Raw genomic sequence first — 57,671 nt, 5'->3', positions numbered from 1 at the left:
GTAGACCATCCGTTCGGTACGACCACCCGCCTGGTTGTGGGTCACGCGCATCAGCCCGTCGTAGGTGCGGGTTCCCAGTGCATAGCCGTTGGCGCTGATCTGTGTGGGGTAGTCCCCCTGGCTCTGGGCGGCATATTTCTTCTCGACCAGGGTACCGTCGGGCAAGGTGGTATTCAGCACGCGGCCGGCCAGATCGTAGGTGTAGCAGGTCACCCCTCCGTCGGCGGCTGTCTGCTGGATGCACCGTCCCAGGCCATCGTATTCGTAAAGGGTCACCTCTCCCACGACGCCGGAACGGTTCACGCGCTCGACCCGCGATGGCTTTTCCAGGGCGTTAATGAAGGTACGGGTCTTGCCGCCGCCCTCCTTCCACTCGGTACGGGTGCGCGCCACCGGATCGATCTCGTCATGAGTGACTTCGCGCCCGCGGCGGATGGTGCGGTTCTGATGGCCCCACTCGTCATATTCGTAGTGGGTGTCCAGGGTTTTCGGCTCGCCGTCGAACCAGTCGGTCTGTGCATCCGCCTGCAGGCGTCCCAGGCCATCGTAACTGGCCTCGTAGATCACGCGCATGGGTGCACCGGGCATGTCGACGTCCTGCTTCTCGACCTTCACGGTACGACCCAGCCCGTCGCTGCGGGTGACGGTCAGGACGCCACGGGCATCCTTGACGGTGACGCTGGCAAGGCCATCATCGGAGGCAGCACCGGCCTGGTAGGTGAACTGGCGCGACGCCGCATGGCCCGTGTCGGGCATCACGGTTTCACGGGTCAGTTGCCCCAGTGAGTCATATTCCATGCTGACGGTATTGCCCCCGCAATCGCAGGTCTTGACCAGCCAACCGCACACATCATGCCACTCCTGCCTCAGGTGGCTCAGCCCTTCGGCGCGGAAGGTCTGGTCGGTGCGAACGTTTTCGTCTTCATGCCAATACGCATAGTGATGCTTGCGGCGCACGCCGCCTACGGTTTCTACCTTGCTTTGCAGACGTCCATGAAAAGCGTCCTTGACGTTATTCACATACTTCAATCGACACGCCACCCGAGGCTCGGCGACGCCCTCCTCGCAGAGCGTCTCGCTGGCGAGCCGGACACAGCGGTGACCCGCCAGCAGCGACGGCAATTGGCTGTAGGTGTAGCGCACCACGGTGGTCGGCGCTGCGGCGAACTCGGCCGAGGCGATGATCCACTTCTGTTTCAGAAAACAAGGCACGCCTATGGGGCTGGCAGGGCAATCCGCGCTCCCTTGCGCCGGGAAATACTCATAGACTTCCCGTACGCCACCCGGGCTGGTTTTTTCCAGCAGATTGCCATGTTCGTCGTAGGAGGTATGGGTGGTCTCGACCCGACTTTTTACGGGAGTCGCGCGAGTATCGAAGAAGCTGTCGCGCACGATGCGCTGCATCTGGAACTGCGCAGGCTGATCCCTGAAAGCCCGATTGGGCACATCGTAGTATACGATTTCCCGCAACTGCATCTTGCTGCCACTGATCGTCCGTTGGGAAATCATCGAGTGGAAGCGATTGTAGGTACGTATGACCCGGGAAGACTCACGCGGCCCGCCTTTACCAGGGGCCATCTGAATCTGGGTGCAGGAGTATTCGTAATGACCGCTGACGTCATACAGCACATCACGCTCGGCAGACCAGCGTACCCCCGCGCCATGCCCTAGGAAATTACTCACGGAATATTCATACAAGGTGATGATCGCTGGCTGGCCCCCGCCAGGGGCCATGATGGATTGAGACACAACAGGCAGGTAGGGCACCGGTGCCCCGGCGGGAAGCCTGTGACCCTCGGCCTGGTACCGAAGCGTCTGCCGGGCCCCGCTTGGCTGGCTGATTTCGGTCATCAGCAGAAAACCATTGATACGCGCGTAGTCGAAGGTCCAGGTCAATGGAAGTTTTTCGGCAGTAATCAGCCTGATGTGTTGGAGCGTTCCGTTGCGCAGGACAAACAGGTACTGGAGTTTCCTTGAAGGTACGTCCGGCCACAGGGTGATGGTCGTTGCCGTCGACCTGGCTCGGGCGTAGTCGACTTTCAGGATGCGGCGATCCTGCCGGTAAACCGCCACCAGTTGCAGGCGGCCCGCGACAGGACGGTACTCGTAAAGCGTTTCCTTGCCCTCGGGGCTGTACTCCCGTGCAAGCAGCCATTCGTGGAATGTCGCACCGGGGCGCGACAGCACGTCGACTCTTCCATCGATGTACTCGATGAAAAGTTCATTGCCTTGCATCGTGACGCGCAAGTTATCGAGTTTCTTATCCTGGAAAGCCACCTGGTTTCCATCGGTGTAGAGCTGGTAGGTTTCTCCGCTCGTCAGCGTCAACTTTCGTCGGCGCTGGTCATAACTGCAGGTGCGCAAGGCCCAACCGGCGCCGAAACCCAGGTCCTGATCATTGAAGCAATCGTATGCCAGGGTCGCTGATACGCTAGATCCGACGGCGGCGTCATCCGGCGCCGCGTCCAGCGCCACGCTGCAATTGCAGCTACCCGTGCGCGGGTCCACGCCCGAACGAACAAAACTGTCGAACTTGAAGGCCGCCGAGGTCAACTGACCTTGGAGGGGTGAAGAGGTATTCATCGGTTCTTCCTTGAACGAAATGACTTTAGATTCTGGTCACGCGAACCGTCAGCGGATCATCAGACATCTCCACGCGTAAAGCATGAGGATTTCCGTACATGTCGGTCAGTTCCAGCGAAGTGCTCTTGAGAGAGCTTCTCACCCAGACCGGTCCGAGCTTCCCGTAGGCCAGAACCAATGCGACACGCCCGTTTTCGCTATGATGCCTTCCCATTGCATCCGGCCGCTCCCAAGGCACTTGAGCATTTGTATGTATAGGTCGACCATTCCCGTAGCCAATAAGGTAGTAACCCGAATAGCGCTTATCCGAACTTCCCATTCGCAATTGATAGTTCATCCAAAAACCGTCATAGAACCTCATTAGCTGTTGATCAACTACCAGATCCAACATCAGAACCTCGACCTTCTCGATATCTCCCTTCGCGCTGTAGTAGTCGAATTTGGTTCGACTAATCGAATACTGCTCGGACCTATAGACCGCCGGTTGAAGTGGGACCAACGTAAGCGTGCCCAACTCATCCTGCTTTCTGGATAGAAAGGTTTCGCCGTCTGCCCGGGTGATGCGCAACTGCAGTTCGATCGGTTTATCGGAGCTGGACGTAACGTAGAAATCCTTGGTGTAGACAAACTCCCCAGACGGTACCGAGCCCCGCACGGGCAGGTTGGGAGGAAGCTGGCGGAAGCGGGCATCCTGCTGGTCGGTGTATTTCCATGCGCCGACATCACCACGATTCCTGTCCTTGATGAGCTCGGACCCTGTATGCCCATCAACCAGGACAATGGAATCGATTTCAGACTGGGTCAGGGGAAGGCTGCTGGCCAGCCAACTCTGAACCTGGACAAATACCCTTACCATCAATTGTTGATTACCGTTGCTATATAACTGGTTGCCCCCCGTCACGGAAAAAACTCCAAAATTCTCCAACCTGTGCCATCCCGATGGTTGCGTCGCGACAGGCGTATTGGTTTCGTACTTCATTTAAATCCTCATCACTCAAGTTAATTGATTCACGACCAGCACAACTCGACTGACCGCGTTGCTTTCGCCCATTCAATTAACAATTTCGAGGCATCTGCAATCAAGCGCTAAAACCACACAAATTATTTGTACAAGACACTTAAAATTCGCACATACAAAAGCAATATCTGAAAAGACGGATTTAATGCTCACATAACAAAAACCCCGACAACTAGAAAGTCGTCAGGGCAAAATATCCGGAAACTTTTTTATATGCTAAAACCGAGACCTGAAAAACACTCCAATCAATCGCCCGTTTACCCCGCTCGATAAACTTGGAGCTCTTTATCTAGTCCTTATTGAACATGCGTTAAACGCGGCAGATTAAGATGCTCCGGCAGGATGTAATCGCCTACGCTCACCAGCAATGCGAAATGAATGACGTTTTCCAGCTCCCGGGTATTGCCCGGCCAACTGTGCTGTTCCAGCGCACGCTGTGCCGCTTCGCTGATCAGTGGCACCGCCAGGCCGAGGCGTTGGCTGTAGATGCCCAGGAAGTATTCGGCCAGGGACAGGATATCGCCCACCCGTTCGCGCAAGGGCGGCAACTCGAGCCGGCCCTCACCGAGGTAGTGATACAACCGGTCATGAAATTTCCCGGCGGCCACCGCCTGCGCCAGATCGATACTGGTGGCCGCCACCAAGCGCACGTCCACGGGGCTGGGCTGGTGGGCGCCGACGCGGGTGACTTCGTGATTTTCCAGGGCGGCCAGCAACTTGACCTGGATCGGCAGCGGCAGGTCCCCAATCTCATCCAGATACAGCGTGCCGCCATTGGCCGAGCCGAACCAACCGGCCCGGCTGCTGGCTGAACCGCTATGGCTGCCGGCGGCGTAACCGAACAATTCGGCATCGGCATAGGTCGGGCTGATGGCGCCGCAATTGACCGAGACGAACAACCCACCGCGATTGCTCTCGCGATGGATGTGACGGGCCAGCAATTCCTTGCCGGTGCCGGTTTCACCGCGAATCAGCACCGCGACCGAGCGCGGTGCCAGCGCTTCCAGCTCCTGGCGCAACTGTCGCGACCGTGGATCGACAAACACCAGCGCCTTGGCGCGGATGCTCAGGGGGCTTTTTTCCGCATCGGGAAAGGTCAGCAACGACTGACCGAAATGTTCATGCGAACTCATGACGACTCCCGCCCTGCACCGCCGGCAAGACGCAAGGGCACTGACAAAAGGTGATTCAGGCTCGACGCAGTGCGTGATGCTGCATTCGGCTTTGCAGGCGATAGAGATACGCGAACCCCTGCTCCCAACGCTGGTGGCCGGACTTCACATTGATATGCCCCGCCCCGGCCAGGATTCCGGCCTCGGCGCCCCAGTGGCGCGCCAGCTCCAAGGCACGCGGCGCGCTCACCGCCTCGTCGTTGTCGGAACTGACTACCTGGCTTGGGAACGGCAACAGTCCGCGGGGAATCGGCGCGAAATTGCGCAATGCCGGCGCGCAGCTCGGGCGCTCCACATCCGCCGGTGCCACCAGCAATGCACCACGCACCTGCCGCAGCAATTGCAACGGCGCAGTGGCGGCCCAATGGGCAACGGTGATGCAACCCAGGCTGTGGGCGATGAGGATCACCGGTGTGCTATCGGCGGCAATGGCCTCGGCCAGGGCGGCGACCCAGTCTTCGCGCCGCGGTGTCAGCCAGTCGGCCTGCTCGACCCGGGCACTGTTGGGCAAGCTGTTGTGCCAGTGAGTCTGCCAATGATTTTCCGGCGATCCTTGCCAGCCTGGCACGATCAGGTAGCGAATCGATTCGTTGCGCATGGGTGCTCTCCTGCGTGTCTGTTCACGGAGGAGTATAGGGAGGAGTGTTATATAAGCTAAGGAATAAGAAGCTATTTATTAATTCTATTTTGAAATAACGCACGCGCTCAGCCACGCCAACCTAAGCCGGCCAGAGGGCCAACACGCCGCATCATTCGTTTCGTCCTTTGCGCAGAAACACATCCAGTTGATCCACCACCACCGCCCAATCCGCGTCTTCGAGGATTTCGGCCCGCAGCAGCTGCCGCTGGCCCTCGCTCCAGAAAAAGGCGTCCGCCAGATGCAGGCCAGGCTTGAGGGGCGAATGGCTGGCGATGAATTTATCGATGCTCTCGGCATCATCCGGCAGGCCCAGTTGCTTGAACAGCGCCGGAAGGGTGTGGATCGGGTTTTCCATGGGGGCTCCTGGCGTAGGCGGATGGCTGGGTTTCTACAGTCTAGGCGCTGTACGAAAAGCCTTGATACTCGTTCATGTTGCGTTGAAAACGTGCCTCACGTTTCAAGACTTTCCGTACAGAGTCTAGCCCGTTGCATCACCGTCGAACTGATCAAAATTCATTCAGCCCCCGGCTCGACTAGACTCAAGGTAACGTCACCACGCATGCAATGCGGAGGTTCCAGTGAACATTCGCGGCTTGACGGTCGCACTGCTACTGACCCTGGGCGGTCCGGCCCTCGCAAGCGAAGGCTTTACGCTAGCCGCTGCCGACACCTTGGGTTTCTGGCTGATTGCCCTGGGCGTGGGATTGCTGATCGCCGAGGCAGCCTTGCCCAACTACGGCGTCGCCGGGCTGGGCGGCATCATTTTGTGTGTCGTCGGCGCAATCATCCTGACCGATACCCATGTGCCTGCTCCCTTGATGATCGGACTGGGCCTGGCCAGCGGCTTGTTGCTGGTCGCCCTGCTGATTCGCGCCTTGAAAACCCGGCCGCGCCGGGCCGTCAGCGGCGATGCCGCCTTGTTGGGGAGCGTCACCACGATCACCGGGCTCCAGGCCGGCAACCCTCACCATGGCTGGGTCTGGCTGGAAGGCGAGCGCTGGCAGGTGGCATGCGCGACACCGATGCGAGCTGGGCAAGCCGTGCGGGTGACCGCCCGCAAGGGCCTGTTGCTGGAAGTGGCCCCCGCTGATTCACAAGGAGCATGAGATGGGTATGCAAATCGGTTTTGCACTACTGCTGCTGATACTGATCGCACTGGCGGCGTCGACATTCCGGATCCTGCGTGAGTATGAACGCGCGGTGGTGTTCCAGCTCGGGCGCTTCTGGCAGGTCAAGGGACCGGGGCTGATCCTGCTGATCCCGGTGGTACAGCAGATGATTCGTGTCGACCTGCGCACCATCGTGCTCGACGTACCGCCCCAGGACGTGATCACCCGCGACAACGTCTCGGTGAAGGTCAATGCGGTGTTGTATTTCCGCGTCCTCGACCCGCAGAAGGCAATCATCCAGGTGGAAAACTACCTCATGGCCACCAGTCAATTGGCGCAGACCACCCTGCGCGCCGTCCTCGGCAAGCACGACCTGGACCAGCTGCTGGCCGAACGCGAGCAATTGAACGGCGACATCCAGCAAGTGCTGGACGCCCAGACCGATGCCTGGGGCATCAAGGTGGCGAACGTCGAGATCAAGCATGTGGACCTCAATGAATCGATGATCCGCGCCATCGCCCGGCAGGCCGAGGCCGAACGGGAGCGACGAGCCAAGGTGATCCACGCCGAAGGCGAACTGCAGGCGTCGGAGAAGCTCATGCAGGCCGCTGAAATGCTCGGGCGCCAGCCAGGCGCCATGCAACTGCGCTACATGCAGACGCTCAGTTCCATTGCCGGAGACAAAAGCTCCACCATCGTTTTTCCGTTGCCCATCGAATTGCTCAAGGGAATGGCGGATTTGTCGCCGACCAAACCCTGATCAGTCTGTCCGTTGGCTGCGCAGCGCTTCCAGGGCTTCATACGGCCCATGGGCCCATTGCAGCACACGTTCACGCAGCATCGGCGAAGCCTCCCGGCGCTTGTCCTCGCTGTCGCCGGTAAATGCCTGCACCGGCTGCTTGGCATGCCGCCCCGCCGCGCTGAACGCTTGCCGGGACTGGGCCTCATCGAGGCAAAAAAGCGTCGCCAGCCTGCCCGCCATCGCCTCGGGCAGCTCGCTGTAGTTGACCGGTCTGCCGGAAAAGGCCTGGCAATGCTCCAGCCCCGCTTGCAATAGCCGTCCCAGCCGACGCGAAACGAAGTCCTCGGAGCCTGCGAAGGGCCGCCCATCGTCCAGCACGCTGGCGCCGATCATCCCCGGGACCATGTGCATGCCGGGACGACGCAGATGGGAGACGGCGATCTCCACGGGATCGCGGTACACGAACAGCCAAGGCGTATCGGCGAAGCACTGGCGCAACAACGGCAACTCACCGATATTCCAGGCGTCGAGCTTGATCACCAGGCGTCGCTCGACACCTCGGCGGCGTTGTCCATAAGCCGAAAGCAGCCCCTTGAGTGCCGCACAGCGTTCGGTGTGGGGCAAGTCGCTACGCAGCAGGCTGTCCAGGGGCGGCGCTTCGCAGATGACGATATGGTCGTCCAGTTGCGCCAGCATCTGGCTGATCAAAGTCGAGCCACAGCGCGAGGCATGGAAAATGAACACGTCGGGTTCAAGGCCAGGGCTTTGCCGTTGCCAATGCTCAAGGCTGCCCAAGGGCGTCTGGCGACGAAACGCCTGGTTGAAGGGCAGGCGTAGGGCATCTTCCACCGCGTCGCCGAAAAACGGTTGCGACAACCGTCGGTCACCGAACCAGCACCAATCGACCCGCCACTGCCCGCCCTCCTGCCACACGCGGATCGGCAGCCAACCCTCCAGGTTCAAGCCTTCCATTGCTCACTCCATTGGCGACGTCCGTCGCGCATGGCCGTGCGCAGTTCCTCGCGAGTGAAATGCAGCCCCTGCCGGGCCCCCGCCTCCAAGGCGCAGTCGATGAAGGCCTCCACCTCCTGCAGGCCCTGCAAGGTACGGGCGAGTTGGGGATCGGCTTCCACTTGCCGTTGAAAACGCATGAAATCGCTCTGCCCGCCGCGAGCGGCCGGCGTGGTGGGCAGCCCTTCGCATATCAGCTGTTCCAGCCAGGGGCCAGGCCGGCAGTCGAGTACCAGATGAACGCGTGGCAGCGTATCTCGATTGTCGACGCGATGGGGTCGTGACAAATCGAGATACCAGCACTCACCGGCGGTCATGGGGATACGTTGTCCATCCAGCCAGAAGTCCACTTCAGGCGGACTGAGCAACGGCACGTGCAGGCGCAGGTCGCCGTCCGGCCCACCCAGATCGTAGTCACGGTGTTCATGGATCTGTGCGCCGGGCCCCAGGCGCAACAGCCGGGCCGCGGCGATGTCCAGGGGCCAGTCACGCAACGCCTCCTGCCAGCGTCCATCCCTTGACCAAGGCAGGCGACACAAGGGCTGGCCACGGCCGGGCGCCAGTTCGGTCAGGGCATCGGCCGCTGAAATCAGCGCCACGCCGCTCCAGTCACCCTTGTAATAGGCGCTGTTGAAATGCCCCTGCCAGCGCTCTTCCTCAATGGCCGCCAACGCTTGCAACAGCAAGGGCAGGTTCACGGCCACCGGCAGCCGGGAAAAAGCCGGGCGCGCCATGACGCTACCTGTCAGTGCGCTGCCGCCGTCCTTGGCACCGTGATATCGCCCTGGGCCCAGGCCGCTTCACGGTTGGCCAGCGCCGTGGCGATCGACTGCACCTGGGTCGACTGTACTTCGTCAGGCAACGGGTCGAGACCGGCACTGGCGAAGATCTGGCCATAGGCGTTGCGCAGATCGGCATAGGACAGGTCCCGCCGCAGATCGGCCTGCAAGGTGTTGAGCTCACCCTGGATCAGGTCCAGCTCGCCGATGCCGGCGGCCTGATGACGGCTGCGCAACTGCCCGACGATTTGTCCATCGATATCCGACAGTTGCTGGTTGGTCTTGAACTGACGCAGTGCATCGCGGTAGTTGGCATTGGCGACATACAGTTGCGCCAGCACGGCGATCGACATGGCCTGACGCCGCGCCGCCGCCACTTCTTCACCGGCCTTGGCCACATCGATGGCCGCCGGGGCGGAGATCACATTGAACAGGTTCCAGGTGACCTTCACGCCATAGTCTGCCCAGCCCTGCTCCACCAGAAACGAGTTGCTGTCGTAGTGCCCGCCCGCGGAGAACTCCAGCCCCGGCAACAGGCGCAGCATGGCCTTGCGGGTCTCGGCAGCGGTAATGCGCGTCTGGTAATCCTGCTCGCGCAGTTCAGGACGGCTGGCCAGGGCTTCCTGTTCCAGCCGGGCCATGTCGACCTTGAGTTCGGGGATCTCGTACTGATCCGGAGTTGCCAGGGTCAGTTCGGTGCCCAGCGGCAGATTGATCAGGGTCGCCAGTTCGGTCTTGGCCAGGGACAACGCCCGCCGTTGTTCTTCGAGCTGGCGAGTCGCCTGGATCAGCGAACGCTGGTACCCCAGGGCCTGCACCGGGTCACCGATGCGCTGTTCGCTCATGCTCTGGCTGTTGTTGCGCGCAGCCTCCACCCGAGCCATCAGGCTGTCGATCTGCTTGAGCAGGCGCTCGGCAGCCATGGCGCGCCAATAGGCCGAACGCACGTCCTGGACGATGGTGTTGATCACCTTGCGCCGGCGCTCCTGCACGATCAGGCGCTGGTCGCCGGCCTGCTTGGCGCTGATGTAGCTGACGCCAAAATCGAGCACGTTCCAGACCATGGTGAGGTCGGCCACTTCGCGATCGCGGTCCTGGGAAGTCGACGGCTCCAGGGACTGGGTACCGGTCTCCACGCTCTGGCTGCTGGAGGCGTTGACGTTATTGCGCCCTACGTAGCCGGCGTCCAGGGCCATGCGCGGCAGCATGTCGAAACTGGCCAGGTCCAGCTGTCGCTTGGCCAGGGCCTCCTCCATGACCTTCAATCGGCCTTCCAGGTTGTACTTCACCGCCCGGGCCATGGCCTGGTGCAAGGTCAACGGGCCGTTGAGAGGCTCCTGATCCTTGTACATATTCTGCCGATCGGTCCTGGCGCGTTCCTCGCTGACACTGCGATCGATCGGCTCGCTGGTCACCGCACACCCGCTGACCACCAATGCCAGCAGACTCATACCGAATAACTTCTGACTTCTATTCATTCCCTGGATTGCCCCTGGCTGCCGCTCATTTTTTTAAGTTGTTCAGGCCGGTACCTGGCTGATGCCGACCTGTTGCAAAGCCTTCGCCAGGCTGTCGACCTGACGCTGTTCAGTGTCTTTGATCTGCTGCAGCTGCTGACCCAGGGTCGGAGCGCCAAATACCCCTCGCACGCCCTGGGACACATCACCGCCCTGCATGGAGCGGTCGTCGAAGGCGTCCATCGACTCGCCTTCGGCCCCCGAATCCTGGTTGAACAGGCTCGACAGGGTGCTGCTGCCAAAGACTCCGCCATCCCCTCCGCCAAAACCGAGGAAGCCCTGGCCCGAACCGTCACCCGTAGCATCGTTGCCGAAGACCTGGGCGATGTAGCTTGGCGCCAGCGCCCCACGGTTGATGAAGATATCGCCGATGGGCCGCAGGCCGCCGCCCACGTCCCGTTGTTCGAACAAAGGCGGGAAGCCCAGCGGCGAACCCAGGTCCCCCGTTGGCGGTGTGAAGACTATCGGCTGCAACGGCACCTCGGAGACCGGGATGACCGTCACGGGATCCGTCGTCAGGAATTCCGGCGGCGGCTTCACGTCGTTGGGCACCACGGTGTCGATGGCATAGTTGTTGGACACCGCCACGCTGGATCCGGCGTTACCCGCCAGGTCGGTGACGTTGCTGGTGTCCAGGGCGATGAAGTTGCTCGGATCGGTCAGGTTCACCGTCGGGGTGAACGTCGCGGTCCAGGTCCTGCCACCGTCGGTGGTGGTCAGGTTGCTCAGTTCACCGTTGGTGACGCTGAGGTCCGACAGGTCGAAATCGGTCACCGCCTCGCTGAAGGTGAAGGTCACCTGGGTAGTCTGGCCAACACCCAGGCTCGGGTTGGCAACGACGATGGTCGCGGTCGGCCGGGTGGCGTCGAGTGCGTAGTTGCCGGAGATGGCAATGCCAACCCCCGCGTTGCCAGCGACATCCTGCACGGTGCTGGCGTCCAGCAGGATCAGGTTGGTGGTGTCGCTGACACCCGCCGTCGGCGTCAGGGTCGCGGTCCAGGTCAGGCCGCCATCGCTGCTGGCCAGGTTGGACAGCACACCGTTGGCGACGCTGAGGTCCGACAGATCGAACCCGGTCACCGCCTCGGTGAAGCTGATGGTCACGGTGGTGGTCTGGCCGATGCCCAGGGTGCTGTCGCTCACCACGATGGTCGCGCCCGGACGCACGGTGTCGATCGCATAGTTATTGGAGTCCACCACGCCAGCACCACTGTTGCCCGACACGTTGGTCACGCCGCTGGTGTCCAGGCTGATGAGGTTGCTGGTGTCGCTGACATTGGTGCCCGGCGTGAAGGTGGCCGTCCAGGTCACGCCGCCGTCGGTCGATGACACGTTGCTCAAGGTGCCGTTGCTCACGCTCAGGTCGCTGTTGTCGAAACCGCTCACCGCCTCCGAGAACGTGATGGTCACCAACGACGTCTCCCCGGCCTTGAGGGCATTGTCAGCCACGACGACCGTAGCGGTAGGCAGTCGGGTCTCGACTGCATAGTTGGCCGAATTGGTCGTACCGGCCCCGGCGTTGCCGGCGGCGTCGCTCACCCCGCTGTTGTCCAGGGTGATGAGGTTGGTGGCATCGCTCACACCCACCGTCGGTGTGAAGGTAGCCGTCCAGGTCAGACCGCCGTCGCTGCTGCTGACGGCACTCAGGGTACCGTTGGCAACGCTCAGGTCGTCATTGCTCAAGCCCGTCACCGCCTCACTGAAGGTGATAGTCACCTGGGCGGTTTCCCCGGGCCTCAGCGTCGAGTCGCTCAGCACGACAGTGGCCGTGGGGCGAAGGCTGTCGACACTGTAGCTGTTGGAATTGGTCGTGCCGCTGCCGACGTTGCCCGCCAGGTCGGCAATGCCGCCATTGGCGAGGGTGATGATGTTGCTGGTGTCGGTGACCCCGTTGGTGGGTGTGAAGGTGGCGGTCCAGGTAATGCCGCCATCGCTGGTGCTCAGCCCGGTGAGCGTGCCGTTGGCGACTGTCAGGTCGGCGCTGGTGAAGCCGGCCACCGCCTCGCTGAAGGTGATGGTCACCAGCGAGGTTTCGCCAGCGGCGATGGCCGTGTCGGCCACCACGATGGTCGCGGTGGGACGCACGGTATCGACCGCATAGTTGTTGGAGTCGGTGGTGCCCACGCCGGCGTTGTTCGCGCCATTGCGCACGCCGGTGTTGTCCAGGGTGATGACGTTGCTGGTATCGGAGATACCGACACTCGGGGTGAATGTCGCCGTCCAGGTAACGCCTCCATCGATGGACGAGACATTGCTCAGCGTCCCGTTGCGGATCGTCAGGTCGCTGTTGTCGAACCCATTCACCGCTTCATTGAAGGTGATGGTCACCGTCGTGGTTTCACCGATGCTCAGCGACGAGTCGGCGATGACCACGGTCGCCGTCGGCACGTTGGTGTCGACCTGGTAGTTGTTCGAATTGGTGGTACCGGTACCGGTGTTGCCCGCCGCGTCGCTGACGCCGGTATTGGCCAGTACGATGACGTTGCTGGCGTCGACGACCCCGAGGGCGGGCGTGAAGGTGGCGGTCCAGGTGATGCCGCCGTCGCTGCTGCTGACCGCGCTCAGGGTACCGTTGGTCACGGTCAGGTCCGAATTGTCGAAGCCGCTTACCGCCTCGCTGAAGGTGATGGTCACCAGCGAGGTTTCGCCGACACTCAGCGAGGTGTCCGCAACCACGATGGTGGCGGTGGGACGCAGCGTATCGACGACGTAGTTGTTGGAATCGGTGCTGCCGCTGCCGGCGTTGCCCGCCACGTCCGTGACGCCGGAGTTGCCCAGGGTAATCAGGTTGCTGGCGTCGGAAACACCGACCGACGGTGTGAAAGTGGCGGTGTAGGTGATGTTGTCGCTGGTGCTCAGCCCGCTCAGGCTGCCGTTGGCAACGGTCAGGTCCGCCAGGGTGAAACCGGTCACCGCCTCGCTGAACGTGATGGTGACCACCGAGGTTTCGCCCGCGCCCAGGGTGTTGTCGGCCACCACGATGCTTGCGGTGGGTCGCTGGGTGTCGATGGCGTAGTTGTTGGAGTCGGTGGTTCCGCTGCCGGCGTTGCCCGCCGCATCGCTCACACCGGTGTTGTCCAGGGTGATGAGGTTGGAGGTGTCCGTGATGTTGGTCGCCGGCGTGAAGGTCGCGGTCCAGGTAATGCCGCCATCGCCGCTGCTCAAGCCGATGAGCGTGCCGTTGGTGACCGTCAGGTCGGCGGCGGTGAAGCCGGTCACGGCTTCGTTGAAGGTGATGGTCACCAGGGAGGTTTCGCCGATCCTCAAGGCGTTGTCGGCCACGACGATGGTAGCGGTCGGACGCTGGGTGTCGACGGCATAGTTGTTGGAGCTGGTGGTACCGGTGCCGGCGTTGCCTGCCAGGTCCAGCACCCCGGTATTGGCCAGCACGACCAGGTTGGTCGCGTCGCTGATACTGGAGCTCGGCGTCAGGGTAGCGGTCCAGGTGATGCCGCCATCGCTGCTGCTCAGGCCACTCAGGGAGCCGTTGGCAACGGTCAGGTCCGCCAGGGTGAAACCGGTCACGGCCTCGCTGAAGGTGATGGTCACCAGGGACGTTTCGCCGGCGCTCAGCGCCGTATCGGCCACCACGATGGTAGCCGTCGGGCGCAGCGTATCGATCGCATAGTTGTTGGAATCGGTCGTGCCGGTATTCACGTTTCCGGACAGGTCGGCAATGCTGCCACTGTTCAACGAGACCAGGTTAGTGGTGTCGCTGATGCTGGCGCTCGGGGTCAATGTCCCGGTCCAGGTGATGCCGCCATCGCTGCTGCTCAGGCCGGTTATCGTGCCGTTGGCGACGGTCAGGTCGGCGGTGGTGAAGCCGGTCACGGCCTCGCTGAAGGTAATGGTCACCAGGGAAGTTTCACCGACGCTCAGCGCTGTATCCGTCACCACGATAGTGGCGGTTGGACGGGCGGTGTCGATGGCATAGTTGTTCGAGTTGGTCGTTCCCGTACCCGCGTTGCCGGACAGGTCGGCAACGCCGGTATTGTCCAGGGTCACCAGGTTGCTGGTGTCGGTGACGCTGGCGTCGGGGGTCAGGGTGGCCGTCCAGGTGATACCGCCGTCGGCACTGCTCAGGCCGGTGAGCGTGCCGTTGGCGACCGTCAGGTCGGCCGTGGTGAGACCGGTTACCGCTTCGCTGAAGGTGATGGTCACCAGGGAGGTTTCACCGGCCCTGAGTGCGGTGTCGGACACCACGATGGAAGCGGTGGGAAGCACGGTGTCGTTGACCGCGTAGTTGTTCGAATCGGTGGTGCCCACGCCGGCGTTGCCGGCCAGGTCCGAGACCCCGGTGTTGTTCAGGGTGATGAGGTTGGTGGTATCGGTGATGTTGCTGGCCGCGGTCAGGGTGCCGGTCCAGGTGACACCGCCGTCGCCGCTGGTCAGCGTACCGATGGAGCCGTTCTGCACCGTCAGGTCCGAGGCGCTCAGGCCCGTCACGGCTTCGGAGAAGGTGATGGTCACCAGCGACGTGGCGCCGGAGTTCAAGCTGGTGTTAGCGACCACGATGGTCGCGGTAGGTGGGGTTTCGTCCGGTACATAGTTGGTATTGATGGTACCGCCGTCGCCATAGACATTGGCCACCGACGCCGGAGTAACACCGGCCGTGCCGGCACTCGTCCCGCCAATGCCGCTGCCGCCGGCGTTGCCGCTCATCGCCGCGAAGTTGGCAGCGGTGATCAGCACCGCCCCCCTGTTCCAGATCGCGCCGACACCGACGCCGCCCGCGCCGCCCGCCTGGGTGTAGCCCCCGCCGGCACCACCACCGCCACCACCGCCGCCTGCGCCGACGTTGTTGGAGATGACCGAGTTGCCGATGATCCGCAGGGTCGCGCCGGTGTCGTTGTAGATACCGCCGACCGCGCCACCGCCGGCACCGCCGATGTCGTTATAACCGTCGCCGCCGCCACCACCACCAATGGACAACCCGGCGCTGGAGGCCGAGCCACCGGCAGAACCGGTGCTGTAGCCGGGATAGGCAGCGCCGCCGGCACCGCCGGTAGAAGAGCCGCCACGGCCGCCGATATTGAAGAAGCCACCACCGGCACCGCCCTGGTTGGTCGAGCCAAGGGAGCCCGAGGAATTGAGCGTATCGCCACCGCGACCGCCGATCCCTCCGCCGACCGCGCCGCCGCCACCGCCGCCGCCACCGGCGTATTCCGGCGTCACACCGCCACCGCCACCGCCGCCTGCCGCCACGTTGGCAGTGACCGTGACGTTACGCAGGGTCAAGGTGCCGGCGTTGTAGATCCCGCCGCCCTTGGCCACCAGCGCATCGTCGCCGCCATTACCACCATTGCCCGAGACGATGCCACGGGTAATCACCAGGCCGTCGAGGGTGGCCGTGGTACCAGACGTCACGCTGATGACCTGGGTACGGAACTGGCCATCCAGGGTGACATCGGCAACGTTGTCATTGTTGAGGTCGCCATCGATGGTGACGTTCCTGTTCACCACCAGTACCTGGGTCAGGGCGACGGTCATGCTGCTGTTGAAGGTGACGATGTCGCCGTTCTGCGCAGAACCCAAGGCCGCGCGCAAGGAGCCCACGCCGGAATTGGCGTTGTTGGTGGCGGTCCAGGTGGCCAGGCCCCACTGGTATTCGCTCATGGCCTTGGCCGACAGCACATTGGCGCTTTCGATGTTGCCGGTGGCGATTTCCAGGTCCCAGTCACCGCCCAGGCCCGTGCGGTCGTTGGATGCCGCCACGTCGCGGCCGGTCAACTGCGCCAGGGAATCCACCAGGCTCAGGCCGCGATCACCTTCGGCGGTGTAGCAGCCATAGATCAGGATATCGCCGCCAACATTCATGTCCTGGCCGATCTGCGCCAGCACTTCGCTGCGGGCCTGGACGTTATCCGCCGACAGGTAGCTGTTGCCCAGCCACAAGTCCCCGGCATTACCGTGGGCGATGATCTGCACCGAGCTGATGCCCTGGTGGGTGTCCAGGTAATCGGCGATCTGTTGCAGGCCATCCTTGCCGGCATCCAGCTGCACCACCTGGGTGCCGGGCGCCACGCCTTGCAGCAGGTTGGCGGCATCCTTGACCCGAGAATCGACAAACACCACTGACTTGCCCGGAACGGCGGCCTGGGTGGCATCCACCTGGCCCTGGGGCGCATGGCTGCTATCGGCCGACTGGTCGGCGGTGGGCGTCTTGGCGGCTTCGGCCGTGGGCTGGGCGTCCGGCTGCGCCGCGTCGGCCACGGTGGCGGCCACCGCGCCGTCGAACAGCATTCGCGGCTCCAGGGACATGATCATTGGCGATGCCAGGGCCTGTGCACCCTCGGTTACCCGCGATTTACCTTTGCTCCACCACATGACGATCACCTGGACTCGAACTTCTTGAATACGCGAATGAAGAAAACCGCGATCAGCTGATCGCGGCGTCGGTTTTCACACGAATGACATTGGCAGCGCTGGCGGACCCGTCGCGCCAGAACGACAACTCGGCATACTTTTCAAACAGATCCGGCGGCAGCAGCGTACGCCGGGCCTGCGGCGCGACCCTGGGCTTGACCTTGTGCAGCCCGGCCACGCCCAGGGCCTGGTCGAAGGCCGGCGCGTCGTAGGTCAAGTGGTTGAAATCGTGCTCGAACCACGGCTCGCCGATGAATTCGTAGACCAGCCGCATCACCCGCTCGGGGGCCTGGCTCAGCAGGTCGTAATCGACGATCAGCAGCGATTCGGCGTTTTCCCCGTAATAGGCTTCCTTGAGCGCTGTCCAGGCAAACCCCACCAGGCGATTACGCTGGGCCAGGGTTTCGCAGCGGCTGTAGACGGTGTTGCGCTCGTCATCGTCGTTGAACAGCTTGGTGTTCTCGAACGGGTTGGCGCGATAGAGCCGCTCCAGGCTGTCGAGAATCCAGGCGACATTGCGCACGCACGCGATGGTCTTGGCCTGAGGGAAAAGATCCTGCAGGGCCGGCAGCCGGGCGCACCAATGGCGGTTGGTATCGAAGATGACAGGCTTGTCGGCCTTGTCGGCGTAGTACGAGTCGAACAGTCCACGCAACAGACGCCGACGCTGCTCGGTGTCGATCACCGAACCAAACTCACTGCCAGCGCTGCATTGCTGCAGGACGCCACTGAACAGTGAACCGACGGGACTGGTCATGCCGGCATGAAAACGCGGATTCTGCAGCAGAATCGCGGAGAGGAGGGTCGAGCCCGAGCGTGGCAGGCCGGAGATAAAGTGAAACTGCGACAAATCCCTTCACCATTTGTAGTCCCTTTGTAGCGCAAAGCGTAGCCGAGGAAACAAATGCCGCCTAGTAGTACTTTGATATCAAATTCACCTGAAACCGTAAAAAAGATGGACGGTAGGGAACGCTGGCAAACCTGAATCGTTTAAGCCGCACGGCCGCTTTTTTCAGCGCCTTGCTCCGGCAGAACGAAACATCCCCGTCTACGCTCAGCCGTGCGTGACCAGGCCTGGAAGTGAGGAGTCGGACTGATCGCATCTTACTCGTCGTATCCGCCAGGTACCGCCAGACCAATAACCTGAGGGATGAGGATTTTATGGAAGTATTCATGGGCACCATCCAGCCGTTCGCCTTTAATTTCGCCCCCCGTGGCTGGGCGCTGTGCAACGGGCAGACCATCGGCATCGCGCAAAACTCGGCGCTGTTTTCCTTGCTTGGCGTGACTTACGGGGGCAACGGCCAGACCACCTTCATGCTGCCCAACCTGCAAGGGCGCATGCTCATGGGCATGGGCAACGGCCTGGGCCTGACTCCCCGTGTGATCGGTGAGGTCTCCGGCACCGAAAACGTCACCCCGACGCTGAACAACCTGCCTGCCCACACCCACGCACTCACCGGCCTTACCGCCTCGACCACCCTGCAACTGGCGAACCCGGCCAGCAATCCGGTAAACACACCCACGGCCACCAACTCATTCATCGGCACTTCGGGTACAGGGCCAGGTTCGGCGGCGATCTATTCCGACCAGATAGGCGCCTCGCCGGTGCCGCTGCAGGGCGTGAGCACGACCGTCAGCGGTACGGTTTCTCCCGCCGGGGCCGGCTTGCCCCTGCCGATCATGAACCCATTCCTGGCGATCAACTTCAGCATCGCCCTCGAAGGTATCTTCCCGTCCCGCAACTGACGACCCACCGGAGGGCCACGGCCCTCCGGCCTTGTGGAGTGACGACATGCTGCAAAAGGTTCATAGCCACCATTTCCAGCCGCTGCTGGGCCAGACCCGAAGCCTGGTCCTGCCGGACGGCAGTCGCTTGCCGGTGCGGATCGAACATCTGCAAGAAACACCCCGGGCCAGGATGCCGAACGCCGAACGGATGCCGTTCAACGTGGAACTCAACAGTCTGGAAAGCACCGAGTTCGTGGATGGACTCTGTGACCTGGAGATGCCCGGGCTGGGCACGCTCGAAGGGGTGTTCGTGTCGAGGGTACCCGCTGCAGGTCGGGATCCGACGGTGGGCTACTTCCACATCGCATTCAACTGAACGAGGCTGATGCCCTGCGGGAGCGAACATGCCCGCGATGGCGGAGGGTCAGTTTGCCTCCATATCCAACGGCCCACCCTCATCACCGGCAGGCTCGCCCCGCAGTCGACAGCAACTGCTCAGCTGCCTTTCGGATACCAGACCAAACGTTCTGCCGCCAGGTTGCTTTCCTGGACTTCGAAACCCAGTGCCAGGTAATGCCGACGAGCGTGGGGATTATTGGTCCAGACCACCGTCGCCACGGGACAGCGGATCTGTTGCGCGGCTTTCTGCACCCCCTGCAGCACCGCACGACCGTAACCCTGGCCGCGAGCCTGGGGGATGAAAGCCAGGTACAGCACTCGGATCTCGTTGGGCCCGAAATCGGTGCTCAAGGCGCCGATGGCGGTACCGAGCTTTTCCACCACGTAATGCATGGCATCGGGGAAATGCTCTCCCAGTCCCTGCTCCTGTACCTGGTACTGCTGGGCAATCACCTGCTGCACCTGCTCGGCCTCGCCATCGATCCACTGCAGGTCCGGTCGCGCCGCCTGGTACAACGCCTGTAGAAACGGCCCATCGCTGACCCGCGACGGCCGTACCACCAGTCCTTCTGCCGCTACTGATTCCATGCCCGCTCCTTTCAAGACTTTTCGCACAGCTCCTAGAATCCACTTTCCCTGACCCCCAGCGCCGCCAACCGACGCCAGGCCGCACCCAGCACCGACTCGCCTTGCCCCTGCAACACCGCCACTCCGCGCAGGGGTTGTACCGGTGCGCTCGTATCCTCGATGGCACTCATGCGTACGCCGTATTGCGCCTGCACCGGCTCGGCCCGCTGTTGCGAGTCCCGCCGCACAGCGATCGGTCCGTGATGGTCGGACGTCAAAGCCTGTTGTTCGACCCAGGCCGCACCGTTGGTGTCGATTTCATCCAGGCGCACGGCAATCGACCCATGCATTGGATCGTCGGCGATGAACCGCCCCGTGGCGCCACTCTCGACCCGCCAGAGCTCGGCTTCGGTCAGGTATCCGCGCAATCGAGAATCGGTCTGCACCACTCGCGCCAGCGCCTGGGTGGGCGCCAGCCAGCGGCCCACCGTCAATTGCGGCAGTAGATCGCGGACCTGGCCGGCATGGGGCGCCCGCAACGACAGGCGCTCACGCTGAGCGACCAGGCCCCGGTATTCGGCCACCGCCTCGGCCAGTTGCTGCTCGACGATGCCGGCATCGGCGGCGGTTTCGCTGCGTCCGGCCTGGCGGCGCATCTGCAGCTGCTGGATTTCGATTTCCCGACGCACGATGGTCAGGCGCGAGGCCATGTCGGGCGACTCCAGCTCAATCAGGACATCGCCTTGGGCAACCGTCTGGCCATCGCGCACATTCACTTGCCTGACCCGCGCCGCAACCGGGGCATGCAACGCACTGGTGCGACCGGCCTCCAGCATGGCCGGCACTTCCACGGCGCTGCGCCATGGCAACAACAGCAGCAGGACCACCCCCGCCAACACCAGGCCGGTCAGCAGCACCCGTGGACCATGGGCCTGTTCGCGACGGCTCCACCATTGTCGCCATTCATTCACGATGGGCATAAAAATGAACCACACCAATTCCACCATCATCAGGAAAATGCCCAGCACCTTGAAGAACAGGTGATAGACCGCCAGGGCGATACCCAGGAACAACGCCGCCCGCCACAACCAGGCGCCGTACCCCCACACCAGCAAGCGACGACGCATCTTCGGCGACCAGGGTTCCGGCGCCGACGCTCCGTAACCGAACAAGGCTTCGCGCAGACGCCAGCGGCACAGGGCGAACGCACGGCCCTGGAGGTTATCCACAGCCCAGAAATCACTGAGCAGGAAATAACCGTCGAAACGCATGAACGGGTTCAGGTTGATGAGAAGCGTGGTGATCCAGGTGGCACTGGCCAGCATGAACGCCGCCGTACGCGCCGGCCCGTCGGGCAACAGCGACCAGGCCAGCAATGCGATGCACGCCAGTAACAACTCCGCCAGGACCCCGCCGGCACCGATCAGCAAGCGGGCCCGGCGGTCATTGATCCGCCAGGCATCGCTGACGTCGGTATAGAACATCGGCAGCAGCACCATGAATGCCACGCCCATGCTTTGCACGCGACACCCGGCTCGCTTGGCCATGAAGGCATGGCCGAACTCATGGCACAGCTTGGCGAACAACAACGCTACGCCGAATGCCAGCGCACCACCGAGGCTGAACAGATGCGGGAAGGTCGCCACGAACCGCTGCCAGTCCCGCGAGACCAGGAAAATGCCCAGCCCCAGGGTCAGGGGCAGGCCATAACGCAGCAAGCCAGGACCGAATCGCGCGAGCCACGGCCAGGCCCGATTGAGAAAGGCATCCGGGCGCCACAGTGGGATGCGGAAAAACAGGTACTGATGCAGCAGGATCTGCCAGAGGCTCTGGCGCTGGGCGACCTGCTTGAACAGGTAGCTGTCGCGCTGTTGCGGATCCATCGCACTGATCAGGTCGTGCCCGCGCAGAAAACCCAGCAGTTGCTCCAGCGACTCCTGGGTAAGCGGCAGGCCCGGCTCCCGATTCGCCGCGTGCAGCACCTGCTCCGGATCGCCCAGGGACCAATGCCGCAGCATGCGCATCGCTGCCGCGCCGAGCTTGAAATAACGACCGCGCACCGGATCGGCCAATGTCCATTGAGGGGACCCGTCCGGGTCCGGAGCCGCCGGGGACAGCTGCAGGTCCGGCCGCAGGCTCGGCAGGCTCATGCTACAGGCCTACGCTCTGGCGCAGGCCGGCCAGGGGCCGCCGCAACAGGTACAGCGCCAGGGGCGCGCGGTCACCGAAGATCTTCGCCGTGCCCCGCAGGCCGATACGCGGCGCCGTCGCATCGAAACGCGCATCCAGGCGATACGCCAGTTGCCCGGCGGCGGTGGGTTGCGCTTCGTACGCCGAGCGTTCCAGCCAGGCCAGGTGCCGCTGCAACGGATCGCTGTCGAGAAACAGCGCCACCTGCGCACCGGGGGTCAATTCAATCGCATCGCCCACCGCCAGTTCGATACGCAACTCGGCCTGGTTCGGGTCGGCAATCTCCATCAACCGCTCACCGGTCTGCACGGGCTTGCCAAGCCAGCGCTCGGCATCGGGAAAGACCGCAATGCCGTCACGTCCGGCACGCACTTCGCTGCGCTTGAGCAACTCGACCGCATAGTTGCGCTCGGCGCGTTTCTGTTCGACGCGGGCGGCCAGCAGATCGATCTTGGAGCTCGATTCGGCATCGGCGAATGAGCGTTGGGAATTGGCCTTGAGCTCTGCCTCGGCCACGCCCAGGGCACGCTCGGCCACATCGGCCTGGGCCTTGAGGCTGGTGCTTTCAAAGCGCAGCAGCAACTCGCCGTTCTTGACGGTCTGGTTGGGCTTGACCAGGAACTCGGCGATCACGCCATCCAGCGGCGCCGCCACCACCTGTCCACCCAGAGGCACCACCTCGGCCGGCGCCAATACCGACTGGCGCACCGGAATCAGCAACCCCAGCAACAGCACCGCCGCCAATGCGACCTGGCGCTTGCGCGTCCAACGCAGGCGCCAGGGTTTGCGCGGTTGCAACGCGAGCCAGGCATGGCTGTAGGTATCGCCCAGCTGGGACAGCAGTACCTGTTCGGGGGGAGTCCATGGCAGGTCACGGGCCAGCCACAATCCGCCGAAGACCTGGCCCTGATGATCGATCAATGGCAACCAGAACACCTGTCCGGCCGACAGGCTTGCCCAGTCCGACCGGACGGCTTCGCTCACCCCATCGGCGGCGATCACCCGGGACTGGTCCAGCAGGCCCTGCTTGAACAGCTGCGCCACCGCCTGCTCGACAAACGCCACGAACGGCGCGTTGGGCTCCACGGCGCTGACACCCGTCACCGCCTGCACCTTGCCCGCGATCAATAGCGCGGCATGACGAAACCCGAACAGCGCCTGGCCATCGTTGACCAGGCTGTAGCTCAATTGCGCCGCAGTACGCGCGGCTCGCGTCTGGCGCTCCAGGTCGAGAAAGCGGGCGAACACCTGCTCGGCGCTGCCCATCATCGGCGCGTTCACTTGAGCTCCGCGAAACGCGCCGTGCCGCTCATGCCGGACAACAGCCCGCTGGCATCGGGCAGGCTGGCCACCAGCAGCAAGGTCTGGCTGCCCTCGTCGATGCGCGCCCCCAGGCGCTTGACCGTCGCTTGCAGCGGCTGGCCGGTTTCATCGGGAACGAAGGTGAACGACTGGCCAGGCTTGAGCCTGCCCATCCAGCGCGACGGAATCAGCAGATGGATTTCCAGGGTGCGGTTGTCGACCACATCCAGCAACGGCGCACCGGCCGCCACGCTTTCGTAACGCTGCACCTTGCGCGACACCACCTGGCCATCGAACGGCGCGATCACGCTGCAGCGCTTGACCTGGACCTGATACACCTGGGACTGCGCCTGAGCCTCGCTGACCCGGGCTTCAGCCCGCGACACTTCGAAACGCCCCACCGATTTCAGCGCCGCCAGTTGCCGGTTATGCGCCAGTTCCTCACTGGCTCCCCGGCTCGCCGCCTGGGCCGCATTGAGCTGGGCCTGATAGGCCGAACAATCGAAACGCGCCAGGGTATCGCCCTTCTTGAACGACTCACCCTCACTGAACGGCAGTTCGACAATACGCCCGGCCAGTTCGCTGGCCAGTACCGCCTGGTCCCGCGCCCGAAGCACCCCCCGCGCCTCGCTGCCACCCGGTGCACTGGCGGTGACGTTGTTCTCCAGCAGCGGATCGTCCGCTGCAGGCGTCTGCGCCTGGACGCCACACGCTACGAAGGCCAATCCCATTACCCAACTACCCAAACGCAACATAACCGCTACTCCCTGACGGATGGGCGGAGTCTACGACAGCAGTGGGAAGCGTCAAGGGAATCGCGGCAGGAGGTTTGAAATCTCTCGTATCAAAAAGGCCAGAGCACCGCAGCAAAGCTACGGGGGTGTTGCTGACAGCGATGGGGGGTTGTTCCTACAAAAAAACGAGAGTGTCCTCTCACACAGCACGGGTACGGACGATGGATTTTTTTGCAGCAACAAATCGTCCTGCAAGAAAACTCCGTCTAGCAACAGCTATTCACAGATTCCGCCAAGAAGCATTTGACCTGAAGATATAAATCCTCTTGAAACTGGCTCGCCGGTGAACAGGGAGACTCCCGCCTATGGTTGACGTCATAGCGCGCTCGACTTAGGATCGTCTCACTCAACCCCGTACGCAGAGATTAGATTCTCTGGCCGTTGGGGTGAAAAAACCGGCCTAGGCCGGTTTTTTCGTTTGTGGGGAATCGAATTGTGCGCACTGCATTTTTTGTTGATGGCTACAACCTGTTCTATGGATTGCTCGCAGACACGCCTTATAAATGGCTGAACCTTCGAAGCCTGTTAACGCATATCACCCATATCGAGAACCCTCACAGCGCTGTTGCTTCGGTCGACTATTTCACCTCGTCGGTCAAGCCCCTGTTGGCTACTCGCGGTCGCCTTTCAAAGGAGGCGCAAGATACGTATATCCGCGCCCTGAAGACGACTGATATCCGCGTCCATTACGGCCACCATCAACTTGAACCCGCCAAAGCCCCTCGTTTCATCGACAGGAAAACGAGAGCCTCGCGTGAGGACAAGGTCGACATATGGAAACTGGAAGAGAAAGAAACAGACGTCCATATAGCCGTCAGCATGTACCGAACCGTAGCCAGGCAAACGGCGTCGCTCGAACATGGATACGTGGAGCAACTGGTGCTGGTCTCCAGCGACACTGATATGACGCCTGCGTTGAAAGCCATTCGAGAAGACTTCCCTGAGATAACCGTCGGCGTGATCCTTCCTCACCGGGCTGAATTGAATCGTCCATCACCAGGCTCCCTGAAACAATACGCCCACTGGATGCGCCGGGTCGTCACCTGCGACGAGCTCCAATCCCATCAATTTCCCAATCGGGTTCCCACCCATAAGGCCCCCGCCGTCAAGCCGGATTATTGGTAGCGACACTCGCCGCCGGATACACCGGTTCCCAACCACCGCCCAGCGCCTTGTACAACCCCACCATGGCCAGGGAAACGCCAGTTGAGCTTTCCACCAGTTGTTCCTGGGTGGCCAGCAACGCGCCTTGCACCGTGAGGACGGTGACAAAGTCCACCACGCCTTCCACGTATTGTTGTTGTGCGGTACGCAGGGCGATCCGGTTCTGGCGCACGGCTTCGGCCAGGCTGTCGCGGCGCAGTTGACTGGCGTTGTAGGCGCTCAGTTGATCGTCGATTTCATGCCAGGCCTTGAGCACGGTCTGCTGATAGGCGATCGCCGCTTCCTGTTGCTGGGCCTCACGCAGTTCAAGCATGCCCCGCAGGCGACCACCATCGAACAGCGGCAGGCTGAACTGCGGGCCGATGCCGAATGCTCGCGAACCCCACGAGCCGAAATCGCCGAGTTGCAAAGCCTGGGAGCCCACGTTGCCCGATAAGGTAATACGCGGATAGAAGTCGCCCTTGGCCACGCCGATGCTGGCCGTGGCCGCGTGCAGCCGGGCTTCGGCCTGGCGGATGTCCGGGCGACGCTCGGCGAGTTGGGACGGCAGGCCAATGGCGACCTGCCGAGGCGCCTGGGGCATGGGGGCGTCGGCTGACAGTTCGGCCTGCAATGCCTGCGGTGGCTGCCCCAGCAACAGGCTCAACGCATTGACCAGCTGTGACTGACGCTGCTGCAGGGCAGGCAAGCGCGCCTCGATGGTCGCGACCTGGGCCGCCGCTTCAGCCACATCCAGGTCCGTGGCAACGCCATCGGCCAGGCGCAGCTGCGTAAGTTCCAGGCTGTGGCGCGCCACCCCGAGGTTCTGCTCGGTGACGGCACGGGTGCTTTGCACGCCGCGCAACTGCAGATAGTCCTGGGCGGTCTCGGCGAGCACCGCCAGCAAGACTGCGCGACGGTCATTCTCCACAACTTCCAGGTTCGCCTGCGCCGCTTCGGCTTCACGGCGCACCCGGCCCCACAGGTCCAGCTCCCATGACGCGGAAAACCCTGCTTCCCACAAGTTATACGCCGAATCACCGTCATTGCCCGAGGGGTCATTCAGCCCCTGCCCGCTGTTGCGCTTGCGGCCATAACCTGCGGTGGCGGCACTGTTCGGGTATTGCGCCGAGGTGATCACCTGACGGGCGGCGCGGCTCTGTTGCAAGCGACTGCCAGCCAGCTTGAGATCGAGGTTTTCGGCCACGGCGCGACGGGTCAGCGCGGACAGGGTCGGGTCGTTGAAGACCTCCCACCAGCGTTCGTTCATCTGCGCGGGCACCGCCTGGCTGGCGGCCGCGTTGACGGGTTTCGACCATTGGGCCATTTGCAGCGCCTCGGGGCGCTGGAAATCCGGACCGACGCTGCAGGCAGACAGCGCAGCCGCCAGCACGACCAGCATGCACCGATGACGCGGCGTGGGGGTGCTCGCCTTCATCGCTGCGTCACCTCACGCCCTTCGTTCGTCGTACTGGCCGTATCGATATTCGCCTCGACCGACATCCCCACCCGCAACCGCTCGGCCAAGGGCTGGCCCGGGTCCAGGACAATCTTCACGGGTATGCGCTGCACGACCTTGGTGAAATTACCGGTGGCATTGTCCGGCTTGACCGAAGCGAAGGTCACACCGGTCGCCGGGGCGATGCTCTGCACGCGTCCCTGCAGCGTTTCACCGCCGAAGCTGTCGACCCGCACGTCCACACGCTGGCCCGGCCGGACATTGGCGAGTTGGGTTTCCTGGAAATTGCCCACCACATAGGCCTGGGCCAGCGGCACCACCGCCAGCAGCTTGCTGCCTGGGGTCACATACGCACCGACCCGAACCGCCCGCTCACCCACCATGCCATCCTGGGGCGCGACGATGCGGGTATAGGACAGCTCGAAACTGGCGATTTCCAGGGCAGCCAGCGCCCGCTTCAACCCACCTTCGGCGGCGTCACGCCGGGCGGTGAGAACTTCCACCTGCTTACGCTCGGCCGCCAGCACCGCCGTGGCATTGGCCAGCCGAGCCGTGGCCTGGTCGATCCGGGTCTGGGCCTGCTGGGCGTTCTGCACAGTACCGGCACCCACGCCCGCCAGATGCTGGTAACGGTTGCGTTCATGCTCGGCAAAGGCCATTTGCGCCTTGGCAGCGACCACCGAGGCCTGGGCCTGGGCGATCACCGAGGCCTGGCGCTCCAGGGTCGCCCGGGTATTGTCCAACTCGGCGCGGGCAACCTGGGTCTGGGCGTCGGCGGCCTGGGCCGCGGCACGCAGGTCACGGTCGTCGATCAGCGCAAGCAATTGCCCGGCCTTGACCTGCTCGTTGTCTTCCACCAGCACTTGCTTGATGAATCCCGCCACGCGCGGCACCACCAGGGTGTAGTCCGCCGAAACGAACGCGTCGTTGGTGCTCTGCTGCGCGGGCTTGCCAGGCGTCAGCAGGTAGATCAGCGCACCGAGCGCCACAGTCGCCGCAACGGCGAGCGCAACCGGTTTCTTGCCTTGAATTGTCATGAGGTCCTCGGTTCAGCGTGGCGCGCGAGGCGGGTAGATCCGCGTCGGCAGCCAGAAAATAAGCAGGATCAGGACGAGCGCGACGCCCGCCATGCACAGATACAGATCGGAGGAAGTCAGCACCACAGCCTGCTGGTGCAGGCGATGGGCGAGCCCGGCGGAATCGGCGTCCATCAGGGGTGAATTGCCGAGACTGTCCACCAGCATCGTGGAATGGAAATGCAGGCGCGATGTGGTCAGCGCGTCCAGCACGCCGGTGGCGATCACCGCGGCCAGGCCCTTCACCGTATTGAACCAGGCCGAGGCGAACGGCCCCTCCATCGGCGAAATGCTGCCGGTCGACAGCATCAACAACGGCAGCACCGCCATCGGCTGACCGAAAATCTGCAACAGTTGCCAGCCATAGAAATCGTCGCGGATCCAGGCCGAGGTCAACTGCGACCCGCCGATGCAGGACAGCGCCAGCATGCCCAGGCCGATCCCCAACACCCAACGGCAATCGACCCAGCGCACATTGCACAACGCCGCCACCAGCGGCAGCGCCAGCAATTGCGGCAAAGCCATCAGCAGCATGACGGGCGCTGTCTGCGCCGGTCGATAACCCTGGACCTGGGCCAGGTAGCTGGACGGAATGATGATCACCGCCAGCAATACCACCAACACACCGGCCAGCGTCACCAGGGCAAACGTCAGGTTGCGTATGCCCAGCATCTGCAACTTGAAGAACGGCACCGGCTGCGACCATTCGTTGAGCATGAACAGCACCAGCAACCCCAACCCGCCCCCCAGCAAGGTGCAGATCAGGTTCGATTCGAACCAATCGAGCCGGTTGCCTTGCAGCACGCCGATCACCAACATGCAGATCGCCGGAAAACCCAGCAGCAGGCCACGCCAGTTGAACTGCCTGAGGCGCTCCAGGCGCGACGGGTCCTGGGGCAGGCCGTAGGCCACCGCCACCATGGCGACCAGGCAAGGCACGATGATTTGCCAGAACGTCCATTGCCAGCCGAAGTATTCGGTCCACAGGCCGGCCAGGGGCGTGCCCAGTCCGGGACCGAACGTGGCGGTCAGGGCATAGCCGGCCAGGCCATAGAGCTTCACACCGGGCGGCAGGAAACGCAGGGCGACGGTCATCAGCATCGGCGGCAATGCACCGCCCGCCAGGCCCTGCAACGTGCGCAGCACCAACAGGCTTTCATAGTCCGGCGCGAAAGGGCACAGCACGCCCAGGAGAGCGAACAGGCCGATGGCCCACAGGGTGAAGCGGCGTAGTGAAAAAGTCACCGAACACCACGGGGCGAACGCCATGGCCGCCACCGACGTGGCGGCGTAGCACGCCACCAGCCAGGTGCCCTCGTCGTACCCGATGGCCATCGCCCCACGGATATCGGCCAGGGCGACCTTGGTCACCATTTCATTCAGGCCCGAGACCAGCACCGCCAGCAGTACACCCACCAGGCCGATGACGATTCGCGGGCCGAACGCCGACGGCACGGCTGGCGCCGCGGGTATCGCCGTGGTCGTGAGGGATGTCATGAAGCGTGGGCACTCTGGAATGAAATTGCGAAGCAGTTTAAAAAGTGCGATGACTGACAAAAAGTGACTTATCGGAAACTTATAAGTGCACCGGACGCAACCATCAGACGCCTCGCCCCCGAAGGTCCCTTTGCTCAGGACAACACCGCCCAGACCGGCCCGCACGCAGGCCCGTCACGGGCTAGGCAGGCTGCGCCTCCAGCCAGGTTTCCTCGCAACAGGCCTTGAGGGTTTCCCGAAGCCAACGGTGGGCGGGGTCGTTGTCGTAGCGAGGATGCCAGGCCTGGGTGAGCATCAGGGTGGGCAACGGAATCGGCAGGGTAAACGAACGCAGGCGCAGGCCCAGGCGCTTGATGCTCAGCAGGGCTTCCTTGGGCACCGGCAGGATCAGGTCGGAATCGGGCAAGGCGAACATCGCGGCATGGAAACTCGGCGCGATGACCGCCACCCGGCGTTCCAGGCCCAAGGCATTGAGCGCCGTGTCGATAGGCCCCCGGGCGATACCGCGCCGGGACATGCTGATATGGGAAAAGCCGGCGAATCGTTCGGCCGTGATCTCGCCGTCGAGCAGTGGATGATCTTCACGCACCAGGCCGACGAAGTGCGTGGAAAACAGGTTCTGCACTTTCACCTCAGGCATGACTGGCCGGGTGTTGCTGATGTTCAGGTCGATGCGACCTTCGCGCAGGGCTTCGTCGTCGCCATCGCCTTCGGGCACATAGCGCAACTCGCAATGGGGCGCCTGACGCTCGAGGGTATCGAACAGCCTGCCGCCATATACACCGACGAAGAAGTCATTGGCCCGGATGCTGAAGCGCCGCCGCAGGGTGCCCAGGTCCACGGCATCGGCCGAGCGAAACACCAGGGCCGCCTGCTCCACCACGTCGCGCACCTGCTCACGCAACGCCAGCGCCTTGGGCGTGGGCACCAGGCCCCGGCCGGCGCGCACCAGGATCGGGTCGCCGATGGCCTCGCGGATCCGCGTCAGGGTACGGCTCATGGCGGCGGGGCTGAGGTTCATCCGCCGCGCGGCCCCGACCACACTGCCCTCATCGAGCAAGGCATCGAGGGCGACCAACAGGTTCATGTCCGGAAGCTGCATTCTGCGCACTCACATCTGACGGGAGTTGAGCCAGACGCAATGCTAGCAGAACCAGGCTTCGCCGGCTCTTTCGCTGCACCTCGTCACCCAATCGCTCAGGTTCGACGCTGCATGGGCACAACTGGTCCTAGGAGATTTCCCTCAAGTTGTAGCGATATCGGTGAACTTGTCCGGCTTGGAGCCCATCGCTAGTCTGGGTTTGTCACTGAAAAAACGGTGACACGGACGTGCAAGTCCGGGTAAAAGACGTCGCACATCGCTATCAGTCTTGATCAAAGCTTCTTTATGGCGGTTGTGCGTGGGAGATTTTTTCGCAAGGAGAAATCTGCCGGGGTTCCGTCTGCCCGGTCTTGCACACCTACGTACAACTGCCACCTCATTTGCGTGCAAGCGAAAGAGTGTCAGTTCCAACAGCACAGACGGAGCTACACGACATGTTCAAAGTGACACCTAACCCGCCAGAAGATCCTGGCTTCCTCTCCGACAACGCCGCGAAAACCAAAAAACTCGACGAAGCCGCCGAGCGCGCCCTCGACTACTACCTCAATCCCAAAACGGCCGAAGAAGCCGCGGGCAAAACCCAAGCCGCCCACCTTTTCATGGTCGCCCCGCACATCGACACCGAAACCCTGCTGGCCAATGCCTCCGAAGACCTGCTGTCCATCAGCGCCATCGCGGCCAATCTGGCGGATGACGTTGAAGGCAGTCGCCGCAGCGTCGTCCTGGCGATCAGCCGCGTGGCCGAGGGGGTGCATCTGTTGGTGGAGCGGGCGATGGATCGGCTTGAAGCGCAGCCGTCGTGACGTTCCTGCGGTGAATTGAGGGCCGCTATCGCGAGCCCAGGCACGCCAAATACCTGTGGCGAGGCAGTTTGCTCCGCAGGCCAGGGGAGCAAGTTCTCTCGCCACAGGGTTTATCCACCCCACCGATCAACGCTGCATCCCCCAGCGCTTCACCGTCACCCGCTCCAGGCTGTCGAACACCAGGTTCTCCACCAGCAGGCCGATCAGAATCACCACCGCCAACCCGGCAAACACCTTATCGGTGTACAGCTCGTTGCGGTTCTGGAAGATGTACCAACCCAGGCCGCCCTTGCCGCTGGTGGCGCCAAATACCAGTTCGGCGGCGATCAGGGTGCGCCAGGCGAAGGCCCAGCCGATTTTCAGCCCGGCGAGGATCGATGGCAGCGCCGCCGGGATCAGGATGTACAGCACGAAACGCAGGCCCTTGAGCCCGTAGTTGCGCCCGGCCATGCGCAGCGTGTCGGACACGCCGAGAAACCCCGCGTACATGTTCAAGGCCAGGGCCCACAGCACCGAATGCACCAGCACGAAAATCAGGCTGTTCTGCCCCAGGCCGAACCACAGCAAGGCCAATGGCAACAGGGCGATGGCGGGCAGCGGGTTGAACATCGAGGTCAGGGTGCTGAGCAGATCGCGCCCCAGTTGTGTCGACACCGCCAGCGTGGTCAGGCCGAACGCCAGGACGATGCCCAGCAGGTAGCCCTTGATCAGCACTACCAGGGAAAGCCACACCTTGCTCAACAGCTCGCCGCTGAGCAGACCGTCGTACAGCGCGTCGGCGGTTTGCAGGAAGCCTGGCAGCAGCAGGTCGTTGCTCTGATAACGGGCCACACCCTCCCACACCACCGCCAGCAGCAACAGGATCAGGCTTTTACGCAGCCAGCCCTGCTGCCAGAGCCGCTGCCCCAAGGGCAACTCCCGTTCCAGCGGCACGTGGGTCAACGGCTGCAGATCGATTTCGTACTCTTCGCGCGCAGGCGCTGAATGGCTCATGCAAAGCTCCTCAATAGGCGATACGGATGTCGGCGAAATCCAGGTCACGTTCGATCTGTACCGCCGGGCCGTCGTTGAACAACAACCCATGGATACGCCGCGCCGTATGCTGGAGCGCTTCGCCGCCGAGGCTGTGCAAGCCATATTGATGGCTGTGAACCTCCGCCCGCACCCGTCCCGGATGCGGTGACAGCAAGAGGATGCGATTGCCCACCACCAAGGCCTCTTCAATGGAGTGGGTGACGAACAGCAGCGTGAAGCGCACCTCTTCCCAGAGCAGCAGCAGTTCTTCCTGCATCTTGCGGCGGGTCAGGGCATCGAGGGCGGCGAAGGGCTCGTCCATCAACAGGATCTTCGGCTGCATCGCCAGCGCCCGGGCAATGGCAACCCGGGCCTTCATACCGCCGGACAAGGTGTGGGGGTAGGCATCGGCAAACGCTGCCAAACCGACCTTGTCCAGATAATGCAGGGCCCGCTCCTCGGCCTCACGACGCTTCAGGGTGCCTGACGCCAACAGCGCGAACATCACGTTCTGCTTGACGGTTTTCCACGGCGGCAGCTGATCGAACTCCTGGAACACCACGATCCGGTCCGGCCCCGGCGCGCTGACGGTTTGGCCCTGCAAGCGAATCTCGCCTTCGCACGGCGCGATGAAACCGCCAACGGCCTTGAGCAAGGTGGACTTGCCGCAGCCGGACGGCCCGAGCAGGACAAACCGGTCCCCCGGATCGACTTCGAAACTCACTTGATGGGTGGCCCGCACCACGCGCTGCGGGGTGCGATATTCCAGGCTGACGTTGTCCACCGACAACAGTGCCGTGCCAGTGGAAACGGGCGTGCTGGCCGCGTGGCCTTGCAACAACGCGTTCATGGCTATCAGCTCCCCTGCAGCGGCTTGGCGTCCTGGAAGAAGTAGTCTTCCCACGACGCGGGCTTGTTCTTGATCGCACCGACACGGAACAGGAATTCGGCCAGCGGATAAGTATTCTTCGGATTGACGGTGAATTCGATCTGCGGGTTGTCGATGATCTTCAGCAAGGCCGCCCGGTCGATCTTGGCCTTGGTCACCCTCAGGTACGTATCCGCCGCCGCGCCCTTGTCCTTCTGGGCAAACTCCGCCGCCTCGGTCAGCGCCTGGACGAATGCCCGGTAGGTTTTCGGATTTTCATCACGGAATTTTTCGGTGGCGAACAGCACCGTGGGCGAATTCGGCCCAAGTACGTCATAGGAATTGAGCACCACATGGACGCCAGGGTTTTGCAGGGCCTGGTCCTGGAACGGCGGGTTGGAAAAATGCCCGGTCAACTCCGTGCCGCCGGCAATCAGCGCCGCCGTTGCGTCCGGGTGCGGCACCGCCAGGGTGTATTTGTCGAGGCGGTTGAATTCCTTGTCGCCCCATTGCTTCGCGGCGGCGTACTGCAGGATCCGCGACTGCACCGACACCCCCACCGCAGGGACCGCGATGCGGTCTTGCTCGGTGAAGTCGGCGATGGTCTTGACCTTGGGATTGTTGCTCAACAGGTAATAGGGAAAGTTGCCCAGGGAAGCCACGGCCTTGACGTTCTGCTTGCCACGGGTGCGGTCCCAGATGGTCAGCAGAGGCCCGACGCCGGCTCCGGCAATGTCGATGGAACCCGACAACAACGCGTCATTGACTGCCGCGCCGCCGGACAACTGGGTCCAGTCGACCTTGATGTCGATCCCTTGCTGCTTGCCATACTTCTCGATCAGTTGCTGATCGCGAACCACGTTCAGCAGCAAGTAAACGATCCCGAACTGTTCGGCGATCCGAATCTCGCCCTCGGCATGGGCTCGGGCGGGGGAGACCAGGCTGGCGGCCAGCAAACTGAACCCCAGGCCGATGGCTGCGGCCAGCGGTGCGAAAGCGATACGTTTGGACATGATGATTCTCCAGCTTCTTTGCGCCAGGCGCAGCCGATCAGAAAGGGGCGTCGCCCTGGATGGTGGTGCGATACAGCTTGCGGCGCAGATGACTGGGGCAACCGGCGGCCAGGTGGATCAGCGAGCGGTTGTCCCAGAACACCAGGTCGTGGGGCTGCCATTGATGGCGATAGACGTTGTGCGGCAGCACGCTATGGGCATACAGCTCGGCCAGCAGCGCCTTGCTTTCATCCTCCGGCAAACCGACGATGCGGGTGGTGAAGCCTTCGCTGACGAACAGCGCCTTGCGCCCGGTTTCCGGGTGGGTACGGACGATGGGATGCACGACTTCGGCGACCTGGGCCAGTTGCTCCGGTGTCAGCGAGGGTCGCCAGTTGCCTTCGAATCTGGTTTCGCTGTAGCGCGCCGTGTAGGAGTGCGCCGCCGAGCGTCCTTGCACTGCCTTGCGCAACGCCTCGGGCAGGCCTTCCCAGGCCTTGTGCATATCCGCGAACAGTGTGTCGCCGCCTTCGCTTGGCAGCTCCTGGGCGTGCAGCATCGAGCCCAGGCTGGGGAGCGCTTTATAGGAGAGGTCCGAATGCCAGAATTTGCCGGCATCCCCGAGGCCGATGGATTGGCCGTTTTCGATGATGTTGGAAACGATGAGGATTTCCGGATGCCCGGCCAGGAGAAACTGCTTGAGCACATGGATCTGCAGCACGCCAAACCGACGGCTGAAAGCGATGTGTTGTTCGGGGGTGATGTGCTGGTCGCGAAACACCACCACATGATGGTCCAGGTGGGCACGATGGATACGGGCAAAGTCCTGGTCGTTGATCGGCCGGGACAGGTCCAGCCCGATGATTTCGGCGCCGACGGCTTCGATGAATGGACGAATTTCGAAGGTCTGCGGCGCGATGCTCGCGGCGCCTGGTGTAGGGGAATCCGAAGAATAGGAAACGGCTGGCATACATCACTCCCACGCACGGCGCGCTCGAACAGGCGCGCACTCGATCAAAACTCACGGCGTTACCGTGTTGGTTTGTGTCGTGCGGCGCGCCGATTGGTCGGCAGGTACGCAGGTGGATGACTTTAAAGCTATAAGAATTTAAATTTAAATACCGTTAATGAATAACGATATGGCTTAGAGTTTTCACTGCCCTGCCTGTGGCGAGGGGATGAGTTCCTCGCCACACAGATAGCGCCGGCCCGAGTCATTGGGTTTCTACCGCTCGTGCAGCGCCTCGGACCGGGCCTTGATAATCGGCTTGAGCAGGTAGCTGAGCACGGTTTTCTTGCCGGTGATGATGTCCACCGAAGCCACCATCCCAGGGATGATCAGCAAGGGTTTTTCAGGTGTGCCCAGGTGGCTGCGTTCGGTGCGCAGCTTGATGATGTAGTAGGTGGTTTTCTTGTCTTCATCGGTGATGGTGTCGGCGCCGATCTGCTCCAGCTTGGCTTTCAGCCCACCGTAGATGGTGTAGTCGTACGCGGTGAATTTCACGGTGGCGTCCTGGCCCGGATGCAGGAAGGCAATGTCCTGGGGACGGATTTTCGCTTCCACCAGAATGGTGTCGTCCAGCGGCACGATCTCCACCAGGTCGCTGCCGGGCTGGATGACCCCGCCGATGGTGTTCACCAGCATCTTGTTGACGATACCCCGCACCGGCGAGGTGACCAGGGTGCGGCTCACCCGGTCTTCCAGGGCCTTGCCGGTGGCCTGGGCCTTGTTCAGGTCGGTGCGCGCCTCGTTGAGCTGGGTCAGGGCTTCGCTACGGAATTTGCCGCGAGTCTCGTCGATCTTGCGCTGCACTTCCTTGATCGCCGATTCGGCACGGGGAATCGCCAGCGTCGTGGCGTCCAATTGTCCACGGGTTTCGACTTCGGCGCGCTTGAGTCGCAGCACTTCCACCGGCGACACCGCACCCTGGGCCACCAGCGGCTCGGACATGTTGATTTCCTGGCGCTGCAAGGCCAGGGCGGAACGGTACTGCGCCTGCTTGGAAATGAACTCGCGCAATTCCTGCTGGCGCTGGACCAACTGTTCCTGCAAACCGCCAATTTCATCGTGCAATTGCTGGCGCCGACTGATGTACAGCGATTCCTCGCTGGCGGCCTGGCCCGGCACGGCCTTGAGCACGTCGGGCGGGAAGTTCAGCGGCCGATCGTCGACCTCGGCGCTCAGGCGCTCGACCCGCAACAGCATGGACAGCCGATCGGCCTCGGTTTCGCCCACGTTGGAGACGAACCGCGTGTCATCCAGGCGAATCAGAGGCGCACCGGCCTCGACAATCTGACCTTCCTTGACGAACAGCTCGGCGACGATACCGCCTTCCAGGTTCTGGATTTTCTGGATCTTGGACGACGGGATCGCCTTGCCGTCGCCTTTGGTCACTTCGTCGACCACGGCGAAGTTGGCCCACAGCACCAGGAACACGAAGAAGCCGATGATGCCCCAGATCGTCAGACGCACCACCCGCGGGGCGTCCTCGATCAGGGCCTTGTTCACTTCCGGCAGGGGCTGGCCGTGCAGCGAGGCGGAGCCTTTGAAATAGCGGCCCACGGAATCCTTGAAACCTGACTTAAGCAACACTGATCTGCCCCTTCTTCAACGCTTCCATCACGGCAGCTTTCGGGCCGTCGGCCAGGATCTGGCCGCGGTCGACCACCAGCAGGCGATCCACCAGCGACAGCAGGGATGCCCGGTGCGTCACCAGCAGCACCGTCTTGTTTTCCACCACGGCGGCCAGGCGCTGTTTCAAGCGTTCCTCGCCGGTGTTGTCCATGGCACTGGTGGGTTCGTCCAGCAGCAGGATAGGAGGGTTGAGCAGCAGCGCGCGAGCCAGGGCGACGTTCTGGCGCTGGCCACCGGAGAGGTTCTGGCCGCGCTCACCCACTTGCAGTTCATAGCCCTGTGGATGCAGGCGTGCGAACTCGTGCACACCCGCCAGCTCGGCGGCCTGGAGCACCAGTTCGTCCTCGACGTAACGGGCGCCGGACGTCAGGTTGTCCCGCAGGGTACCGGCCAGCAGCTGGATATCCTGGGGCACGTAGCCGACGTTGTAGCGCAACTCGCTGACATCGATCTGGCGAATGTCCACGCCGTCCACCAGCAGAGCGCCGTCGTCCGGCTGGTAAAGGCCCACGAGCAACTTGGCCAGGGAGCTCTTGCCCGAGCCGCTGCGACCGATGATGCCGATTTTCTCGCCGGGCTTGATCACCAGGTTGATGTTCTTCAGCGCGGCGTTCTGCTGGTTGGGGTAGGTGAAATTCAACTGGCGGCATTCGATGGCCCCCTGCAGGACCTTGCGGCTGAGCGGACGCTCGTCGAAGTTGCGCTCCTGGGGCAGTTCCATCATCTGGTCGACGGATGTCATGGTCACCCGCGCCTGCTGGTAGCGGGTCAGCAGGCCCGACAGCGAAGCCAACGGACTGAGTGCGCGACCGCTGAGCATGTAGCAGGCGACCAGCCCACCCATGCTCAGGTTGCCGGCGATGATCAGGTAGACGCCGAAGACGATCATGACCACGCCGGCCAGTTGCTGGATCAGCAAGGTGATATTCATCGCCAGCCCGGACAGCATCTTCACGCGCAGCTCGAGGCGACTGAGGGTACCGATGGTCTGCTCCCACTGGTACTGGCGCTCGCTCTCGGCGTTGTTGACCTTCACCGCATCCAGGCCGGCCAGGGTTTCGATCAGGCTGGACTGCCGCTCGGCGCCCAGGGCCATGGTCCGCTCCATGGTCGCCACCAGGGGCTTCTGCAAGGCGTAGCCGATCAACAGGGCCAGCGGGAACGCCACGACCGGAATCCACACCAGGTGTCCACCGATGATCGCGATGACCATCAGGATCAACAGGGTGAACGGCAGGTCGATCAGGCTGGTGAGGGTCAGCGACGCGAGGAAGTCCCGCAGGCTCTGGAACTCGTGGATGTTCTGGGCGAAGCTGCCGACCCGTGCCGGGCGGTATTTCATCGCCATGCCGACGATGCGCTCGAACAGCGTTGCCGAAATGATCAGGTCGGTTTTCTTGCCGGCCAGGTCCAGGCACAGGCTGCGCAGCATTTTCAGGATCAGGTCGAACACGTAGGCGCCGGTGATACCGATAGCCAGTACCCACAGGGTCGCCTCGGCCTGGTTCGGCACCACCCGGTCATAGACGTTCATGACGAACAACGGCGCCGCCATGGCGATGATGTTGATCAGCAGGCTGGCGGCGATGGCATCGGCATACAGCCAGCGGGAACGCTTGAGGGTGTCGCGGAACCACGAACGCGCCCGAGGGATGAGGGTGCCGTGGTTCACGTCAAATTTATGTTGGGGTTGGGCAAAGAAGACCTTGCCGCTGTAGTCGTCGGCCAGCAGCTCACGGCTGACCGCCACTTCGCCACCGTCGCTTTCGCTGAGCAGCAGTCGCGCCTGGTCATCCTCCGTCCAGCCCAGCAGCACGGCGCTGCGCCCTTCCTTGAGCAGCAGGAGCGCCGGCATGGCAATGGTCGGGATCTGTTCGAGCCGGCGCTGCAGCACCCGGCCCTGCAAACCGGCACGGGCCGCCGCACGCGACAATAATTCGACGCTCAACCGCTGCTTGGGCAACGGCAGGCCGGTGGTGAGCATCGCCGCGCTGGCGGGTTTCTGATGCAGCATGCAGAGCGCCAACAATCCGTCCAGCAAGGGGTCGTCATGCAGCGCGCGTGGATCGTGGATGAGTTCGACTCGACTGACTTCTGATTCCACGCTGGGCACTCTTTACTGATCGAAACGGAAAGGAAGACTCAATTCATCCCAGGCAACTGAACCTTGGGTTTCATGTCGGTTTGCACAACCGATGCCAACGGCGCGACCACCCCCTGACTTTTCAGCAACTGGCCCATGGTGGCCTTGATGCGGTACTGGGTGAACAGCTGGACGTTCTTGATCTCTGCCAACCGGCGCGAGGCGCTGAACAGCTCGTTTTCGCTGTCCAGCAGATCGAGCAGGGTCCGCTCGCCGAGGCTGAACTGCTTCTGGTAGGCAGTGCGCACGGCCGTGCTGCGGTCCACGTATTGCTGGGCGATCGGCACCTGGGCGTTGGCATTGTTCAGCGCGTTCCAGGCCAGGCCCAACTCTTCATTCAGTTGGCGCAGCGCGTTGTTGCGGATATCCAGGGCCTGGTTGGACAGATAGGACTTGGACTCCAGGTCCGCCTTGTTGCTGCCGCCGGCGTACAGGTTGAAGCGCATGCGCAGCATGGCCTGCCACTCGTTGTTATGGCCGTTCTGGCCGTCCAGGTCATTGTCGGCGGTGCGGCCCAGTTCGGCGTCGAAGCGTGGGTAGAAGCTCGACTTGGCGGCTTCGTACTGCTTCTCGGCAGCGGCGATATCCGCTTCGGCGGAACGCAGCACCGGGCTGTTTTCCAGCATCTGGGCACGGGCTTCGGTCAGGTCGGCCGGCAACAGCGCCAGAAAGTCGGCAGGGCGCTCCAGCTGGTCCGGCAGTTGGCCCACGGCGCTGAGGTAGTTGGTCTCGGCATCCGCCAGGTTGGTCTGTTCGGTGATCAGGTTGTTGCGCGCCTGGGCCATGCGCGCTTCTGCCTGGTCCAGGTCGGCACCGCTGCCCACGCCACGGGAGGTGCGCAATTTGATCTGGTCGAAGATCCGCTCGTGGCTCTTGAGGTTTTCCTCGGCCAGGCGCACGAACTCGCGACGGGTCAGCACATCCAGGTAGACCTGGGCCACGGTCAACCCGGTGCGCTCGGAAGCGTCCAGCAGGGAATAGGCACGGGAGTTGACGTTGGCTTGTTGACGCCCCACTTCGCTGGACGTCGCAAAACCGTCAAAAACCATTTGCGTCAGGCGCAGGCTCGACTCACTGCGGTTGAGCGTTTCCCAATGATTGGAGCTGCCGGAGCGGGTCGTGACGCTGTCGGTGCCTTCACGGCCATAACCGGCTGCCAGGTCCACCCGAGGCAGGTAACCGCCCTTGGCCGCCTTGAGCTGGTAGTCCGCCGCAAGCCGACTATTAACACCGGCCTGGATTTCAGGATGGACATCCAGCGCCTGTTGCATGGCCTGCGGCAAGGTTTGTGCTTGTACGAAACTGGCGGCGAGGGCGAAAGGTAAAGCCTTGAGCAGATGCGAACGCATGGTTGGAAATTTCCCGAAACTCTTGTCGTGGATCACAGCGAAACGTGGCGCTGCATCGGATGATGGCAACCGGAATGACCGTATGTCGGAAAGTTCGAAACAGGTACTGAATCTTGCACCGAAAGAACAGGCCGCCGCTTAAATATCAATGTGACATTACTGGATTGATTGTTTAGGATGGCCCGCAGAAGGTCAATAGTTTGGCATGAACAAATAAAATGAAAAAACAAGCCAAAATATTGACGATTTAACGCGTCAAAATATTTCTTCTACTGAATCGAAAAAACGTCCAGACCACTTCAGCCACAAGCTGCCGGGTCCATGGAAGTCTACACAGCGTGGCACCCGGAGAGTCTTCAATGAGCAGTGTTGTTGCCGTCGTCAAAAGCATTGTTGGTCAGGTTTTCGCCGTATCCCCCGAGGGCATCCGGCGTGTGCTCATTGAAGGTGATCGCCTGTACACCGGCGACCAGTTGGACACAGGCCCTGCCGGGGCCGTCACATTGGACCTGGCCGACGGCCGCACCCTGGACCTGGGCCGCGACACTCAGTGGAGCGCCAATGCGCCGGATTCCTCCACCGACCTGGCTCAAGCCACAGCCCAGGCCGCGCCTTCTGTAGAAGAGTTGCAACAAGCCATCGCCGCAGGTGTCGACCCGACGACTGCCCTCGAAGCGACCGCGGCCGGCGCCGGCGAAGCGAGCGCTGGCGGCAGTGCCGGCGGCAGTCACAGCTTCGTGGTGCTGGATGCCACGGCTGGCAGCGTCGACCCAACCGTAGGCTTCCCGACCGAAGGCTTGAGCGCTGCCGCCGCCGCGGACAATGACACCACCGGTATCGACACCAGCGCCGACACCACCGCCAATACACTGCTCGATTCGACCCTGACCCTCAGCGCCACGCCGACCTTGACCGAAGCCGGCGGCGTACTGGTCTACACCGCGACCGTTACCCAGGCTCCGCAGACCGACCTGACCATCACGCTCTCCAACGGCTCGGTCATCATCATCGCCGCCGGCCAGACCACCGGTAGCGTCAACGTTCCACTGGCGCCCAATGACACCGTCTACAACGACCCCAGCCAGATCAGCGTAACCGTCACCGGCACCACCGGCGGCAGCGGCATCGCCGTGACCCTGCCGACCACCCCGGCCGTGACCCAGATCACCGACACGGTCGACACCACCACGGTGACATTGACCGCAGGCAATACCGTTACCGAAGGCGGCCAGATCACCTACACCGCTACGCTGACCAACCCGGCCCAGACGCCCGTCACCGTGACCTTGAGCAATGGCTCGGTCATCACCATTGCCGCCGGCCAGACCACCGGCACCGTGGCCGTGGATACTCCGGCAAACGACGTCTACAACAACGGCAGCACCGTCAGCACCACCATCACTGGCGTAACCGGCGGCAACTTCGAGAACCTGGTGCCCAACCCCGCGCCAGCCGTCACCACGATCACCGACTCGGCTGACGCCACCGGCTTGACCTTGAGCGCCAGCAACACCGTTACCGAAGGCGGCCAGATTACCTATACCGCTACGCTGACCAACCCGGCCCAGACGCCCGTCACCGTCACCCTGAGCAATGGCTCGGTCATCACCATTGCCGCTGGCCAGACCACCGGCACTGTCGCTGTCGATACTCCGGCCAATGACGTCTACAACAACGGCGGCGCTATCAGTACCACCATTACTGGCGCAACCGGCGGCAACTTCGAAAATCTGGTGCCTAGCACCACGCCTGCGGTCACTACCGTCACCGACTCGATCGACACCACTGGCTTGACCTTGAGCGCCAGCAATACCGTTACCGAAGGCGGGCAGATCACCTATACCGCTACGCTGACCAATCCGGCTCAGACGCCTGTCACCGTGACCCTGAGCAACGGCTCGGTCATCACCATTGCCGCCGGCCAGACCACCGGCACAGTGGCCGTGGATACTCCGGCAAACGACGTCTACAACAACGGCAGCACTGTCAGCACCACGATTACTGGCGCAACCGGCGGCAACTTCGAGAACCTGGTACCAAGCACCACGCCTGCCGTCACCACGATTACCGATTCGGCGGATGCCACTGGCCTGACGCTCAGCGCCAGCGAGACCATCACCGAAGGTGGCCAGATCACCTACACCGCCACGCTGACCAACCCGGCCCAGACGCCTGTCACCGTGACGTTGAGCAACGGCGCGGTGATCACCATCGCTGCCGGCCAGACCACCGGCACTGTCGCGGTCGATACTCCGGCGAACGACGTCTACAACAACGGCAGCACTGTCAGCACTACCATCACCGGTACTTCCGGCGGTAACTTCGAGAACCTGGTGCCTAGCACCACGCCAGCCGTTACCACCATTACCGATTCGGCCGATGCCACTGGCCTGAGCCTGTCTGCTTCTACCGAAGTGACTGAAGGCGGCCAGATCACCTACACCGCCACGCTGACCAATCCGGCTCAGACGCCAGTGACCGTCACCCTGAGCAACGGCGCGGTGATCACCATCGCTGCGGGCCAAACCACCGGTACCGTCGCGGTCGATACTCCGGCGAACGACGTCTACAACAACGGCAGCACTGTCAGCACCACCATCACTGGCGCAACGGGCGGCAACTTCGAAAATCTGGTACCTAGCACCACGCCTGCGGTGACCACGATTACCGATTCGGCGGATGCCACTGGCCTGACACTCAGCGCCAGCGAGACCATCACCGAAGGCGGTCAGATCACCTACACCGCCACGCTGACCAATCCGGCTCAGACGCCAGTGACCGTCACCTTGAGCAATGGTGCCGTGATCACCATCGCTGCCGGCCAGACCACCGGCACTGTCGCGGTCGATACTCCGGCGAACGACGTCTATAACAACGGCAGCACCGTTAGCACCACCATCACTGGCGCAACGGGCGGCAACTTCGAAAATCTGGTACCGAGCACCACGCCTGCGGTGACCACGATTACCGATTCGGCGGATGCCACTGGCCTGACGCTCAGCGCCAGCGAGACCATCACCGAAGGCGGTCAGATCACCTACACCGCCACGCTGACCAACCCGGCCCAGACACCAGTGACCGTTACCCTGAGCAACGGTGCCGTGATCACTATCGCCGCTGGCCAGACCACGGGTACCGTCGCGGTCGATACGCCATCGAACGATGTCTACAACAACGGCAGCACCGTCAGCACCACGATTACTGGCGCAACCGGCGGCAACTTTGAAAATCTGGTACCAAGCACCACGCCAGCCGTTACCACCATTACCGACTCGGCGGATGCCACCGGCCTGACGCTCAGCGCCAGCGAGACCATCACCGAAGGCGGTCAGATTACCTACACCGCCACGCTGACCAATCCGGCCCAGACGCCAGTGACCGTCACCTTGAGCAACGGCGCAGTCATCACTATCGCTGCCGGCCAGACCACAGGTACCGTCGCGGTCGATACACCAGCGAACGATGTCTACAACAACGGCAGCACCGTCAGCACCACCATCACTGGCGCAACCGGCGGCAACTTCGAAAACCTGGTGCCTAGCACCACGCCAGCCGTTACCACCATTACCGATTCGGCCGATGCCACTGGCCTGAGCCTGTCTGCTTCTACCGAAGTGACTGAAGGTGGCCAGATCACCTACACCGCCACGCTGACCAACCCGGCTCAGACACCCGTCACCGTGACTTTGAGCAACGGCTCGGTCATCACCATTGCCGCCGGCCAGACCACCGGCACAGTGGCCGTGGATACTCCGGCAAACGACGTCTACAACAACGGCAGCACCGTTAGCACCACCATCACGGGCGCAACGGGCGGCAACTTCGAAAATCTGGTACCGAGCACCACCCCTGCGGTGACCACGATTACCGATTCGGCGGATGCCACCGGCCTGACACTCAGCGCCAGCGAGACCATCACCGAAGGCGGTCAGATTACCTACACCGCTACGCTGACCAATCCGGCCCAGACACCCGTCACCGTGACTTTGAGCAACGGCTCGGTCATCACCATTGCCGCCGGCCAGACCACCGGCACAGTGGCCGTGGATACTCCGGCAAACGACGTCTACAACAACGGCAGCACCGTCAGCACCACGATTACTGGCGCAACCGGCGGCAACTTTGAAAATCTGGTACCAAGCACCACGCCAGCCGTTACCACCATTACCGACTCGGCGGATGCCACCGGCCTGACGCTCAGCGCCAGCGAGACCATCACCGAAGGCGGCCAGATCACCTACACCGCCACGCTGACCAATCCGGCCCAGACACCCGTCACCGTGACTTTGAGCAACGGCTCGGTCATCACCATTGCCGCCGGCCAGACCACCGGCACAGTGGCCGTGGATACTCCGGCAAACGACGTCTACAACAACGGCAGCACCGTCAGCACCACGATTACTGGCGCAACCGGCGGCAACTTTGAAAATCTGGTACCAAGCACCACGCCAGCCGTTACCACCATTACCGACTCGGCGGATGCCACCGGCCTGACGCTCAGCGCCAGCGAGACCATCACCGAAGGCGGCCAGATCACCTACACCGCCACGCTGACCAATCCGGCCCAGACGCCAGTGACCGTCACCTTGAGCAATGGAGCCGTGATCACCATCGCTGCCGGCCAGACCACCGGTACCGTCGCGGTCGATACGCCGGCAAACGATGTCTACAACAACGGCAGCACTGTTAGTACCACCATCACCGGTACAACCGGCGGCAACTTCGAAAACCTGGTGCCAAGCACCACGCCTGCGGTGACCACGATTACCGACTCGGCGGATGCCACTGGCCTGACACTCAGCGCCAGTGAAACCATTACTGAAGGCGGCCAGATCACCTACACCGCCACGCTGACCAACCCGGCCCAAACACCAGTCACCGTCACCTTGAGCAACGGCGCGGTGATCACCATCGCTGCCGGCCAGACCACCGGCACTGTCGCTGTCGATACACCAGCGAACGACGTCTACAACAACGGCAGCACTGTTAGTACCACCATCACCGGTACAACCGGCGGCAACTTCGAAAACCTGGTGCCAAGCACCACGCCTGCGGTGACCACGATTACCGACTCGGCGGATGCCACTGGCCTGACACTCAGCGCCAGTGAAACCATTACTGAAGGCGGCCAGATCACCTACACCGCCACGCTGACCAACCCGGCTCAGACACCAGTCACCGTGACTTTGAGCAACGGCGCGGTGATCACCATCGCTGCCGGCCAAACCACCGGCACCGTCGCGGTCGATACTCCGGCGAACGATGTCTACAACAACGGCAGCACCGTCAGCACTACCATCACCGGTACAACCGGCGGCAACTTCGAAAACCTGGTGCCAAGCACCACGCCTGCGGTGACCACGATTACCGACTCGGCGGATGCCACTGGCCTGACGCTCAGCGCCAGTGAAACCATCACCGAAGGTGGTCAGATCACCTACACCGCTACTCTGACCAACCCGGCCCAGACGCCTGTCACCGTGACGTTGAGTAACGGCGCGGTGATCACCATCGCTGCCGGCCAGACCACGGGTACCGTCGCGGTCGATACTCCGGCGAACGATGTCTACAACAACGGCAGCACCGTTAGCACCACCATCACTGGCGCAACGGGCGGCAACTTCGAAAATCTGGTACCGAGCACCACGCCTGCGGTGACCACGATTACCGATTCGGCGGATGCCACTGGCCTGACACTCAGCGCCAGCGAGACCATCACCGAAGGCGGCCAAATCACTTACACCGCCACCTTGACCAATCCGGCCCAGACGCCAGTGACCGTCACCCTGAGCAACGGCGCAGTCATCACCATCGCTGCCGGCCAGACCACCGGTACCGTCGCGGTCGATACCCCAGCGAACGATGTGTACAACAACGGCAGCACCGTTAGCACCACCATCACTGGCGCAACGGGCGGCAACTTCGAAAATCTGGTACCGAGCACCACGCCTGCGGTGACCACGATTACCGATTCGGCGGATGCCACTGGCCTGACACTCAGCGCCAGCGAGACCATCACCGAAGGCGGCCAAATCACTTACACCGCCACCTTGACCAATCCGGCCCAGACGCCAGTGACCGTCACCCTGAGCAACGGCGCAGTCATCACCATCGCTGCCGGCCAGACCACCGGTACCGTCGCGGTCGATACCCCAGCGAACGATGTGTACAACAACGGCAGTACCGTCAGCACCACCATTACCGGTACCTCCGGCGGTAACTTCGAAAACCTGGTGCCTAGCACCACCCCTGCGGTGACCACGATTACCGATTCGGCCGATGCCACTGGCCTGACGCTCAGCGCCAGCGAGACCATCACCGAAGGCGGTCAAATCACTTACACCGCCACGTTGACCAATCCGGCCCAGACGCCGATGACCGTCACCCTGAGCAACGGCGCGGTGATCACCATCGCCGCCGGCCAGACTACCGGCACCGTCGCGGTCGATACACCAGCGAACGATGTGTACAACAACGGCAGCACCGTCAGCACCACCATCACTGGCACAACCGGCGGCAACTTCGAAAACCTGGTGCCTAGCACCACCCCTGCGGTGACCACGATTACCGATTCGGCCGATGCCACTGGCCTGACGCTCAGCGCCAGCGAGACCATCACCGAAGGCGGTCAGATCACCTACACCGCTACGCTGACCAACCCGGCCCAGACGCCTGTCACCGTGACTTTGAGCAACGGCGCGGTGATCAACATCGCTGCGGGCCAAACCACCGGCACTGTCGCGGTCGATACTCCGGCGAACGATGTCTACAACAACGGCAGCACCGTCAGCACCACGATTACTGGCGCAACGGGCGGCAACTTTGAAAATCTGGTGCCAAGCACCACGCCAGCCGTTACCACCATTACCGACTCGGCGGATGCCACTGGCCTGACGCTCAGCGCCAGCGAGACCATCACCGAAGGCGGTCAGATCACCTACACCGCCACGCTGACCAACCCGGCTCAGACACCAGTCACCGTGACGTTGAGCAACGGCGCAGTGATCACTATCGCTGCCGGCCAAACCACCGGCACTGTCGCGGTCGATACTCCGGCGAACGATGTCTACAACAACGGCAGCACCGTCAGCACCACGATTACTGGCGCAACGGGCGGCAACTTTGAAAATCTGGTGCCAAGCACCACGCCAGCCGTTACCACCATTACCGACTCGGCGGATGCCACTGGCCTGACGCTCAGCGCCAGCGAGACCATCACCGAAGGTGGCCAGATCACCTACACCGCCACGCTGACCAACCCGGCTCAGACACCAGTCACCGTGACGTTGAGCAACGGCGCAGTGATCACTATCGCTGCCGGCCAAACCACCGGCACTGTCGCTGTCGATACACCAGCGAACGACGTCTACAACAACGGCAGCACTGTTAGTACCACCATCACTGGCGCAACCGGCGGCAACTTCGAAAACCTGGTGCCTAGCACCACGCCAGCCGTCACCACCATTACCGATTCGGCGGATGCCACTGGCCTGAGCCTGTCTGCTTCTACCGAAGTGACTGAAGGCGGTCAGATCACCTACACCGCCACGCTGACCAATCCGGCTCAAACACCGATGACCGTCACCCTGAGCAACGGCGCGGTGATCACCATCGCTGCGGGCCAAACCACCGGCACTGTTGCGGTCGATACTCCGGCCAACGATGTCTATAACAACGGCAGCACCGTTAGCACCACCATCACTGGCACAACCGGCGGCAACTTCGAAAACCTGGTGCCTAGCACCACGCCTGCGGTGACCACGATTACCGACTCGGCGGATGCCACCGGCCTGAGCCTGTCTGCTTCTACTGAAGTGACTGAAGGCGGTCAGATCACCTACACCGCCACGCTGACCAATCCGGCCCAGACACCAGTGACCGTTACCCTGAGCAATGGTGCGGTGATCACTATCGCCGCTGGCCAGACCACGGGTACCGTCGCGGTCGATACGCCAGCGAACGATGTCTATAACAACGGCAGCACCGTCAGCACCACCATTACTGGCGCAACCGGCGGCAACTTCGAGAACCTGGTGCCTAGCACCACGCCAGCCGTTACCACCATTACCGATTCGGCGGATGCCACTGGCCTGACACTCAGCGCCAGCGAGACCATTACTGAAGGCGGTCAGATCACCTACACCGCCACGCTGACCAACCCGGCTCAGACGCCCGTCACCGTGACGTTGAGCAACGGCGCAGTCATCACTATCGCTGCCGGCCAGACCACCGGCACTGTCGCTGTCGATACTCCGGCCAACGACGTCTACAACAACGGCAGCACCGTCAGCACTACCATCACCGGTACTTCCGGCGGCAACTTCGAAAACCTGGTGCCTAGCACCACGCCAGCCGTTACCACCATTACCGACTCGGCGGATGCCACCGGCTTGAGCCTGTCTGCTTCAACTGAAGTGACTGAAGGCGGCCAGATCACCTACACCGCCACGCTGACCAACCCGGCCCAAACACCAGTCACCGTCACTTTGAGCAACGGCGCGGTGATCACTATCGCCGCTGGCCAGACCACTGGCACTGTTGCGGTCGATACACCAGCGAACGACGTCTACAACAACGGCAGCACCGTCAGCACCACGATTACTGGCGCAACCGGCGGTAACTTCGAGAACCTGGTGCCAAGCACCACGCCTGCGGTGACCACCATCACCGATTCGCCTGACGCGACCGCACTCACCCTCTCGGCGACCGGCACGGTAGCCGAAGGCGGCTCCATCGTTTACACCGCGACACTGAGCAACGCCGCCGGCTCGCCCGTCACCGTCACCTTGAGCAACGGTGCGGTGATCAACATCGCCGCCGGCGCCAAGACCGGTACCGTGACCGTCGATGCACCGACGGACGACGTCTACAAGGATGCCGGCAAGGTCGAAGTCAGCATCGACAAGGCCACTGGTGGCAACTTCGAAAACCTGGTGCCAAGCACTGCGCCTGCCGTTACGGATGTGACCGATACCCTCAATACCAGCACCGTTTCGCTCTCCGCGACCTCGACTGTTGGTGAAGGTGGCACCGTGGTCTACACCGCCTCGGTTAACGCTCCGGTAACCGGCGCGCCACTGGTGGTGACCCTGTCCAACGGCCAGAGCATCACGATCCCGGTCGGCCAGAGCTCCGGCTCGGTGAACTTCACCGCGCCGAACGATGCCCTGGCGGGTGGCGGCAATCTCAGCGTCAAGATCGACGACGCCAAAGGCGGCAACTACGAAAACCTGGAAGTCGATGGCAAGCCTGCCAACACTGCAGTGACCGATACCCAGGACACCACCGGCCTGACGCTCTCGGCAACCGACACCGTGGCCGAAGGCGGCCAGATCACCTACACCGCGACCCTGACCAACGCCGCCGGCTCGCCCGTCACCGTCACCTTGAGCAACGGTGCGGTGATCAACATCGCCGCCGGTGCCAAAACCGGCACCGTGACCGTCGACGCACCGAAGGACGACGTCTATAAAGACGCCGGCAACGTCGAGGCAACGATCAAGACAGCGACAGGTGGCAATTTCGAACACCTGGTGCCAAGCACCACCCCGGCAGTGACGGCCGTGACCGACACGCCTGATAACACCACTGTCAGCATCAGCGGCAGCACGGCGGTTACCGAAGGCCAGTCCGCCACCTATACCGTCAGCCTGACGAACCCGGCGCAAACCGAAGTGACGGTGAAGATCGTCTACAGCGGCACCGCCGCCGATGGCACGGACTTCACGGGTGTCTACACCGTCAAAGTCCCGGCCAACGCCACCAGCGCAACCTTCAATGTCGCGACGCTGGACGACAAGATCACCGAAGGCACCGAGAACTTCGTGGTCAGGATCGACTCGGCCACCGGTGGCAACTTCGAGCACCTCGCGGTCAGTGGCACCAACGGCAGCGTCAGCACCTCGATCGTGGACAACGATGCTCCACCGGTCCTCGACCTGGACGCCAACAATTCCAGCGGCAAGACCGGAGCCGATTACCAGGTGACGTTCACCGAAGGCACCACCGGCCCGGGCGTATCCATCGGCGACACTGACCTGAAGATCACCGACCCGGACAGCACCATGCTGACCGGCGCCACCATCGTGCTGACCAACCGTCAGCCAGGCGATGCGCTGAACCTGGGCAACAGCGTCAACGGCATCAGCATCAATGCCAACAGTACCAACGGCACGGTCACCCTGACGTTGTCGGGCAATGCGACGCTGGCCGACTACATGCAGCAGATCAAGAACATCACGTTCATCAACAACAGCGACGACCCGAGCACAGTGCCACGCGTCATCACCGTGACGGTGACCGATGGCACCAACTACTCCAATACCGCCACCACCACCGTGAACGTAGTCGGGGTCAACGATGCTCCGGTGGCCGCTGGCGGCACCGCGACCGGAACCGAAGACACTTCGCTGGTCCTGGGCTGGTCGAACTTCGGCATCAGCGATGTGGACAGCGCCAGCACAAGCCTGGGCGTGAAGATCACCGGGCTGCCGAGCGATGGCAAGCTGCAGTACCTGGATGGTGCGACCTGGAAGGACGTGACCAGCAACCAGACCTTCAGCAAGGCCGATATCGACGGCGGCAAGCTGCGCTTCACTCCGGACGCCAACGAGTCCGGCGCCAATGGCAACCCGAGCGGCGTGGGCGACCAGAAAGCCGACTACACGCAGATCCAGTTCCAGCCGACCGATGGCCAGACGCTGGGTAACGCCGGTACCGTGAAGATCGACATCACGCCGGTGGCTGATAAGCCGAGCCTGAGCGTGGCCGGCAACAACGTGACCTCCACCGGCCTGATCAAGGAGGTCTGGACCGGCCTGCCAGGCCTGGGTACCGATGGCAGCGGGGCGCCATCGGGCACCCTCAAGTCGGTCATCGATGCCGCCGGCACGCCGAACAGCAGTACCAACGTGACCAACGTGCAGTCCGACAGCAACGTCAACCCGGGCACCGCCTCGAAAACCTCGGGCCTGATTTTCCTGGAAGCCGGAAAGACCTACACCTTCAGCGGCACTGGCGACGACAGCCTGCTGGTGACGATTGGCGGCAAGGATGTGGCCGGCATCACCTGGGGGGCGGGCGGCAAGCTCAATGGGTCGTTCACCCCGACCACCAGTGGCTACTACACCCTGGACATCTACCATCACAACCAGACCGGCCCGGGCAGCTATGATGTCAACCTCTCGGTCAACGGCAGCACGCCCGTGGACCTGAGCAGTGCCGGCGTACCGCTGTATACCGGCGTGACGGACCTGGTGAATGCCGGTGTGACCGTTTCCGATCTGCACGGCACCAATGGCGAAGGCTATTACGACGGCTTCAAGCTCAACGAAGGCGCCGAAGGTGGCAGCGTGAATCTGTCGAAGATCACCACCGCCCTGACCGATACCGACGGTTCCGAGAGCCTGAGCGTGAAGATCGGCGGCATGCCGCAAGGCAGTGTGCTGAGCGACGGCGACGGCCACACCGCGACCGTGGGCGCCAACGGCGAAGCCTCGGTCACGGGCTGGAACCTGGGCAGCCTCAACCTGACGCCTCCATCCTACTTCAACGGCCAGATCAACCTGACCGTGACGTCGACCTCCACCGAAGCCCTTGGCGGATCGGCGGTCACCACCGCGCAGATCCCGGTAACGGTGCATCCGGCGGTCTACAACGCAGCCACCGCCACCTCCGGCAGCGACAATTTCACGGGCACCGACGGCAACGACGTGATTGTCGCCGACATTGGCGGTCTGACCGTGGTACCGGGCGTCAACTACAACATTGCCTTCATGGTTGACAGCTCCGGCAGCATGAGCGAGTCGTCCCTGACTGCCGCCAAGAACTCGCTGACGTCGGTGTTCAACACCCTCAAGCAGAGCATGGGCAACAACTCGGGCACGGTGAACATCTTCCTGGCGGACTTCGACCGCCAGGTGAACAAGACCGTTTCGGTCAATCTCAAGGACCCGAATGCGCTGACCCTGCTCAAGAACGTCCTGGACTCCATGGTGTCCGGCGGCGGTACCAACTACGAAGACGTGTTCAAGACCACGGCCAACTGGTTCAAGAGCACCGAGGCCACGAGCAACACCGGGGCGAAGAACCTCACGTACTTCATCACCGATGGCCAGCCGACGTTCTACCAGGCCGGCGAGCAGACGAACCCCGACCTCTATAACGGCGTGAAGCTCGACAGCCTGATCACCACGACCAATTACAAGTTGGGCCAGACATTCAGCGCCGACCTGGACAGCACCCACCGTGTGCAGGTCGACGAGTCCGGCAATGTCTCGTTGCTGACCTGGAAAAAATCCTGGGGCGGCTACTGGAGCGAGGAGTCCCTGGGCACGCTGCACGCCCAAGGGGACGGTACCTACGAACTGTCGTACCGCGACGGCACCGGCAGCAGCACCGACTCGGCCACCACCAGCAACTCTCTCAGCGCTTTCGCGCTGCTGAGCTCGGTGTCGGGCGTGGAAGCGATCGGCTTGAACAAGGACGTCACCCTGACCGACCTCAAGCCGTACGACTCCGATGGCAAGCCGCAGACCAACATCGACCCCAAAGACCTGGCCAACTCCATCATTGGCCATACCGAAGCGACGCTCCCGGGCTCCGACACGGTCAATGGCGCCGACGGCAACGACATCCTGTTCGGCGACCTGGTGAGCTTCAACGGCATCGCCGGCGAGGGTTACCAGGCCATCCAGTCGTTCGTGGCCCAGCAAAGCGGCGTCGACGTCAGCAAGGTCACCACCGCCAACGTGCACCAGTACATCACCGAGCACTACACCGCGTTCGATGTGTCCGGTGCCCACGATGGCAACGACACGCTGCTGGGCGGCGCTGGCAATGACATTATCTTCGGCCAGGGCGGCAACGACTCGCTCGATGGCGGCAAGGGCAATGACATCCTGCTCGGCGGCAACGGCAACGACATCCTGATCGGCGGCAAAGGCAACGACACCCTGATCGGCGGCCTGGGCGGCGACACCTTTGTGTGGAAATCCGGCGACACCGGCACCGACGTGATCAAGGACTTCAAGGCCAGCGAAGGCGACCGGATCGACCTGAGGGATCTGCTGCAGGGTGAAACCGGCAGCACCATCGATCACTTCCTGAAGATCACCACGGTCGATGGGGTGTCGTCGTTGCAGGTCAGCACCACCGGCCAGTTCAACGCGGCCAACGGCGCAGCCGCCACGCCGGACGTGACGATCAAGCTCGAAGGCAACAACTGGTCGAACGTCAACCTCAACTCCCTGATCGCCGGCAGCGATCCGACCATCAAGGTCGATCACAACAACAGTTGACCTGAGCACACCCCAGGAGAGAGCGCTTGCTCCTTCTCCTGGGGATAAGGGTTCATACTCCCGCACAGTTGGCCTATGCTGCCCAGCATGACGCCGCTTCATACATGAGGGATGCCCGATGTTTTATGTGCAACGCGATGCACAAGGCCTGCTGGTGCGCGTGGAGGCCAGCGCTTATGCCGAGGCCACCGAAACCCTGCCGGCCGACAATCACGAGATCCAGGACTGGTTCGCCAACCAGGCGGTAGAGAACAGCCTCAAGCAACTCAAGCAGAGCGACCTGGAGATGATTCGGGTACTCGACGACCTGATCCAGGTCCTGACAGCCAAGGGCGTCATCCGCGTCACCGACCTGCCGCCGGCGGCCCAGGCCAAGCTGATGGACCGCAACCAGGCCCGGGAAGCGCTGGGCGGGCTGAGCCGCTTGATCGATGACGATGAGAAAGGGTTGATCTAGCCGGGCTGACTGATCCTTTCCTTGCTCTGCATGGGAACGATCAGTGGTTCAGGATCACACCCAACGCCGGGGTTCGCCCACCAGTTGCCCCTGCACGCCGAACAACCCCATCTCGCGAATCACCGCCAGTTCCCCTTCGGTCTCCACCCGCTCGGCAATCAAGGGCAGGTCGATGCTGTGGGCGGCGCGCTGGATGGCTTCGATGAACAGACGCTTGTCGCTTTCCTGGTCGATGGCGCGGATGTAGCTGCCGTCGATTTTCAGGTAGGCCAGTCCCAGCCGCGACAGGTTGCCGATCATGCTGAACCGTCCACCGAAACGCTGCAGGCTCAGGGAGAAGCCCAGTTCGCGCAGGCGTCGGGTCAGTTGTTCCAGCACCGCTTGCTCGGGCAGTTGCTCTTCGCCGATCTCCAGCGTCAGGCGCGGCCCCAGGTTGGAATGGGCGCGCAGGATCTCGAAGATCCTGTTCAGTGCCTGGGGGTCGGCCAGGGTAGCGGAGGACAGGTTCAATGCCAGGGCTTGCTCGTGCCCGGCCATCTGCTTGAGCACCTGTTCGAGCATCAGGCGATCCAGCCGCGCAGTCCAGCCGAAACGCTCCAGCCAAGGCAGGAAGCGCCCGGCCGGGATGGTCTGGCCCTGGTCGTCGAGCAGCCGTGACAGCACTTTGTAATGCAGCACCAGCTGGGTGTCCTGGGCGGCCACCACCGGCTGGAAATACAACTCGAACCGCTGATTGCTCAACGCCTGGTCGAGCAGCGTGTGCCAGGCATGGTGATCGTCACCGACGCTGGCCGACGCGCTGTGTTCGAGACAGGCCCAACCGGGTTCACCCTGGCTTTCGGCCTGTGCCAGGGCCTGGTCGCCCAGTTGGAGCACCGCTTGTGGCGAATCGCCGTGGACGAACGGCGCCAGCCCGATGGAGGCCACCGACGCCACGTCGGTCGCGCCGGTGGCGTGAAGGCTTGCCAACGCCGCTTCGAGATTCTGTGCCAGCTGCAGCGCCTCTTCACGTACCAGGCCCGGCGCCAGCACGGCGAATTCGCCGCCGCGGATGCGGGTCACCAGGTTGTGGGTTTCAGGGTAGCGGGCACACTCACGCAGCAATTGTTCGCCCACGGCCTTGAGCAGTTGGTCGGTACGCTGCCCGCCCAGTCGCTGGTTCAGCCCGGCCAGGTCCTTGACCCGCAGCAGCAGCAGATAACCGGAACTGGCCTGCTCCGGATTGCTCACCCGGGCATTGAGCTGCATCTCGAAATAACGCCGGTTGGCCAGGCCCGTCAGGTTGTCCTGGTAGGACTCGACCCGCAGTTTTTCACTGCGCTCGGCCTGCTCCTCGAACAGCGCCTTGAGCTTCTCGACCATCTGGTTCATCGCCTGCACCACGCGACGCAATTCAGGGGTACGCGGCAGCTCCGGCAGGCTCAGGAACTCGCGACGAGCGATGGCATGGGACTGGTGCACCATGTAGTCCAGGGGCTTGAGCTGACGCCGCAGCAGCAAGGCCCCCAGCACCGCGCTCACGGCGCCGCACAGCAACAGCCAGCCCAGGCTGCCCAGGGCGCTCTGCCAGAGCTTGGCGAGGGCGAACATCGGGTGGCTGACCACTTCGACCCGCGCCGCCTGCTCCCAGCCGCGGCTGACGATGGCATCGCCACCGGCCGGCTCCAGGCCGATGAGCTTGACGAACCACTGCGGCACGCTGCCGGCGTCCGGCACGCCGGTGCGCTCGACGAGGGTCTTGTCGGTGGCCACGTCGACCACGCGGATGCTGGCGTAATAACCGCTGTCGAAGATGGAGCTGACCATCAGCTCCACCATCGCCGGATCGTCGATGTTCGGTGTCAACGACAGCGCCAGCGCCGTGGCCGCGTCCTGGGCATGGGAACGCAGCTGATTGACGTATTGGGTCCGCGAGCTCTCCAGGCTGACCATGAAGCTGCCGCTGAAGGCGACCACCAGGAACAGACAGATAGCGATCAACAGTTGTTTGAACAAGGACATCTGAGCGCGCGCTCCTAGTTAGTCTCGACCGGAAAACCTTCGGCCTGCATTTTCTTCAACACATCCTGCCACCGGGACAGGCGCTTGGTGTCACTCACTTTCTTGTTGCCCTTGGTGCCCGGCAGCCATAGCCCTTCGGCATTGAAAGAGTAGACCGGCAGCAGGTCGGTCCGCTGGCTGGCCGGCTGGATGCCGTCGATCAGGCTGTCGAGCACCAAGGGCATGGCATCGGGGGTGGCGTAGTAGGTCAGTACCATATGTGCCCGGTTCTGCCGCAGCGCCTTGACGTAGGTGATGCGCAGCTTGTCGCTGGACACCCCGAGATGGCGCAGGCTGAAATACTTGGCGATGGCGTAGTCCTCGCAATCGCCGGCGCCCTTCCACAGGGCCTGGATGGGGGTTTCCCAATAGTCGACTTCACGCCACAGGTCGATGTCTTCCACGTAGCGCACCTGCTTGTTGAAGAACAGGTTCACCACCTTGAGCTGTTCCAGTTCCGGGATCTGCTTCTGGGTCGCCAGCAGCTGTTGCCAGGCATCGATCCGTTGCTGTCCTTCGCCCAGCGGCCCGTACAACCCTTGGGCCCGCCGGCTGATCTGGGCGAAGTCCCAGTCGGCCCGCAGGCCACCCAGCATGAGGCCGGCCAGCAACAATGCCGAACACAACCAGCGCAAGGACCTGAGGACTGTGGAAGGTGCAGCCAAGGGAAATACGTCCGGAAAAGGGCCGTGGGGAAATTCGTTGGATGGTGCAGCCTGGCCCGGGAAAAGACAATGGCAGGGTGAAATCATCCCAGGCACGCTAAACTTTAGTTCAGGAACCGGAGCCGTCAGATTTTGACGGCATGAGAAACTGTAACTAGTGTTGGCTTGGATCCAATTTCGTTACTACCAGCCAGGGTGCGTTGTCGTGACACAGAAGCCCAAGCCGTTAAGCACTATCCAGGTGAACAAGCCCGTCCCTGCGGCCCAGGCACGTTCGATCATCGAAGGCTCCCTGCGCGAGGCCATTCTCGATGGACGCCTGCCCCGTGGCACCGCCCTGCGCCAGCAGGAACTGGCCGACCTGTTCGGCGTGAGCCGCATGCCGGTGCGCGAGGCATTGCGCCAGCTCGAGGCCCAATCGCTGCTCAACGTGGTCCAGCACAAGGGCGCCGTGGTGGCCCCGCTGATCACCAACAATGCCATCGAGACCTATGCATTGCGCGCAGTCCTCGAAGCCTTCGCCTTGCGCCTGTCGATCCCGCTGCTCGACGCCGACGACCTGGCCCAGGCCGCTCGATACATCGACCAGTTGGAAGCGCAAACCGATCACGCCGAAATCGGCCGGCTCAACCGGCTGTTCCACATGTCGCTCTACCACAAGGCCCCCAACAGCAAGCTGTTGGACCTGGTGGAGCGCGAGCTCAATGAAGAAGAGCGTTTCCTGCGCTTCCACCTGTCTTCGATGGGGCTGGGCAAGCTGACCCAGGACGATCATCGTGCCCTGCTCGAGGCGGCGGCAGCCAAGGATATCGACCATGCGGTGGCGTTGCTGGAGCACCATCTGGAAAAAGCCTGCGTAACCATCCGACGGTACCTGGAGCAGTCGCAGGACTGACCTCACCCGCCAAGCCATCGACGTATCACTTTCTTACACATCCCTCCTACCCGTCTTGCCGCCTGCCTGACGGGCTTGGCCGTCGCCGCGCCTCATCGTCGCACCAGCCCAATGGCACTGCCGCCGATTTGGGCTCACTCTTGCGTTTGTCGATTCAAAAAACAGACCTGAAGAAGTCAGCGCCCGGCGTCAGCCAGGCGAATCGAAGCCACCACGCAAGGAGCGTCGCCCAACCGGCGGGAGGATCGTATGTCCGAACGACTTCCGGCCCTTAAAAACCCAAACTTCTTATTCCCTGTCCCCTGAAGTGCTCCG

At 62.6% G+C, this 57,671-nt stretch carries 35 protein-coding genes and 1 pseudogene (1 of these 36 running past the window's edge); 9 read left to right on the top strand and 27 right to left on the bottom strand.

Annotated elements, in window-relative coordinates; translation table 11 throughout:
* The 5 genes and pseudogenes from AC1M7R_RS12385 to AC1M7R_RS12365 form a co-directional block, all read right to left on the bottom strand.
* Positions 1–2,583, bottom strand: the 5' portion of a protein-coding gene (locus tag AC1M7R_RS12385; protein WP_490610437.1) for an RHS repeat domain-containing protein. It extends 2,154 nt beyond the left edge of the window; the window shows 2,583 of its 4,737 coding nt (coding positions 1–2,583); its start codon is at positions 2,581–2,583; the stop codon falls past the left edge of the window.
* A gap of 25 nt (positions 2,584–2,608) precedes the next feature.
* Positions 2,609–3,562 (bottom strand): hypothetical protein, encoded by a 954-nt coding sequence (locus AC1M7R_RS12380; protein WP_072397657.1) that lies wholly within the window; start codon positions 3,560–3,562, stop codon positions 2,609–2,611.
* Between the two features lie 356 nt (positions 3,563–3,918).
* Positions 3,919–4,734, bottom strand: a pseudogene (locus AC1M7R_RS12375) (sigma 54-interacting transcriptional regulator); the annotation flags it as partial.
* Positions 4,735–4,789: 55 nt separating this feature from the next.
* Positions 4,790–5,371 carry an alpha/beta hydrolase gene (locus tag AC1M7R_RS12370; RefSeq protein ID WP_490610436.1) on the bottom strand — a complete coding sequence of 194 codons (582 nt, stop codon included), beginning with the start codon at positions 5,369–5,371 and terminating at the stop codon, positions 4,790–4,792.
* Positions 5,372–5,522: 151 nt separating this feature from the next.
* The gene (locus AC1M7R_RS12365; protein WP_490610435.1) at positions 5,523–5,768 is read right to left on the bottom strand and encodes a DUF2789 domain-containing protein; all 246 of its coding nucleotides are present in this window, start codon (positions 5,766–5,768) and stop codon (positions 5,523–5,525) included.
* 223 nt (positions 5,769–5,991) lie between these two features.
* Here AC1M7R_RS12365 and AC1M7R_RS12360 point away from each other — a divergent pair, with 223 nt between their 5' ends.
* Complete coding sequence (locus AC1M7R_RS12360) at positions 5,992–6,519, top strand: NfeD family protein (protein ID WP_076405765.1); 528 nt, start codon at positions 5,992–5,994, stop codon at positions 6,517–6,519.
* Position 6,520: 1 nt separating this feature from the next.
* Positions 6,521–7,282, top strand: a complete 762-nt coding sequence (locus tag AC1M7R_RS12355) for a slipin family protein (RefSeq protein WP_072397649.1) — start codon at positions 6,521–6,523, stop codon at positions 7,280–7,282.
* Here the strand turns inward: AC1M7R_RS12355 and AC1M7R_RS12350 are convergent, their stop codons facing one another.
* From AC1M7R_RS12350 to AC1M7R_RS12330, 5 genes are read right to left on the bottom strand one after another with little or no spacing between them, the layout of a single operon-like run.
* The gene (locus AC1M7R_RS12350; RefSeq protein WP_072397647.1) at positions 7,283–8,236 is read right to left on the bottom strand and encodes a sulfotransferase family protein; all 954 of its coding nucleotides are present in this window, start codon (positions 8,234–8,236) and stop codon (positions 7,283–7,285) included. It abuts the gene before it with no gap.
* Positions 8,224–9,009 (bottom strand): aspartyl/asparaginyl beta-hydroxylase domain-containing protein, encoded by a 786-nt coding sequence (locus AC1M7R_RS12345; RefSeq protein WP_072397645.1) that lies wholly within the window; start codon positions 9,007–9,009, stop codon positions 8,224–8,226. The genes AC1M7R_RS12350 and AC1M7R_RS12345 overlap by 13 nt, the downstream gene beginning before the upstream one ends.
* Before the next feature lie 11 nt (positions 9,010–9,020).
* On the bottom strand, positions 9,021–10,532 hold the full coding sequence (locus AC1M7R_RS12340; RefSeq protein ID WP_072397643.1) for a TolC family protein: 1,512 nt from the start codon (positions 10,530–10,532) through the stop codon (positions 9,021–9,023).
* A gap of 42 nt (positions 10,533–10,574) precedes the next feature.
* Positions 10,575–16,898, bottom strand: coding sequence for an Ig-like domain-containing protein (locus AC1M7R_RS12335; protein WP_490610434.1), 6,324 nt, complete (start codon positions 16,896–16,898; stop codon positions 10,575–10,577).
* Between the two features lie 52 nt (positions 16,899–16,950).
* Positions 16,951–17,787, bottom strand: a complete 837-nt coding sequence (locus tag AC1M7R_RS12330; RefSeq protein WP_053148110.1) for a sulfotransferase family protein — start codon at positions 17,785–17,787, stop codon at positions 16,951–16,953.
* A 311-nt stretch (positions 17,788–18,098) separates the two neighbouring features.
* On the opposite strand from AC1M7R_RS12330, the gene AC1M7R_RS12325 reads away from it, so the two are divergent.
* Entirely contained in the window at positions 18,099–18,686 is a 588-nt protein-coding gene (locus AC1M7R_RS12325; protein ID WP_072397639.1) for a phage tail protein, read from the top strand.
* Between the two features lie 46 nt (positions 18,687–18,732).
* Complete coding sequence (locus AC1M7R_RS12320) at positions 18,733–19,044, top strand: DUF6916 family protein (protein ID WP_072397637.1); 312 nt, start codon at positions 18,733–18,735, stop codon at positions 19,042–19,044.
* Positions 19,045–19,163: 119 nt separating this feature from the next.
* Here the strand turns inward: AC1M7R_RS12320 and AC1M7R_RS12315 are convergent, their stop codons facing one another.
* From AC1M7R_RS12315 to AC1M7R_RS12300, 4 genes are read right to left on the bottom strand one after another with little or no spacing between them, the layout of a single operon-like run.
* Complete coding sequence (locus AC1M7R_RS12315; RefSeq protein WP_072397635.1) at positions 19,164–19,655, bottom strand: GNAT family N-acetyltransferase; 492 nt, start codon at positions 19,653–19,655, stop codon at positions 19,164–19,166.
* 32 nt (positions 19,656–19,687) lie between these two features.
* On the bottom strand, positions 19,688–21,784 hold the full coding sequence (locus AC1M7R_RS12310; protein WP_072397633.1) for a site-2 protease family protein: 2,097 nt from the start codon (positions 21,782–21,784) through the stop codon (positions 19,688–19,690).
* Between the two features lies 1 nt (position 21,785).
* Positions 21,786–23,105, bottom strand: coding sequence for an efflux RND transporter periplasmic adaptor subunit (locus tag AC1M7R_RS12305; RefSeq protein WP_072431787.1), 1,320 nt, complete (start codon positions 23,103–23,105; stop codon positions 21,786–21,788).
* Positions 23,102–23,881, bottom strand: a complete 780-nt coding sequence (locus tag AC1M7R_RS12300; protein WP_072397629.1) for an efflux RND transporter periplasmic adaptor subunit — start codon at positions 23,879–23,881, stop codon at positions 23,102–23,104. The genes AC1M7R_RS12305 and AC1M7R_RS12300 overlap by 4 nt, the downstream gene beginning before the upstream one ends.
* Positions 23,882–24,355: 474 nt before the next feature.
* Here AC1M7R_RS12300 and AC1M7R_RS12295 point away from each other — a divergent pair, with 474 nt between their 5' ends.
* Entirely contained in the window at positions 24,356–25,045 is a 690-nt protein-coding gene (locus AC1M7R_RS12295; protein WP_072397627.1) for an NYN domain-containing protein, read from the top strand.
* Here the strand turns inward: AC1M7R_RS12295 and AC1M7R_RS12290 are convergent.
* The 4 genes from AC1M7R_RS12290 to AC1M7R_RS12275 all read right to left on the bottom strand — a co-directional run bounded on the left by AC1M7R_RS12290 (position 25,026) and on the right by AC1M7R_RS12275 (position 30,197).
* A complete protein-coding gene (locus AC1M7R_RS12290; RefSeq protein WP_490610433.1) occupies positions 25,026–26,501 on the bottom strand; it encodes an efflux transporter outer membrane subunit in 1,476 nt (491 codons plus the stop codon). The two genes, AC1M7R_RS12295 and AC1M7R_RS12290, sit on opposite strands and share 20 nt — an antisense overlap.
* Positions 26,498–27,559, bottom strand: coding sequence for an HlyD family secretion protein (locus AC1M7R_RS12285; RefSeq protein ID WP_490610432.1), 1,062 nt, complete (start codon positions 27,557–27,559; stop codon positions 26,498–26,500). The genes AC1M7R_RS12290 and AC1M7R_RS12285 overlap by 4 nt, the downstream gene beginning before the upstream one ends.
* Positions 27,560–27,571: 12 nt before the next feature.
* The gene (locus AC1M7R_RS12280; protein WP_072431789.1) at positions 27,572–29,095 is read right to left on the bottom strand and encodes an MFS transporter; all 1,524 of its coding nucleotides are present in this window, start codon (positions 29,093–29,095) and stop codon (positions 27,572–27,574) included.
* A 181-nt stretch (positions 29,096–29,276) separates the two neighbouring features.
* The gene (locus tag AC1M7R_RS12275) at positions 29,277–30,197 is read right to left on the bottom strand and encodes a LysR family transcriptional regulator (RefSeq protein WP_072397619.1); all 921 of its coding nucleotides are present in this window, start codon (positions 30,195–30,197) and stop codon (positions 29,277–29,279) included.
* A gap of 434 nt (positions 30,198–30,631) precedes the next feature.
* Here AC1M7R_RS12275 and AC1M7R_RS12270 point away from each other — a divergent pair, with 434 nt between their 5' ends.
* Positions 30,632–31,000 (top strand): DUF6124 family protein, encoded by a 369-nt coding sequence (locus AC1M7R_RS12270; RefSeq protein ID WP_490610431.1) that lies wholly within the window; start codon positions 30,632–30,634, stop codon positions 30,998–31,000.
* A gap of 126 nt (positions 31,001–31,126) precedes the next feature.
* On the opposite strand, the gene AC1M7R_RS12265 is transcribed toward AC1M7R_RS12270, so the two are convergent.
* The 7 genes from AC1M7R_RS12265 to AC1M7R_RS12235 form a co-directional block, all read right to left on the bottom strand.
* Positions 31,127–31,993 carry an ABC transporter permease gene (locus AC1M7R_RS12265; protein WP_072431790.1) on the bottom strand — a complete coding sequence of 289 codons (867 nt, stop codon included), beginning with the start codon at positions 31,991–31,993 and terminating at the stop codon, positions 31,127–31,129.
* Positions 31,994–32,003: 10 nt separating this feature from the next.
* A complete protein-coding gene (locus AC1M7R_RS12260) occupies positions 32,004–32,864 on the bottom strand; it encodes an ABC transporter ATP-binding protein (protein ID WP_072397614.1) in 861 nt (286 codons plus the stop codon).
* Positions 32,865–32,869: 5 nt separating this feature from the next.
* On the bottom strand, positions 32,870–33,895 hold the full coding sequence (locus AC1M7R_RS12255) for an ABC transporter substrate-binding protein (protein ID WP_072397611.1): 1,026 nt from the start codon (positions 33,893–33,895) through the stop codon (positions 32,870–32,872).
* Between the two features lie 37 nt (positions 33,896–33,932).
* A complete protein-coding gene (locus AC1M7R_RS12250) occupies positions 33,933–34,844 on the bottom strand; it encodes a TauD/TfdA dioxygenase family protein (protein ID WP_072397609.1) in 912 nt (303 codons plus the stop codon).
* A gap of 255 nt (positions 34,845–35,099) precedes the next feature.
* A complete protein-coding gene (locus tag AC1M7R_RS12245) occupies positions 35,100–36,467 on the bottom strand; it encodes an HlyD family type I secretion periplasmic adaptor subunit (RefSeq protein WP_072431791.1) in 1,368 nt (455 codons plus the stop codon).
* On the bottom strand, positions 36,457–38,613 hold the full coding sequence (locus tag AC1M7R_RS12240; RefSeq protein WP_072397596.1) for a type I secretion system permease/ATPase: 2,157 nt from the start codon (positions 38,611–38,613) through the stop codon (positions 36,457–36,459). Before AC1M7R_RS12240 ends, AC1M7R_RS12245 begins: the two co-directional genes overlap by 11 nt.
* Positions 38,614–38,651: 38 nt before the next feature.
* Positions 38,652–40,001: a TolC family outer membrane protein gene (locus AC1M7R_RS12235; RefSeq protein ID WP_072397594.1), complete on the bottom strand. Its 1,350-nt coding sequence runs from the start codon at positions 39,999–40,001 to the stop codon at positions 38,652–38,654.
* A 359-nt stretch (positions 40,002–40,360) separates the two neighbouring features.
* On the opposite strand from AC1M7R_RS12235, the gene AC1M7R_RS12230 reads away from it, so the two are divergent.
* Together AC1M7R_RS12230 and AC1M7R_RS12225 are read left to right on the top strand one after the other, a co-directional pair.
* Positions 40,361–53,299, top strand: coding sequence for a retention module-containing protein (locus AC1M7R_RS12230; protein WP_490610430.1), 12,939 nt, complete (start codon positions 40,361–40,363; stop codon positions 53,297–53,299).
* 118 nt (positions 53,300–53,417) lie between these two features.
* Positions 53,418–53,756 carry a tryptophan synthase subunit beta gene (locus AC1M7R_RS12225; RefSeq protein ID WP_072398992.1) on the top strand — a complete coding sequence of 113 codons (339 nt, stop codon included), beginning with the start codon at positions 53,418–53,420 and terminating at the stop codon, positions 53,754–53,756.
* A 54-nt stretch (positions 53,757–53,810) separates the two neighbouring features.
* On the opposite strand, the gene lapD is transcribed toward AC1M7R_RS12225, so the two are convergent.
* Positions 53,811–55,757: a cyclic di-GMP receptor LapD gene (lapD, locus tag AC1M7R_RS12220; RefSeq protein ID WP_072398991.1), complete on the bottom strand. Its 1,947-nt coding sequence runs from the start codon at positions 55,755–55,757 to the stop codon at positions 53,811–53,813.
* A gap of 14 nt (positions 55,758–55,771) precedes the next feature.
* Positions 55,772–56,392 carry a cysteine protease LapG gene (lapG, locus tag AC1M7R_RS12215; RefSeq protein WP_442961962.1) on the bottom strand — a complete coding sequence of 207 codons (621 nt, stop codon included), beginning with the start codon at positions 56,390–56,392 and terminating at the stop codon, positions 55,772–55,774.
* Between the two features lie 274 nt (positions 56,393–56,666).
* Between lapG and AC1M7R_RS12210 the strand changes: the two genes are divergently transcribed.
* Positions 56,667–57,356 carry a GntR family transcriptional regulator gene (locus AC1M7R_RS12210; protein WP_072398993.1) on the top strand — a complete coding sequence of 230 codons (690 nt, stop codon included), beginning with the start codon at positions 56,667–56,669 and terminating at the stop codon, positions 57,354–57,356.
* The last annotated feature ends 315 nt before the right edge of the window (positions 57,357–57,671 follow it).

This window comes from Pseudomonas sp. MS01C9 (genome assembly GCF_058202755.1).
The sequence above is the reverse complement of the archived record's forward strand: the minus strand, read 5'-3'. Positions and strand labels throughout refer to the sequence as shown.

What these genes read in the sequence shown, in the direction of transcription:
- AC1M7R_RS12380 (WP_072397657.1), bottom strand. Translation starts at nt 3,562, where the DNA reads ATGAAGTACGAAACCAATACGCCTGTCGCGACGCAACCATCGGGATGG.
- AC1M7R_RS12370 (WP_490610436.1), bottom strand. Translation starts at nt 5,371, where the DNA reads ATGCGCAACGAATCGATTCGCTACCTGATCGTGCCAGGCTGGCAAGGA.
- AC1M7R_RS12365 (WP_490610435.1), bottom strand. Translation starts at nt 5,768, where the DNA reads ATGGAAAACCCGATCCACACCCTTCCGGCGCTGTTCAAGCAACTGGGC.
- AC1M7R_RS12355 (WP_072397649.1), top strand. Translation starts at nt 6,521, where the DNA reads ATGGGTATGCAAATCGGTTTTGCACTACTGCTGCTGATACTGATCGCA.
- AC1M7R_RS12350 (WP_072397647.1), bottom strand. Translation starts at nt 8,236, where the DNA reads ATGGAAGGCTTGAACCTGGAGGGTTGGCTGCCGATCCGCGTGTGGCAG.
- AC1M7R_RS12345 (WP_072397645.1), bottom strand. Translation starts at nt 9,009, where the DNA reads ATGGCGCGCCCGGCTTTTTCCCGGCTGCCGGTGGCCGTGAACCTGCCC.
- AC1M7R_RS12340 (WP_072397643.1), bottom strand. Translation starts at nt 10,532, where the DNA reads ATGAATAGAAGTCAGAAGTTATTCGGTATGAGTCTGCTGGCATTGGTG.
- AC1M7R_RS12335 (WP_490610434.1), bottom strand. Translation starts at nt 16,898, where the DNA reads ATGTGGTGGAGCAAAGGTAAATCGCGGGTAACCGAGGGTGCACAGGCC.
- AC1M7R_RS12325 (WP_072397639.1), top strand. Translation starts at nt 18,099, where the DNA reads ATGGAAGTATTCATGGGCACCATCCAGCCGTTCGCCTTTAATTTCGCC.
- AC1M7R_RS12320 (WP_072397637.1), top strand. Translation starts at nt 18,733, where the DNA reads ATGCTGCAAAAGGTTCATAGCCACCATTTCCAGCCGCTGCTGGGCCAG.
- AC1M7R_RS12315 (WP_072397635.1), bottom strand. Translation starts at nt 19,655, where the DNA reads ATGGAATCAGTAGCGGCAGAAGGACTGGTGGTACGGCCGTCGCGGGTC.
- AC1M7R_RS12310 (WP_072397633.1), bottom strand. Translation starts at nt 21,784, where the DNA reads ATGAGCCTGCCGAGCCTGCGGCCGGACCTGCAGCTGTCCCCGGCGGCT.
- AC1M7R_RS12300 (WP_072397629.1), bottom strand. Translation starts at nt 23,881, where the DNA reads ATGTTGCGTTTGGGTAGTTGGGTAATGGGATTGGCCTTCGTAGCGTGT.
- AC1M7R_RS12290 (WP_490610433.1), bottom strand. Translation starts at nt 26,501, where the DNA reads ATGAAGGCGAGCACCCCCACGCCGCGTCATCGGTGCATGCTGGTCGTG.
- AC1M7R_RS12285 (WP_490610432.1), bottom strand. Translation starts at nt 27,559, where the DNA reads ATGACAATTCAAGGCAAGAAACCGGTTGCGCTCGCCGTTGCGGCGACT.
- AC1M7R_RS12280 (WP_072431789.1), bottom strand. Translation starts at nt 29,095, where the DNA reads ATGACATCCCTCACGACCACGGCGATACCCGCGGCGCCAGCCGTGCCG.
- AC1M7R_RS12275 (WP_072397619.1), bottom strand. Translation starts at nt 30,197, where the DNA reads ATGCAGCTTCCGGACATGAACCTGTTGGTCGCCCTCGATGCCTTGCTC.
- AC1M7R_RS12270 (WP_490610431.1), top strand. Translation starts at nt 30,632, where the DNA reads ATGTTCAAAGTGACACCTAACCCGCCAGAAGATCCTGGCTTCCTCTCC.
- AC1M7R_RS12265 (WP_072431790.1), bottom strand. Translation starts at nt 31,993, where the DNA reads ATGAGCCATTCAGCGCCTGCGCGCGAAGAGTACGAAATCGATCTGCAG.
- AC1M7R_RS12260 (WP_072397614.1), bottom strand. Translation starts at nt 32,864, where the DNA reads ATGAACGCGTTGTTGCAAGGCCACGCGGCCAGCACGCCCGTTTCCACT.
- AC1M7R_RS12255 (WP_072397611.1), bottom strand. Translation starts at nt 33,895, where the DNA reads ATGTCCAAACGTATCGCTTTCGCACCGCTGGCCGCAGCCATCGGCCTG.
- AC1M7R_RS12250 (WP_072397609.1), bottom strand. Translation starts at nt 34,844, where the DNA reads ATGCCAGCCGTTTCCTATTCTTCGGATTCCCCTACACCAGGCGCCGCG.
- AC1M7R_RS12235 (WP_072397594.1), bottom strand. Translation starts at nt 40,001, where the DNA reads ATGCGTTCGCATCTGCTCAAGGCTTTACCTTTCGCCCTCGCCGCCAGT.
- AC1M7R_RS12230 (WP_490610430.1), top strand. Translation starts at nt 40,361, where the DNA reads ATGAGCAGTGTTGTTGCCGTCGTCAAAAGCATTGTTGGTCAGGTTTTC.
- AC1M7R_RS12225 (WP_072398992.1), top strand. Translation starts at nt 53,418, where the DNA reads ATGTTTTATGTGCAACGCGATGCACAAGGCCTGCTGGTGCGCGTGGAG.
- lapD (WP_072398991.1), bottom strand. Translation starts at nt 55,757, where the DNA reads ATGTCCTTGTTCAAACAACTGTTGATCGCTATCTGTCTGTTCCTGGTG.
- lapG (WP_442961962.1), bottom strand. Translation starts at nt 56,392, where the DNA reads ATGCTGGGTGGCCTGCGGGCCGACTGGGACTTCGCCCAGATCAGCCGG.